Raw genomic sequence first — 57,671 nt, 5'->3', positions numbered from 1 at the left:
AGCTTTCAAATCTTCAAGTGAAGCTACTTTTCCTTCTCCAAAAAGTTTATCAAAAAGCTCTTGGTTTAATTCTGCCAATTCTGCTCCGTTGATTGCTTCGATAGTAAAGTTTACTTCGATATCTAAACCGTGAACATCATCATGAGCTACTTTTAAGTAATCCATTAATTGGTGATCATCTGCAAATAAACCTTTTGTGCTTACTGTAACAACATCTCCAACTTTTTTACCGATGAATTTATCAGCAGCAGCTTTGTTGAAAGTAGATACAGCAATTGTAGTAGTATTGTTGATTCCTTTTTCTTCGTTTGAGAAAGTTCCGGTTAAATCTGAATCAGCTTCTACTTTATCTTGTGGAATTGCTTTCCCGAATTGTTTTTGGATACGCTCTACTTGTCCGTCGATTAATTTATCATCAGCAGTAACGATATATTTTACGATATCATTTTTCGCTTCTAAGTCAATTTCAAAGTTTGGTACTAAACCAATTTCGTATTCGAAAGTTAGTTCTTCAGCATCCCAATCAAAGTTTTCGTTTTCTTTAGCAAGAGGAGTTCCTAAAAGATTTAATCTTTCAGATTGAACAAAACGCTCTAAAGCCAAATCAACTACTTTTTTAACTTCTTCTTGCTTAATCGCTTTTCCGTATTGTTTTTCAACAAGGTCTTTAGGAACTTGTCCTTTTCTAAAACCTTTTACGGTAGCCAATGGCATTTTTTCGTTTATTCTTTTTGCTACTTGACCTTTATAATCCATGTGAACAACTGTCATTACGATCGTTTCATTCACAGCGTCTATTGCTACTCTTTTAATATCCATCTTCTTCTTTAATTTACATAATAAAATTGGGTTGCAAAATTATAAAATTTTTGCAACCCAACCAAGTTTTTAATCTATTGTATTTGAAGACGTTTTAAACACGCTTTCAATATTTATTTTATTTGTCGTCTCCAAGTATCTTATAAGTAATAGACTGAAGAATAGACAGTATGACACTAAACAATAATGCGGTCCAGAATGAGTCGACTGCAAAACCTCCGACAATATTGGTACACAACATAATAATGACAGCATTAATTACTAATAAAAATAAACCTAAAGTTATAAAGGTAACCGGCAATGTCAGGATAACCAATATTGGTTTTATAAAAAGATTTAGCAATCCTAAAACAATCGCAACGATTACTGCCGTGCCAAAACTTGCGACATGTACTCCGGTTAAAAAATTAGCAATTAACAACACCAAGGCCGCAGTAACAAGGAGTCTAAGTAATATTTTCATATTTTTTGATTTTAAAATTTTAATAAAAGTAAGGAATTTTATTATTATTTTTTTGCCACAGATTAAAAGGTTTTTTTTTGCCACAATTTTCACAAATTAAAATTGAGACAAAATTGAATTAACATTCGCGTAAATTCGTGGAAACTTTTTTATTCTTTTAAAAACTGAGTCGTTAATTCAAAAAATAATTTAGGATTTTCAGCATGAAGCCAATGTCCTGCATTTGGAATCGTTTCGAACTTAACATTTGGAAATTGTCGACGAATGGCTTCAAAATCTGAATCCTGGATATATCCTGAACTTCCTCCGCGAATAAATAAGGTTGGTTTATCGAAAACCAAATTCTCATCTAAAGCTTTCCCGATAGCATCCAGATTATTATTGAAAGCGGCAAGATTGAATCTAAAAGCCAATTGCCCGGGTTCCTGCCAATATAAGTTTTTTAATAAAAACTGACGTGTTCCAAAATCAGGAACGTATTCTGACAAAGTTGCTTCGACATCATTACGGCTTGGTTTTACAGAAAAATCTATTGCATTTAAACCTGCCAAAATATCCTGATGGTGTTGTTTGTAAAATCTTGGGCCAATATCGGCCACAATTAGTTTGTCTACAATTTCAGGATGTGTGGTGGCAAAAAGCATGGCTACTTTTCCGCCCATCGAATGTCCAAGAATATCTATTCTGGTTAATTGATTTGCCTGACAATATTCGAAAACATCCTGCACCATGGCTTCATAACTCCATTCGTCTGAATGAAAACTACGTCCGTGATTTCGTAAATCTAAAATATGAACCTGAAATCCGGCTTCTACATATTGTCCTGCCAAAGTTTTCCAGTTATCAGACATTCCTAAAAATCCGTGCATGATCACGAATGGTTTTCCTTCGCCTTCTATTTTTGAGTATAACATTAAATTTTACTTTAAATATTTATTTTATCCTTAAAGATCACATAAAGCTACGCAAGCAACTCCTGAATTTTCTTCATTTTTTTTGAGAATCTCTGTGCATTCTTAGTGCAACTCTGTGAAATAAACTTCAAAAAATCTATTTCAATTTATTCAAATACATATTCACTACATTATCCAAACCAAGATATAATGCCTCTGCAATCAAAGCGTGACCAATAGAAACTTCTAACAAACCTGGAATATTTTGGTTAAAGAACTGTACATTATCTAAACTTAAATCGTGACCGGCATTAATTCCTAAACCTAATTCGTTGGCCAATTCTGCTGCTTTTACATAAGGATCGATTCCGTTTTTGTTTCCTAAATCATATTGGTGTGCAAAAGCCTCGGTATACAATTCGATGCGATCTGTTCCTGTTTTTTTTGCTCCTTCGATAATTTCCAAAACCGGATCAACAAAAATCGACGTTCTGATTCCGTTACGCTGAAATTCCTGAATAACTTCAGTCAAATAGTCCTGATTTTTTATCGTGTCCCAACCTGCAGAAGATGTAATTGCTCCAATTGCATCAGGAACTAATGTTACCTGCGTTGGCTTGCATTCTAAAACCAAATCGATAAAATTATGCTGAGGATTTCCTTCGATATTATATTCGGTATGAACAATTGCTTTTAAATCACGCGCATCCTGATAACGAATATGACGCTCATCCGGACGTGGATGAATCGTAATTCCTTGTGCTCCGAATTTCTGAATATCCGTCGCTACTTTTAATAAATCAGGAACATTTCCTCCTCGTGCATTTCGAAGGGTTGCAATTTTATTGATATTTACACTTAACTTTGTCATATAAATAGATAATTAATTCTAGTAACACTATATTTGTTACGACAAAAATACAAAGTAAAACGTAGCAGTTTTTGCTATTTTTTGATTATTTTGCATGAAATATCCTTAACAGATTTATGACAGAAATTATAAACTATATCACCAATGATTTTAGAGCGATAGACAGTCAGGAAACGATAGCCACGGTTCAGGACTTTTTTGCTGATTTGAATTTTTCGCATTTTCCGGTTTTGGAAAACGGAATTTTCATTGGAAGTATCGCTGCTGATGATGTTGAAACTTTTGATACAGATAAAAAAGTTATTGATTACAAATATACTCTGGAACGCTTTTTTGCCCGAAAATCGATGATGTGGCTTGATGTTTTAGAAGTTTTTGCAAAGAATCATACTAATGTAGTATCGGTTCTTGACGAAAACAATGCTTACATTGGCTATTATGAAATGGAAGATATCATGAAATTTTTTCAGGAAACTCCATTTTTAAAAGAGCAAGGCGGCATAATTATCGTTCAAAAAGGGCTTTTAGATTATTCTATGGGTCAGGTAACCCAAATTGTAGAAAGCAATAATGGTAAAATCCTGGGCTGTTTTGTATCTGAAGCTGATCTCGAGAATGTACAAATTACCATAAAAATTGGCGTTGGGCCTATGAATGAAATTATTCAGACATATAGAAGATATGGTTATGAAATTATTTCAGAACATCAGGAAGACGCTTACATCAATAGCCTGAAAGAACGCTCCGATTACTTAGACAAATACCTTAATATATAATATGATTGTTGAAGTGGTTAACTGGTTAATCATTTTGACGAAAAAATTAACGATTAAACAATTCAACAAAAAAATCGATTAAACATCAGATGAAAATAGCCATTTACGGACAATATTATCAAAACAGTACCGAACCTATAATTAAAGACATTTTCTTGTTTTTTAAGTCGAATAATGTCGAGATGGTAATTGAAGAAAACTTTCTGGAAATGCTTTATGAAAAAGAGCTCGTTAAAAAAGAGTACAAAACTTTTTCGTCAAGCACATCTTTAGATGATAGTTTTGAGATGCTAATTAGTATTGGCGGTGACGGAACCATTTTAAGAGCCGCAACTTTAGTACGTAACTCAGGTGTACCTATATTAGGAATTAATGCGGGAAGATTAGGATTTCTGGCCACTGTTCCTAAAGAGAGTATTGATAATTTTTTACAGTTTGTAATTGATAAAAACTATACGATTTCTGAAAGAACGTTACTCAGCATAACTTGTGATCCAAAAAACGACGCAATCGAAGAGAATCTGAATTTTGCCATGAATGAAGTGACTGTGAGCCGAAAAGATACTACATCGATGATTACGGTTGATACCTATTTAAATGACGAATATTTAAACTCATATTGGGCAGATGGCCTGATTATTTCTACACCTACCGGTTCTACAGGATATTCACTAAGCTGCGGAGGCCCCATTTTAACTCCAAATGTCGAAAGTTTAGTCATTACACCAATTGCCCCACATAATTTAAACGCCAGACCCCTTGTAATCCCGGATAGCACAGAGATTAAACTTCGTGTTTCAGGAAGAGAAGATCGATATTTAGTTTCGTTAGATTCCAGAATTGCTTCGGTAAAAAACGAATCGGTTTTAACAATCCGAAAAACAGACTTTAAAATAAATATGATCGAAATTCCAGAGGAAACTTTCTTAAAAACCTTACGAAATAAATTACTTTGGGGAGAAGATAAGAGAAATTAAGCCCTTTTATGATTCACCACTATACGATAATACCACTATTTGCCGTTCTGCATGTATCGAATCATCATTAAATGTCTCAAAATCATATTGTAAATTTAAAAAAAAGCACATTTAACTAAAGGAACGTTGATTCGTATCGATAATTATTATATTTGCACGCAATTTTGAATTAAATGAAGAAAATTTTTAATTTATTGTTATGTTTTTTCCCCTTTATCACACTAAATGCTCAAATCAATGAGATTGGTGTTTTTGTTGGTGGAAGTAACTTTGTTGGTGACGTAGGAAGTACTACTTATATTGCTCCTGAAAAACTGGCTATTGGTATTTTGTATAAATGGAATAAAAGTCCGCGTCATGCGTATCGCTTTTCTTATACGCAGTCAACTGTAGCGGGAAATGACCTGGATTCGAAAGAAACAGGACGAAACCTGAGAGGTTATAGTTTCAAAAATGACATAAAAGAACTATCTGCAGGATTAGAATTTAATTTTTTCGATTTTAATCTGCATGATTACCATACAAAGGTTACTCCTTATATATATTCGGGAGTAAGTTTTTTTCTTTATGACCAATTGTATCGTAACATTGCAAATCCAGACGTAATGCAAAAGCAAAACGGAAGTTCGTTTGCTATACCTATTATATTAGGTATAAAATCGAATATAGCACCGCACTGGGTTTTAGGAGCCGAAGTTGGAGCCCGTTACACTTTTACAGACAATATTGACGGAAGCAACCCCAATACAAACAGTGCAAACGTACTGCAATTTGGAAATTTAAATAATAATGACTGGTATGTGTTTTCAGGTATCACTTTAACATATACCTTTGGACAAAAACCTTGCTATTGCGCATATTAATAAAATGAATTTACTAGACTCTATAGATCACACAAACTTACCCAAACATTTGGCCATAATTATGGACGGAAATGGCCGTTGGGCAAAACAACAAGGTTTTTTAAGAGCATTTGGTCACGAAAACGGAACAAAATCTGTAAAAAAAACAATTACAACTTGTGCCAAACTTGGTATTGAGTACTTAACATTATATGCTTTTTCTACAGAAAACTGGAATCGTCCTAAATTAGAGGTCGAGGCATTAATGAGAATATTAATCAATTCATTAAAAAAAGAGCTTGTTACTTTGCAGGAAAACAATATCAAACTTAATGCAATTGGAAATCTTGACAAATTACCAAAATCAGCTCAAAAAGAGTTGTTGGATGTAATAGACAAAACAAAAAATAATACCCGTCTTACTCTAACCCTGGCTTTAAGTTACGGATCAAGAGAAGAATTGGTAAATGCCGTGAGAATCATCAGTGATAAAGTTAAAAATAATATAATTTCAATAGACGGTATTGACGATTCAATTATAAATGAGCATCTTTACACGCAAAATTTACCTGACGTAGATTTATTAATACGAACAAGTGGAGAACATAGAATAAGTAATTTTTTGTTGTGGCAAATCGCCTATGCAGAATTATATTTTACTAATGTCTTGTGGCCAGACTTTAAAGATCAAGATTTATATGAGGCTATTATTAGTTATCAAAAAAGAGAACGTAGATTTGGAAAAACCAGTGAACAAATTAAATAATATTTTAGTGTTACAAAAAAGAATACAAATAGTCCTTACCCTAGTTCTTTTGGGTAGTTTTTCACAAATAAAAGCACAAGAAAGAGTTCCTTTTGATCAGGGAAAAAAATATATTCTTGCTAAAGTTTCTGTTGTTGGTAAAATAAGCTTCAATGAACAAACTGTTGTTACCTTTTCCGGCCTTCAAAAAGGACAGGAAATAGCCGTACCTGGTGAAGAAATCAGTGGCGCTATCAAAAAGTTAGGTAAACTTGGCCTATTTGATGAAATTGCCTTCTACGTCAACAAAATCGAAAATGACAGTATTTATTTAGACCTTAACATTGTTGAGCTTCCTAAACTAAATGAGGTAAAATTCGTTGGTATAAAGAAAAGTAAAGTCGAAGGACTAATTAAGGACAACAATTTGACCAAAAACAAAATTGTCAACGAAAACTTAATTACGACAACCAAAAATTATATAGAAAACAAGTATAAAAAAGACGGATTCTATAACACCAAAGTTACCATTACAAATACTCTTGATACCGTAAACGGTCATCACGTAAATATGCTTGTTCGGGTAGACAAAGGTGATAAAGTAAAAATCAGCAGTATCGATTTCATTGGAAATAAACAACTTACCAGCTCTCAATTAAGAGCTGCTATGAAAGATACAAAGCAAAAAAATGTGCTTCGTATTTTAAAATCTTCAAAGTTTATTCCTGAAAAATACAAAACCGACTTAGAAAAAGTTGTTGCTACCTATAAAGAAAAAGGATATCGTGATGCACGTATTATTTATGATTCTGTTACGTATAACAAGAAGAAAAATATGCTTGCCATCAAAATAAAGATGGAAGAAGGAAACAAATATTACTTTGGTAATATTAAATTCCTTGGAAATACAGTGTATCCCGATCAATTGTTAAGCCGTTATTTAGGAATTAAAAAAGGTGAAACTTATAATGGAGTTTTACTTGAAAAACGTATCGCCGACAAAACAAAACCTGATGCAGAAGACATTACAAACTTATACCAAAACAATGGTTATTTGTTCTCTAATATCAATGCTGTAGAGGTAAAAACAGTAAACGATACTATCGATTTTGAAATCAGGGTTACAGAAGGACCTATTGCTTATTTTAATAAAATATCTGTAGTAGGAAACGACAAAACCAATGACCACGTTATCTACCGTGAGCTTAGAACTAAGCCGGGAGAAAAATACAGCAAAGAACAATTGGTTAGAACTATTCGTGAAATTGGACAATTAGGATTCTTTGATCCTGAAGCAATTGATCCAAAATTCAAGAATGTTGATGCCGCTGCAGGAACTGTTGATATCGAATACCACGTAGTAGAAAAAGGATCCAGCCAGGTTGAACTTCAGGGAGGTTACGGTGGTGGAGGTTTCATTGGAACCTTAGGATTATCTTTTAACAACTTCTCTGCAAGAAATATATTTAATAAAGAGTCTTATAAACCATTACCAATGGGAGACGGGCAAAAAGTATCGCTTCGTTTACAAGGAAGTACTTATTTCCAAACGTATAGTATATCGTTCTCAGAACCATGGTTTGGAGGTAAAAAACCAGTACAATTTAGTTCATCTATATCGTACAGTAAACAATTCCTGAACAATTATGCGACAAGAAGTGTAGATAAAAGTAAAAGTTTTAACATCTTAACATTACAAGTAGGTTTAGCTAAACGTCTTACTGTGCCGGATGATTACTTCGTATTATCACAATCTGTAAGTTACCAACATTATGACTTAAATAATTACAACACAGGATTATTTACATTTGGTAACGGAGCATCGAGAAACTTAGCCTATACAATTGGACTTTCAAGAAGTAATAAAGGGGTTAACCCAATATTCCCAACTTACGGTTCAGACTTTAGTATTTCTGCAAAAGTAACACCTCCTTATTCATTATTTAATGGTATTGATTATGGGAATTTACAAAATGAAAAAGAATACAAATCACAATATACAGGATCGCCAACTTCTGGGGTAGACGGCCAACCTCTTAATACTGGTGATTACGTAAAAACAGAAACTGTAAACGGTCAGTCAGGAATTGTAAGTGTTGGATCTGATTTTGCCAGTGCAGATACTGATCAGGGGAAAGTCGATCAAAAGAAATACAACTGGTTAGAGTATTATAAAATTAAATTTAAAGCAGACTGGTATACTAAACTGTATGGTAAATTAGTTCTTAGAACATTAACAGAGTTTGGTTTCTTAGGTGCTTACGATCAAACAAGAGGTGTTGTACCGTTTGAACGTTTCTATTTAGGAGGAGACGGAATGCAAAGTTACTCAATGGATGGTAGAGAAACTATCGGATTAAGAGGTTATGAAAATAACTCATTAACTCCTGTAAATGCCAACAATGAGCAAATTGGAGCAACAATTTATAACAAATTCTCAATGGAATTACGTTATCCAATTACATTAAAATCATCTGCGTCGATCTATGCGTTGGCCTTTTTAGAAGCTGGTTCATCATATCCAACTTTTAAAGATTACAACCCATTTGACCTTTATCGTTCTGCTGGTGTTGGTTTACGTGTATTCATGCCTGCGTTTGGATTATTAGGTATTGACTGGGGTTACGGATTTGATCCTCAACCAGGAGAAACTAAAGCACATGGTAAAGAAATTCACTTTATTATTGGACAACAGTTTTAGTAGAAATTTTAGTACATTTGTTTGAAATTTCAAATAGACTAGTATTATGAGAAAACAATTTTTATTTATATTTTCAGCTTTGATTGTAGCATATACAAGTCAGGCTCAGACGAGGACGACAAGGATTGGTTACATCGACATGGAATATATTCTAGAAAATGTTTCAGATTATAAAGAAGCTAAGGCTCAATTAGAGCTAAAAGCCCAAAAGTGGAAACAAGATATAGAAGCCAAAAAACTCGACATCAATAAACTTAAAGAGGGTCTTAAAGCCGAAAGAGCTTTACTAACCAAAGAACTTATTGATGAAAGGGAAACAGAAATTAAGTTTCTGGAAGATGAAATGCTCACGTATCAGGAGAAGCAATTTGGAGCTAATGGAAACTTGATCCATCAAAAAGCATCATTGGCAAAGCCAATACAAGATCAGGTTTTTACTGCTGTTCAGGATATAGCAGAAGCTAAAAATTATGATTTTATCTTTGATAAATCATCTGATTTAACAATGCTTTTTAGCAATAAAAGATTTGATATTAGCGATCAGGTTATACGTGTTTTAAACCGAACTGATAAGCGCGAGCAATTGACCAAAAAACAATTGAAAGACCAGGAAGCCAAAGAAAAAATCGAAAATGCGATTGATGAAAATCCAGCAATGCAGGACAGACAAAAAGTATTAGACGAGAAAAGAGCTGCCAGAGAAAAATTAATTGAAGACAGACGATTAGAGCAGGAAGCTAAGAAAAAAGAATACGACGATCGAAGAAAAGCAATTGCAGCTGAAAGAGAAGCGAAAAAAAATGGCACGGTTTCTGAACCAGCTAAAACAGAGGCAACCAAAACTGCTACTGACGCAACAGCAAAACCTGCCACAACAACAGGGACTGAACCAACAACTACAGTACCCGCAGTTGATAAAGCAGCAGAAAGACAAAAGCTTTACGAAGAGCGTAAAAAAGAATTAGAAGAAAGAAGGAAGAAAATTTTAGAAGAAAGAGAAGCGGCCAAAAAAGCGAAAGAGGCCGAAACACAAAAATCAAATACGACCAATAATTAATTAATATTTTTAAAAATGATGAAACAAATCAAAACTTTACTAATTGCTGCCATTTTAATTTTAGGAGCAAGTAACACAATGAACGCACAAGCTAAGGTAGCTCATGTTGATGTTAGCGAGATTATGTCGAAAATGCCTGCAATGCTGGATGCACAAAACCAATTACAAAAATTAAGCGGTACATACGATGCAGAATACAAAAAAATGGTTGACGAATACCAAGTAAAAATCAAAAAGTATGAAGGTGAAGCTGCAACTGTAACTGATGCTGTAAACGGAGAACGTTCTAAAGAAGTTCAAGACATGCAAAAAAGAATTGTTGACTACAGAGACAACGCTCAAAAAGAATTACAACAAAAAGAAACTGACATCGTAAAACCATTAATGGAAAAAGTTAGAGCTTCTATCCAAAAAGTTGGAAAAGCTAAAGGTTTCCAATATGTATTAGATGGTTCTACTCTTTTATTAGCTGATGGTCCAAACTTGACTGCTGATGTAAAAAAAGATTTAGGATTCTAAAAAACAGATTTCTTAAAATAAAAAAAAACTGCTTAAACCTGTAAAGATTTAAGCAGTTTTTTTTTACATTTAATTAAAACTAAAAAACCGAAATATTCGCACATTTCACGTAAATTGGAATACTAAATTATTTCAAAAAACACTAAATTTGTATCATGACGAATAACAATCCTATAGGCGTTTTTGATTCTGGTATTGGAGGAACTTCCATCTGGAATGCCATTCACGACTTACTTCCAAACGAAAAAACAATTTATTTAGCCGATAGTAAAAATGCTCCTTATGGTCAAAGAACAAAAGAAGAGATTGTTGCCCTGAGCAAAAAAAATGTTGATTTTTTACTTGACATGAATTGCAAACTTATTGTTGTTGCATGCAATACCGCGACGACAAATGCTATATTAGAACTTCGTGCAGATTATGATATCCCGTTTATAGGAATTGAACCTGCCATAAAGCCGGCTGCTAATAACTCAAAAACACAAGTAATTGGTATTTTAGCTACTAAAGGAACGCTGAATAGCGAGTTATTCAATAAAACGGCAGAGATGTTCCAGAACACTAAAATAATTGAACAAGTGGGCTACGGACTGGTTCAGCTTATCGAAGACGGAAATCTAAATTCTCCTGAAATGACTCAATTATTAGAATCATACTTACAGCCTATGATCGATGCTAATATAGACTACCTTGTTTTGGGTTGTAGCCACTACCCTTACTTAATTCCTCAGATTAAAAAAATACTACCGGAGCATATTCAGATTATTGATTCTGGGGAAGCTGTTGCAAGACAAACTCAAAATATTTTGCGCGATAAAGTTGGTTTTAATGACAATCAAAAAAGCGATCCTGTATTTTATGTCAATTCAAATCCTGAGGTTTTAAAATCAATTTTAGAATATAAATATCCTGTAATTCAAAAAGACTTTTAAGCCCTTAATCTATTTTTCGTTTAATAAACCATATTCCATCTAATGATAAATTAAGAGATAGTTTGTGATAATTCTCTTTTATTAAATTGTTCGAAATACTTCCTTTTTGTCCGTACGAATACGAAATATTCAGGGCCGAATATGTGTTTTCCAGTGGTAAAGAAAGTCCAAAAGAAACCGCTGCATTATTGACACGTTTTCCGTCGACTTCCAGGTAACCGGTATCAAAGTTTACCCCTGTCGCATATTGAATTCTATCCCAATATTTTCGAACATTCTTTTTAGTTCTATAAGTAAATCCAAGGGCAAATCGATCCTGATTGACAAAATTACCATACAACTCAGATTGATTACTGTCACTCCATAAACTTTTTTCGTAATCTAAAGTCATGTTCAGATTATTTTTAAAACGTTTACTGATTCCAATACCCATTTCTAAAGGCATATAGTAATCGTCTGTATCTGATTTAACATTAGACTCTACAGTAGTGATAACATCATCTGCAATGGTTTGAACCGTTTGAACCTTTGATGCTTTTATTTGAGCCGGGAGTTTGAATGTGGTAGCAATGGTAAAAGTAGAATCAATTTTATATTGCGCTCCTAATGTACCACGCCAGCCATTATAAGTTGTTTTTTTCTGAATACTGGTAACAGAATTCGAAATCAAAAAGCTTCGATCATCACTTGTATTCCCAAACACTACAGCTGCCGATGCACCAACAGATAATTTTTTCCCTAATCGGTATCCATATGAAAAATCAAAATTATTTAATCCCCCGGAACCCATCGCAGTTAAATAGTAATAATCCTGACTATTTTCTATAGGTAGTTTTAAATTTGAAATTTTAAAAGCAGAACTCGAATATGGTTTTAAAGCCACACTAAATCCGGAATTTTTAGTAACCGGAAAGGCAAAAGCAATATGCGAAAATTGAAAATTATTACGGCTTTCGCTTTTCGAATTGTTTTGATAGGTTGTCGCAATAGCTTTTCCTCCTATATCAAACATAAAATGATTTTGAGGTAAATATCCTAATGAGGCCGGATTGAGATTATTTATAAAAGTATCTGATGGCAAAGCAATTCCTGATGAACCAATGGAAGGAATTACACCAAAATCAGCATCATATAAACTCCCCACTCCATATAACGAATAAGGTGAACTTGAAATACTTTGCGAAAACGAAGTTAGCGACAATACCATGAAGCAACTTAAATACACTATTTTACTTTTCATTTAATAAGAGATGTAATAAATTTTAAGCTGGATTTTATTGTTTAAGTTTTTTTGATCCCCTAAAACAATTCGGCCTACAGCTTTAGAAATGGAAGGCAATGTTAGAATAAGAGACGATCTGGAATCAGTATTTTTTAGCATTTCTTTCTGTAAAAAAGCGCCGATGGGAATTGTATATCCAACATTTTCATTAAACTCATCACTTTTTTTATTCAGGATACCAAAAACCGCAGTTCCTGCAGAATTCTGTAATGAACCGCTCAATCTGTTCAAATTATCAGCCACATAAATCCGTAAGGAATCAGCCAAAGGATATTTTTGAGAATATGTATTACCAACGGGTTTCAGGAGAATTTTAGCATCTACAATTGCCCCATTGGCAGCTATTTTTTTTAGCTGTTTGATATTCGGAAAATCGATTCTGCACGCGACACCTGTACCCGATTGAATAAATCCCTGCCTATTCGTTAATGCACTTGAAAGCTTACTGCTCGATACTGGTAAATTTTCGAGTAAAGTTCCTGTTTTGTCAGACGAAACAGCATTGAATTGTTTCGAAGCATCTGTAATGGTGAAATCTAGTATAAAAGGAACCTCTTCAGTGTCTGCCTGATATTTTGAGTAATACAGTCGGACTTTGCTTGTTGTGACATGAAAACCAATAACGCTGGCAGAATTTGAAGTTTCCGGGACAAGAACAAGACCTTTTAGATATTCATTAAAACTATCAAAGTCTGTAATCTCTCTTTTCTTTAATTTCTGAAAAAGAGCAGCACCAAAAACATCACTCATTTTAATATTAACAGAGTCTTTTTCAATTGGCCTGGGTTTATAAGATATTGTTCCTAAACTTTCATCACTATAAGTTAAAGATGAATTATTATAGAAGCTTTTATCCTCAGTATTAGGCTTTACTTTTTGAGTTAGCCGATGAATATTAAAAGTCTGCACCTTTGTGGTATCGCCATAATAATAGTTATCATATTTTAAAATCATCGAAATAGAATCAAAAACGTAATTGGTTGTTTCTGTATCTGAACCGCTGGTATTTAATACATATGAATCTGAAGCCAATTGAAAATAACTGTTCGATTTTACTTTCCCAAAAATTGGATCTTCATAATTCCCTATCAAAATGCGGTTTTGACTGGAGGTAACAAGAGAGTCGAAATTTATCGTAGACATGTCGACCGTAACGGTATCAATTAAAATAACTTTATTACCCACCGCAAGATAATCTGACCCTACAACAAATTCGCCGGCATCAGAATCAGTTCCGCATGAAATTACGGTTACTGCCAAAAACAACATCAATATAAACTTGTGCATATTCAATTTTTTCAACAAATATAAATTGCACTCTTCTGCACTTCACTATAACATATACAACCGAGCGTTTTTAGACTATAAAAAGCAATAAATCATCTACAACATATTAATACTGTCAAATACTTCATTCGGCCTTAAAAATTGCCGTTTAGTCTATCAAAAAGTACTGTACATATATCTTCTTTTTTTTAAAACCACTAGCCACCTACTTTTGAACCAATAAATAAGTAATGAAAACAAGGTTTTTAATTTGTTCGTTTTTTTTGATTTCAATTTTCAATATGAAAGCTCAGGAGAACTTTTCAGTATATGCGAATGCAAAAACAGAACCTACGGATAAGATTAAATTTAACGAAACCAATATTGGTATAACATTTAGTAAAGAAATCGGTTCGAAAAACAAAATCACAAACACACTAGAATATTCGAATTTGAAAGTGAATTATGAATTAGACAGCAATATTACGTATGAGAATTTGGATCAGTATAATCAGATTCAGAACAAGTTTGAATTTTCTCACGAGCTTTCGAAGACAACAAATCTGAATTTTTCGATTACACCAACAGTAAATTTTCAAAGCAATTTAAATAGTGATGATTTTACTCTTTTAGGAAGTTTTGAGGTTCAGCAGCAACTCAGTTCAAAGACGTTTTTCAGCATTGGAATCGCAAGAACAACCATTTTTGGTTCTCCTAAATTCCTGCCAGTTGTATCCTTAAACTACAAAGTAAATAACGAAGCTTTTGTATTCCTTGGTTTTCCGGATTCAAAAATTTCATACTCAAACAATATTCGAAACAAGTTTAGCATAAACAATAGTTTTAATGGTAATTTTTATCATTTAGACCCAGAAAATAATCTAAGTAATAATGCCTCAAAAGTGAGCTTATCGCAAATGACCACAGCACTTGAATACGAAAGAAATGTAGACAAAAACTGGTTTCTGAATTTTAAGGCAGGCTATGATTTTAACAAAAAATATAACCTCATCGATAATGACAATCATACAGTGTATGATTTTAATACCGGTAATGGTTATGTTTTAGGAATTGGCATCAAATACAAACAATAAATAAATTTAATACACTATGAATAATTTAAAAAAAGGAATATTATTCGCAACATTGTTTTCGGGTCTGTTTTTTATAGGCTGCAGCAACGACAATGACGACGATGATTTAATGGGAAACTGGACAAAAAAATCGGCATTTGATGGTCCTGCAAGATCCAGTGCTACCAGTTTTGTTATTGGAGATTATGCTTATGTAGCAACAGGTTATACTGGTGACGTTTATTTAAAAGATTTATGGGCGTATAATTCTACTGGAGATTATTGGGAACAAAAAGCTGATTTTACAGGAATTGGCAGAAGTTCTGCTTCTAGTTTTATGCTTAATAATAAAGGATATGTTGGTCTTGGCTATGACGGAACCAATAAATTAAAAGATTTTTATCAATATGATCCAACAAGTAATAGCTGGACTCAAAAAGCTGATTTTGCAGGAACAGGACGTTACGCTGCAGTAGGTTTTCAGGCTGGCGGAAAAGCTTATTTTGGAACTGGTTATGATGGAAATTACCTTAAAGATTTCTACCAATACAGCGACCAGACCAATACATGGACACTCGTAAATGGATTTGGAGGTAATAAAAGACGTAATGCTACGGTTTTTGTAATTGCAGATAAAGCTTACTTAGTTACAGGAAGCAACAACGCCGTTTATCAGGAAGATTTTTGGGAATTTGATCCTGCCACAGAAGTATGGACCAGAAAACGCGACATCAGTAAAAACACTGATGATGACTACACTTATAATGATGAATATGCAATTGTTCGTTCTAATGCTTCTAGTTTCACCATGAATGGATTAGGATACCTTGTGGGTGGAGAAAATGTAAAAACAACCTGGGAATACAATCCTTCAACAGATTTATGGGCAGAAAGAACGCCAATGGAAGGAGCCAGCAGAACAGATGCGGTTGGTTTCGCTATTAACAATCGTGGTTTTTATATGCTTGGAAGAGTAGGTTCAACCTATTTTGATGATGCATGGGAGTTTAAACCTTTAGAGGAACAAAACGACAATGATAATTAACATAAAAAAACAATTCTTCTGGTATAAAATCCGGAAAAATTTAATGTTGCTTTTACCGGTTTTACTATTTACAGCTTGTGTAAAAAATGAAAAATTTAAAACGGAATCCTTTAGAACTACGTCAGGTTGGGGTTATTCCATTGCTTTTAAAAATAAAATTATAATCAGGCAATCTATAATTCCGGTAATAAGCGACACTAAAAGTTTTACTACTGAAAGTGACGCCTTAAAGGTAGCTCATTTAGTAGCAGAGAAACTCAATCATAACATATCACCAACCGTAACCAAAAATGATTTAATTTTATTAAAAATTAAATTATAAATGACAATAGACACTATCAGAAATACGAGTTCAAATAAAATTTTATTTCATTGCATCATATGGATTTTCTTCATTCTGACTTCATTAATTCAGTTTTACGAAAGCCCGTTCAGGATCAACAATGATTTTTATGTACAATGGGCTACAGGAATTATCCTGTTCTATCTCAATTACTTTTATTTAGTTCCCGTATTGCTTTTAGAAAAAAAATACTGGCTGTATTTTGTATTTGTATTTGCTCTTATTTTATTATTTATGATTATAAGGATTAATTATTTTATTCCTGACTTTTCGCAGGTAAGACAATTAAAGCCCAGCAATATTATGCACACCATACCGCCAGAAGATTTTAAATTAATGTATAAAGGCCGAAGAGTAAGAGCTGCGGTGTTAGCAACAAGACAGCCTTTATTTTTCAAAATTGGACCTTCATTTTTTTATATCTTAATTATTACCATAAGCGCAATTATTAGAACGCTTACAGAATTTTATAACAATCAGCAAAACAAGTTAATTGCCGAAACGCACAGAACAAATACTGAATTGATTTATTTGCGTAAACAAACCAATCCGCATTTCTTATTCAATTCCTTAAATAGTATTTATTCCCTGGCACACAAGAAATCTGATTTGGTCCCTGATGCCATCGTAACATTATCAGAACTCATGCGCTATATGCTGTATGAAACAGATAACAAAACGGTGGCTTTAGAAAAAGAAGTCAATTACATCCAGAATTATATCGAGTTACAAAAACTAAGGCTTAACAATATCGAAGACATTGTGATCAATGTACATGGCGATACTAGGAACAAGTTTATCGAACCTTTATTGCTTATTTCGTTTGTTGAAAATGCGTTTAAATACGGAACCGATTATAAAGGTGCAGCACATGTAAAAATTAAAATCTTTATTCTTGAAAACAGCCTTGATTTCTGGATCGAAAATACCATCGAAAACTATATTAAAGATCCTGAAAATTCAGGAATTGGATTGGTAAACATTCAAAACCGACTGGATTTGCTTTATCCAAACGCACACGAACTCAACATTACTCAGGACAATCAATATTATCGTGTGCATCTGAATTTAAAATTAGATAAAATTCAAACCGCAATAAATTAAACATAAAGGATTATGGACAGAAAAAAATTCATTCGAAATGGTATTTTAGGAATTGCTTCACTGGCCACAGCTTCTAAATTATTAGAATCATGTTCTAAAAGTGACAATGATAATTCCGGTTCAGACACTTCTGCAGATGGAAGCTGTTCTGTTTCTCCATCAGAAACCAAAGGTCCGTTCCCTATTAAAACACCAAGTCAGCTAGTTTTAGAAAACATAAAATCTGACCGCGTTGGAGTTGCTTTGCTAATTAATTTAGTTATCGAAAATAAAAATAATAATTGCTCGCCATTGGCCGGTGTTTTGGTCGATGTATGGCATTGCGACAAAGATGGTAATTATTCAGAATACGGCGGAACTTCGATGCAACAGACCGACTATACTTCGGTTCATTTTTTAAGAGGAAGACAAACCACAAATTCAAAAGGAGAAGTTTCGTTTCTTTCAATTTTCCCTGGCTGGTATCAGGGCAGAGCACCACACATACATGTTGAAGTTTTAAGCACCAGCGGCTCATCGTTATTGGTCACACAAATTGCCTTTCCCGAAACTGTTTCGAGTACCGTATATTCGAGTACTAACTATTCCGCTCACGGTCAAGCCGATACTTCGAACACAAAAGATAATGTCTTCTCTGATAGTCTGGCTGATGAATTAGCTACCTTAACAGGTAATCTAACAGATGGTTACACTTTAAGCAAAACAATTATTGTAAAAGGATAATCAGTCATAATCCGTATTTTATGATAATTTTAAAACTTAATTTACTGGTTTAAAACTACTTTTGAGCACCAAATAAAATCTTTAAATCTAAAACTTCAACAAATGAAATGTGTAATTATAGACGATGAACCTTTAGCGGTTGAATTATTAGAAGATTTTGTTCGAAAGGTAGATTCGCTCGAACTCATTAGTACCTTTAATAATGCTATCGATGCCGTTTCATTTATCAACCAAAACAATGTTGATTTGATTTTTTTGGACATTCAGATGCCACATTTTTCCGGAATTGATTTTTTAAATACAATCGAAAAAAAACCTTTAGTCATTTTTACAACTGCTTTTTCTGATTATGCTGTAGAAGGTTTTAATCTGGGCGCTGTAGATTATTTAGTAAAACCTATTCCGTTTCATCGTTTTTTAAAATCGGTTGTACGTGCGCAGCAGGTTTTAAACCCCTCAACAGCTATTCAGGCCATTTCTGAAAACACCACTGCTCCAGAATTAGAACAGGATTTTATGTTTGTAAGGGCAGAATATGAAAACGTAAAAATGAATTTTTCGGATATTTTATTTATCGAAGGTTTAAAAGATTACGTCAAAATATACACGACAGATAATAAATTCACGCTGACTTTAATCAGTCTAATAAAGCTCGAAAACTTACTTTCAAGCAAAGGATTTTCCCGAATTCACAGGTCGTATATCATTAATATAAAACATGTAAAATCGATTCAGAAAAATAAAGTTTTGATTAGCGATAAACGAATCCCGATAAGCGAAAGTTATAAAAATGCTTTTTTCGAAAGAATCAACCTTTAGTTCCTTTAAATTCTAAAAATAAAAAATTCCAAATTCCAATGTCTTAAAACACTATTGGAATTTGGAATTTTTTATTTTATACGCACCTGTATTGGAATTTGGTGTTTGAATTTTTTGGAATTTAAGAATTCTTATTCTTCGTTTTTAAACCAACCTGAATACATGACATAATTGTTCGAAATACGTTCAATTTCGCCTGCAAAGTCAGATTGATCAATATCCTTTACCTTTTTTGCAGGAACACCTGCATAGATAGTTCCAGAAGGTACAAGAGTATTTTGCGTTACAACAGCACCGGCAGCAATAATCGAGTTGCTTTCTACAACACAATTATCCATTACGATGGCGCCCATTCCTATCAAAACATTGTCATGAATCGTACATCCGTGCACGATCGCATTATGTCCTATCGAAACATTGTTTCCTATAATAGTAGGGTGTTTTTGGTACGTACAATGTATAATGGCTCCATCCTGAATGTTTACCTTATTCCCGATCGAAATAAAATTTACATCGCCGCGAATTACAGCATTAAACCAAACGCTGCAGGAATCTCCAAAAACAACATCGCCAACAATTGTAGCATTTTCAGCAACATAACAATCTTCAGGGATCGAAGGTGTTTTTCCGTTTACAGATTTAATAAGCATGATAATGTTTTAATTAATAGCAGGACAATTACAATCGTAACGTTCCTTTTTACAAAATAAATTAATTCCCAAAGTAATTTGATGGTATCCCCCAGTGTCAAATTTCACATCGCCGGTAACCTGAGAATAGGTGTAAGCAAACATAAAGTTTTTATAATTTACACCTACTATAGGCGTGATATATTGCAATTTTTGAGAACCTACTCCATTATTAGGAGTGCTATATTGTACGCCATCAAAACTTCTTCTATACGATAATGCAGCCCACAAGCTACCAAAATCCATGTTTTTGTACGCCTTCATGTTCAAATCAATAGATTTTTGCTGTGTTTTATCAAATAATTGAAATAAAATCGATGGTTCCCACGTAATACTATTGCTTTTACCAAAAACATATCCGGCACTCAATAGAAACTTTCTAACATTATCACTTTCGTAATCTGTATACAATTCTCTTCTGGTTTCAAGCAATCCCTGTACTGTTGCATGCGCATAAAAATCAAGATAATTATAAGACGCACCAACATCAACATTGAAATAAGAATCTTTTTGAATCTGACCAAAAACAATGGGATCAAAAGTTCCTCCAAATTTAGTTTCATCCAGCTGACTCTGAATTAATCCTCCGCTAATACCAAATGAAAGCTGGTTTAGATCAAGTTCATCTCTCGAAAACATAATATGGTGCGCATAAGTAAGCTTTACTCCTTTTTGAGAATGGTAACCATTTTCATCATTAAAAATAATAATTCCGGCTCCTGAACGCTCTCCTACTCTGCCATTAAACGTTAAGGTTTGAAGTTGCGGTGCATCTTCCTGACCAAACCATTGTTTTCTGGCCGTTAATCTTATTTTGGCACAATTAGCAGCTCCCGCCATTGAGGGGTGAATCAAGTAATAATTATCTGATAAATAATCGGAGTAAACAGGTATTCCTTCTTGCGAATAAGAATAAGATGTTACGATTAAAAAAATAAATAAAACCCTGATTCTAAATTTCATAAAGGTAATTTTGTTGGGATAAATTTTAGACTCTCATAATTTAATACGATTAATTTGAAAAGAGTCTTAATTATTTTATTAAAAAATCAAATATAGGTATTAGTAGAAAATAACTTTACTAAATTTGTGGAAAATTACAACTCATGACAAAAATCACCATAAAAGAAACTCAAAATCCAACTATACTAAAGTTCGAATTTGAAGATTTCATTACAAAAAATCAAAATTTTGAATTTAAAAATATCGATGAAGCCCAAGCATCGCCATTAGCACAACAATTATTTTATCTTCCGTTTGTAAAAACAGTTTATATTTCAGGAAACTTTATTGCGATCGAGAGATACAGTATTGTAGAATGGGATGACGTAAAAGATGCTGTTGCTGAACAAATTGCGTCGTTTGTAGACAAAGGCGGTATAATTATAAAAGTGGATGAAAATGCTCCTAAAAAACAACCAATCACGGTTTACGGAGAAACAACTCCTAATCCTGCTGCTTTAAAATTTGTAGTAAGCAGAATGTTGACCAAAAATGCGGTCGAGTATAAAAACATCGATCAGACTGCTTCTTCTCCATTAGCAAAAGAGCTATTCAAATTTCCTTATGTAAAAGAGGTTTTTATTGATGAGAACTATATTTCGGTAACCAAATACGATATCAACGATTGGGATGAAATCACTTTAGAAGTAAGAACTTTTATCAAACAATACATCGAGAATGGAGGAACTGTTTTAGATGAAAGTTTAATTGAAGTTGCTACTAAAAATGACGTTACAAAAGATGAAGCATTTGACAAATTAGATGTTACTTCTCAACAAATCATCAATATATTAGAAGAATATGTGAAACCAGCAGTTGCGGCTGACGGAGGAAATATTGCTTTTGACTCTTATAATGAAGAAGACAAAACAGTAAAAGTAATTTTGCAAGGTGCCTGCAGTGGTTGTCCATCATCTACTTTTACTTTGAAAAGCGGAATCGAAAATATGCTAAAAAGTATGTTGAATGATGAAGCTATTAAAGTGGAAGCTGTGAATGCTTAATTATTTATTCATAAAAATACAGAAAGCGCCTCAAATGGGGCGCTTTTTTATTGAATTCATATCTACTTAATTTTCAATAAATTATTCCGTTTTCATGTGATAAAAAAGTTTAATATTGTATTCTAAACCAATCAATATAAAACTATGGGATTATCTTCATTTTTTAAGAATTTATTTGGCTCAGCCAAAGATTCAACTACAGATTTAGCCAATCAGGCCGAGGTTAAGTTTGAACAAGCAAAAGAAGCTGCTGCTCCTTATATTGACAAAGCAGAAACTTTTGCAGAGGAAACGATTGCAAAAGCAAAAGAAGCTTCAGAACCCATTCTTGAAAGTGCGGCTGAATATGCAAACAAGGCAAAAGATATCGTAAGCGAATATGTCGAAAAAGCTTCGGATTCACTGAGTGAAGTAATCGATTCTGTAAAAGAAAAAACAAGTGAAACTGCCGGCACAACCAAAACTATAGTGGTAGAAACTGCAGCAGATGCCACTGAAAAAACTGAAACCGCAGCAGACGAAATTATTGATACGATTCCTCCTAAGGAATAGGAACTCATTTTTTCTTATAAAAAGAAATATAGCTATATTTGCAGCATTAATTCGCCTTCTCTTTTGAGAAGGTTTTTTTATTCGAAAAAATATGAACCTCAATCCAGACCAGGTTAGCAAGTACGTTACTAAATATGCTGACGTATTAGTTGATTATTCTCTTAAATTAGTTTCGGCTTTTATTATTTTATTTGTTGGTATTTATGCCATCAGATTGATAAACAGAATCATTACAAAAATAATGGTGCAAAGAAATTTAGATCCTACATTAACAAAATTTCTTTCGGACATTTTGATATGGGCGCTTCGAATTTTATTGTTTGTTACGTTTATTTCAAAACTAGGAATCGAGACATCATCATTTGTTGCCATTTTAGGAGCAATGGGACTTGCAGTAGGTTTATCATTGCAGGGTTCGCTTTCTAATTTTGCAGGAGGAATGCTAATTATCGTATTCAAACCATTTAAAGTTGGCGATACGATCGAAGCTCAGGGAGTTATTGCAACAGTTTCTGAAATCCAGATTTTTGTTACCAAAATGATCACCGGAAACAATCAGGTTGTTTTTGTGCCAAATGGTTCTTTATCAAACGGAACTATTATCAATTATTCTATGCAGGGAGAACGAAAAGCCGATCTGACTTTTTCAATTTCTTATGATTCTGATATTAAAAAAGCAAAAGACATTCTTTTGGAGGTTTTGACCAAAAATCCTAAAGTACTTAAAAAACCCGCTCCGGAGGTTTTCGTAAAAAATTTAACGGCCGCTTCTGTAGATTTTGCAGTACGTCCGTGGGCGACAAATGCCAATTACGGATCGGTGGTTTCAGATACTTTAGAGAATTGCAAAGTGGCTTTAGACGAAGCTGGAATTTCAGTTCAGCCTTATACAATTCAAAAATAAAATAGTTTATTGTTTTTTTGATGGAGGTGCCATCATAAAATCTTTTAAATAATACGGTTCAAAATAAGCGACATCTACAGTGTCGCTTTTTTGATATTTATCGTAACTGATTTTACTCATTGCAGCAGCCGAAGGAAATTTGATCTCTTCTAAAAACACGAAGTTCTCTTTCGTTAAAACCGGTTTGCATTTTTCGGCACAATCACCTACAAAATAAACCGTTTCTGTATATGCTGCAAAAGAATCTTCAGTAATTACTTCTGCTTCTATTGCTCTTTCTACTTCTAAACTGGCATTAAAAACTTCACTATAAACTTCCATTCTTCTCGCATCAAGCATCGGAATAATTTTTCCGTCAGTAACATTGGCTTGCGATGCTAAAGTCAGTAGCGTATCAACTGCAATAAGGGGAATATTTAAAGCAAAACACAATCCTTTTGCTGCCGAAACTCCGATTCGTAAACCGGTGTATGAACCAGGGCCCTGACTTACGGCAACAGCTGCTAAATTCTGAACCGAAATTCCAGCCTCGGCAATTACTTCTTCTATAAAAACATGCAGTTTTTCGGCATGAGAATAGCCTTCTTCTGCAATTTCTTTACAAACAATTGTTGCTCCATTTTTAGCAATGGACACTGAGCAATTTTTAGTAGCCGTTTCTATATTTAGGATAAAAGACAATGTGTTATTATTTTAATGTTATTATTAATATTTCAGACTAAGAGAAGTCGAAGTTCTTTTTACTTTCCAATTGTTCGACTTCGTTCAGGTTGACAATATCTCTAAAGAGATTTTATTTATTTCTTAGGCAAATCAGCTTTCTTAAGCTTGACTTTATCACCAGAATTCAGTTCTTTAGAAACTGTAGTATAAGGTCCGGTAATTACCACATCACCCGGTTTTAATCCTGACATTACTTCGATATTTGTATCGTCCTGAATACCTGTTTTAATGACTCTGATTTTAGCTTTATCTCCTACTTTTACAAAAACACATTCGAATTTTTTGTCGCTTTTTGGAGCTGCTTTTTTATCGTCACTTGTTTCTTCAATCTTAACCGCTGTTACAGCTGTAGTGTCTGCTTTTACAACTACAGCACTAATAGGCACTGCCAAAACATTACTTTTGGTTCTTGTAATAATATCTACAGTCGCTGTCATTCCTGGTCTAAAAGGCGAATAAGTATCTGGCTGCCCTTCTAACAAATCCTGATAGGATTCTTTCAGGATACGAACTTTTACTTTAAAATTCGTTACCTGATCTGATGTTAGTGTTGTACTTGCAGAGTTAGAAATACTGGTTACCGTACCTTTGAATTTCTTTTTTAGATAAGCATCCACTTCAACGTTTGCTTCGTCACCAATTTTTACTTTTACAATATCATTTTCGTTTACATCTACTTCAACTTCCATATTGTTTAGGTTTGCAACTCTCAAAAGTTCTGTTCCCGCCATTTGCTGCGTTCCCAAAACACGCTCTCCTAATTCGACATTTAAAACCGAAATTGTTCCCGCAGCAGGAGCGTAAATTAAGGTACGCCCTAAATTATCTCTAGCTTCTGTAACAGATGCTGAAGCACTCTGAACATTATAATAAGCATTTTGTCTTGTCGCTTTTGCTACTTCATAAGTCGAAATAGCTTTGTCCCAATCTGATTTTGAAATTACTCCTTTATCATATAAGGTCTTGTTACGTTCGTAACTTGCTTTTGCTTCTTTGTAACTTGCTTCAGACTGCGTTAAACCTGCTTTAGTTCCAGATAAATTGGCAACAGAACGATCTAATCCGGAGGTATATAAATCAGGATTTATTTTAACGAGCAAATCTCCTTTTTTTACAACTTGTCCTTCTTTCACGTTAAGTGCAATAATTTCACCAGAAACCATCGATGAAAGTTTCACTTCGATTTCGGGCTGAATTTTACCAGTTGCAGATACCGTTTCAACAATGGTTGAAGCTATTACTTTTGAAACCTCTACTTCTTTTCCTTCATCTTTATTTCCTATTACTCCTGCTTTCGAAAGACCAATTAAAACTGCGATAATGACTACTGCACCACCTAGTAAGAAATAAATTGTTTTTTTTGACATAATAAATTATTTTGTGATAATTGGAACTATTGGAATTCCAAAGTAGAATTCAAGTATTTTTATTTTGAACATGTAATCGTATTTTGTTCTGATAACGTCTGACTGAGCATTGGTTAACAATGTCTGAGCCTGTGTAAAATCGAATGAATTCATCAAACCAACATCATACTTTTCTTTTGCATAATTGTAAGCCTGCTGTCTTGCTTCTAAAGTTACCGTTGATGATTCATAAGCATTTAAAGCTCCTTTTGCGTCTGTAAAAGCAGTGTAAACGTTACGTTGCAAATCTAAACTTTTTTGCTCTAAATCTATTTTAGATTTCTCTAAACTTACTTTATTTCGTTCAACATTATTCTTAACTGAGAAGCCATTAAAAATAGGAACACTCAATTGAAAACCAAAATTATGTCCTTTGTTATCACTAAACTGATCAAAAATTGGCAGAGGACCAGCTAAAACCGGCTGATTATTAGCATCAACACCTATAACTCTGTCGCTATAACTGGCTCTGGTACTAAATTGATAGAAACCTCTAAGTGTTGGCTGATAAGCACCTCTTGCAATAGCAACATTTTTTTCTGCCACTTCAAGATTCGTTTGAGCCAATTTCAACTCTGTTCTTATTTCTTTGGCTTTGGTATAAATATCAACCGGAGTCTGCGCCAGGATATTATTTTCATCTTTTGCATTTGTATCGTCTACAACATCAAAATCTGCAAATTCTTTTAATTGCAAAAGCTGCGCTAAACTTAATTTAGAAATCAACAAACTGTTTTCAGCAACAATAATAGCTTGCTGATCTGTTGCTTCAGTAGCTTTTAAATCATATAAATCACCACGCGGAATTGTACCTGCATTTACCATTTCCTGAGAACGTGCCAAACGTTTTTGATCAATCGATAATTGCTCTTTTTTTACTTTTAAATTTTCTTTATTAAAAAGAATTTCCAAAAATGCATTGGCTACATTCAACGAAATATCTTCCTGCATTTTCAATAATTGATATTTTGATGCTATAATAGAAAGCTTAGCTCTTCGATATGTATTTTGATTTTGTAACCCTTTATAGATATCAACTCCTGCATTAACTGCCACTGAAGAATATTGTGTAGTTTGAGTGGTAGCAATATTGGTAACAGGGTTTACGTTAAGACCTATGTTCCAGGAATGTGAAGCATCTCCGCTTACTGATGGAAGATAATTACCAAATGCACCTTTTTTATCAATTGCTGCATTTTTTACATCCAATTCGGATAATTTTATAGTGATATTATTATCTAATGCATAACGAACACATTCTTCTAATGTCCATTGTTTTGATTGTGCCTGAGATGATAAACCAAACCCGAAAAGCATGGCAAAAGCAAGACTATTATATTTATTTATTTTCATATATTTTGAATGAAAGCGCAGTAAAACGATGCTACGCAAATTTAACATTTTTTAAAACCAAAAACTCTTTTATACTTTCAAATTATTTTTTCTCTCCTTCATTGATCAAACCCTGATTCCATATTTTAATTTTATCCGTATTTTTAAGTCCGCTTTTCACCTGAACATAAATTCCGTCGCTAACGCCTAAAACCAAATCTTGTCTTTTAAATTTTTGAGGAGCAGTTTCTACTTCAACATATGGCTTTTGTGTTTTTTTATCGAATTGAACCAAGGACTCTTTAACAGCCAGAACTTTTTCTGCTTTTTCTAAAATGATAGAAGCATTTGCACTTAAACCGGCTCTGATAAAAGTGGCATCTCTATTTTCTAATTTGGCTTTTATTTCAAACTGAATCGCTCCGTTTTCTACCACTCCTTTTGGGGCAATATCTGTTAAAGCAGCTTCAAATTTTTTGTTTTCGATAGCTCCCACTGTAATTTCAATTGGCATTTTTTCTTTGATTTTACCTACTTCAGATTCGTCAATTTTTCCAATAAAAATCATTCTTCCAACATCTGCAACACTTGCAATTGTAGTTCCTTCATTAAAATTATTACTTTCAATAACCTGATTTCCTACTTTTACCGGAACTGCTAAAACCATTCCCGTTACCGTTGAGCGAATTAGGGTATTTGCATAACTTCCTAATGATGTAGTTGTTCCTGTTTTTACGATATCTAAGCTTTGTTTTGCAGCCAGATAATTTTGTTTTGCCTGCGTATACGCCAATTGAGCCGCATCAAAATCATTTGCAGAAATTACATCTTTATCAAACAAAGTTTTTTGTCTTTTATAGATTTTTTCCTGATTGTCTAAAGCAATTTTAGCCGTTTGAACCTGATTTTGAGTATTACTAACATTAGATACATTAGCTACTACTCTAATTTTGGCAATCATATCTCCCGCTTTGATTTTCTCTCCCGCTTTGATATATACTTCTTCTATAATACCTGAAATGTTGGGTTTGATTAGAACTTCTTCATCAGGCTGAATGTTACCGGTTGCAATTGTGTTTTTTACGATTGTTTTAATCTCTGCTTTTTCCGTTTTGAATACAATTGGAGATTGTTGATTTTTAGCATACAAATAGTAAAGTGCGCCAAAGAAAACTATAGCAATAAAGATTAAAATGGTTACGGTTACTCCTTTTTTCATTTTGTTTTGGTTTAATCGATTATATTTTTGATTGATAATTTATTCTGTTCGTAAAGCATCTACAGGCTTTACATTGATTGCGGTTTGAGCTGGAATAAATCCCGCTAATAAACCTGATCCTACTAATATTAATAATGCGACAAATACAACCCCTAAATCTACGCTTGGATTTGCAAACATAGTATCATTTCCGGGCGGCATAGAATCGAGCACCATATTTAGAACGGCAATAATCCCGGTTGCTACCGCAATACCCAACATTCCTGAAATGATAGTCAAAAATATAGATTCTGCTAAAATCTGACCTCGAATTGCTGCCGGAGTTGCGCCTAATGCCCTGCGAATTCCAATTTCTTTGGTACGTTCTTTAACTACAATAAGCATAATATTAGAAATACCAATTACTCCCGAAATTAAAACTAAACTTCCCACAAAATAAGCAATAACCTGTAAGATATTAAACAAACTTTGCACTTTATTAAATTGTTCATACAAATCAAAATTTCCAACTGCTCTGTCATCTGCAGGATTTACAGAATGTAGCGCTTTAATTAGCTCTAAAATTTTGGGTTTTAAATCCGTAATAGAAACTTCGTCTCTGGCTGTAAGAGCCATCCACCCTACTTTATCTCCATAATTAAATGCCTGTTGAAAAGTAGTAAAAGGCACAAATATATTTTTTTGCTCCTGCTCTGCATTTCCTCCCTGTTGCTTCGATTTGTAAACACCAACTACCATAAAGTTGATTCCGTTAATTTTTACATATGTTCCAACTGCTTCCTCTTCTTTCCCGTACAAATCAGTGATAACACCTTTTCCAATTACAGCCACTTTTCGCCTCTCCAAAATATCTTGCTGATTCACAAAACGCCCTTGTATGATATCCATTGGCTGTTGTTTGATCAACTCAGGATAATCGCCATAAATAGTAAATGCTGCAGTTTTTGTACCGCGAACTACATTATTTGATCCGTTAAAATCGCCTAACTGATTCCTTGGTGATACATATAATAAATCTGGCAAAGCAGATTTTAAGGCGGCAACATCACTATTTCTAAAATCGTAACGACGGGTTTTTGGTAAGCCTTTATAGGCTTTTGAGGTAGTTTGACTCCACATAAACATTGTATTAGTCGCAATTCCGTCAAAACCTTTTTTTACACCGTTCTCTAACCCTTTTCCCGCAGCCAGTAATATTACAAGAATAAATATACCCCAAAATACCCCAAACGCAGTTAGCACCGTTCTAAAAACATTGGCTGTTAAAGCCTGTAAAATTTCATCCCAATTATCTTTCTTAAACATAATTATTCGTCTCTAAGTGCTACAATAGGTCTAATTTTGGCCGCTCTGTATGCTGGGAAAAAGCCTGCCACAGCACCAGCAAAAACAAGTAAAACAAGTGTTGTTAAAGCCACACTAAAATCAACCTGAGGATTTCTAAAATATTCACTTTGTACCATTGGTCCAACTACTTCAAGCAATAATAAACTAGCCAATAAACCAACGAAACCAGCAATAGTGGTAATAAAAATAGATTCGTGAAGTATCATCGAAATAATTGAAAAGGGCGATGCACCAAGCGCTTTTCTGATTCCTATTTCTTTCGTTCTTTCTTTTACGATGATAAGCATGATATTACTCACCCCTACAACTCCCGCAATAATTGTACAGATTCCTACCCACCAAAAAAACAATCTGATGTAAAGGTTTAAATCGTAAAATTGTTTTGCATCCTTAACAGAATTATAAGCATTTATACCACTATCATCATCGGGAGCTACAACATTTTTACTTCTAAGTAAAGCTTTTAGGTCTTCAGTAAATTTTTCTGATTGCGCTAATGCTTCATCATAATCATTCGTTTTCTTTAGCGTAAAAAAGATATTGCTTATTTTATCTCCTCCACCATAAGCTCTCTGTACTGTTGTTTTAGGTAAATATGCACGAGCTTCTTCTCTTTCTCCTCCCGGATCTGTAAAAACACCTACTACCTTAAAGTTGACATTATTAATAGCTATTTCTTTGCCTAAAGGATCTTTATCTTTAAACAAATCTGTTTTTACTTTCATTCCAATAGTGGCCACCTTTTCATTGTTTGCCAAGTCATTACTATTTATAAATCGGCCCTGAACAACGGTCAAATTTTCTACTGCCCCATAATCAGGATCAACTCCTCTGTATTGGTAGCTTCCGGATTCTTTGCCATATGTAAATGCACCTCCCCAAAAATTATATGTAGCAGCACGTAACTCTAATTTATCTTCAAATTTCTGAACCGATTGTGAATAATCGCTGTTTCTAAATTGAATTTGCCTTCCAGGATTTAATCCTTTATATTCTTTTGCTGTCGTTCCTGACCAAACTTCAACTATCCCGGCAGCATCACGTTCAAATTGTTTTTCAATTCCGTTTTGAAGCCCCTTACCTGCACCAAGCAAGATCACTAAAATAAAAATTCCTGAAGCTACAGAAACTCCGGTAAGAAATGTTCTTAACCGGTTTTTAGAGATTGCTTCAAAGATTTCCTGCCAACGTTCAATATTAAACATAAGATGACGCTCTAACTTGTTCTACTTTTTTATCATCGATAATTAATCCGTCTTTCAGGACCACATTTCTTTTGCACATTGCAGCAATATCAGGTTCGTGTGTTACGATTAAAATCGTTTTTCCTTCATCGTTAATCCCCTGTATAAGTTCCATAACTTCATAAGAAGTCTTAGTATCCAAAGCTCCTGTTGGCTCATCGGCCAATAAAACTTTCGGGTTTGAAGCCAATGCCCTGGCTATTGCAACACGCTGTTTTTGACCTCCTGAAAGCTCATTTGGCAAATGATGCGAATGCGAGCCTAAACCTACCTTCTCTAAATATTTCATTGCAATCTCGTAACGTTCTTTTCGCTTTATACCCTGATAGTATAAAGGCATAGCCACGTTATCAAGTGCTGTTTTATAATTTATTAAATTGAATGACTGAAATACAAACCCCAAAAATTTATTTCGATATCTGGACGCTATCGTTTCGTTTAGATTTTTAATTGGAGTCTTGTCTAAAATATAACTACCCGAATCTGCTTCATCAAGAATTCCTAAAATATTTAATAGCGTAGATTTTCCAGATCCTGACGATCCCATAATCGCTACTAATTCCCCTTCTTCGATATTAAAATTAATCCCTTTTAACACATGTAACTCTGAATTTCCCATTTTATAGGACTTGTGCAAATCTTTGATTTCGATCATGGTATTGTTAAATTTTAAAACAATAATAACATTTTTATTAAGTAATTTATGATAATGAAACGTTAATAATTCCGTTTAGCTATTACAATAAGACTCAATTCTATATCTATTGTTACACTTTTTTAAGATAATATAATTGTTTTCTTAATTTTGCATCACTTAAAAAAATCTTAAAGATGAAGTTTTTTTCAATTATTTCTTTGTTTACGGTACTTACCGTTGTTAGCAGCTGTTCGACAACTCAAAAGTTAGAAACACTAAAACCAGAACCGGATGATGCAAGTCCGTTAGTTTACGATGCAAATCCTTCGTTTATCAACTTACCCATCACGGTAAAACTGAGCGACATTCAAAACCAAACGAATACTTTATTGAATGGTTTAATTTACGAAGACAACAATATCGAAGATGATGATATCGAAATGAAGATCTGGAAACAGGCTCCCATAAAAATTCAGAACGATCCTGCAAACCCGAACAAAAAAATAAAAACAATTCTACCTCTAAAAGCCACCATCAAATACAGAATAGGCACAAAAAAACTTGGAGTAGAACTTTACGATGTTAGAGAATTTAATTTAAATGGCGTAATCACTTTATCCAGCGAAGTGGCTTTGACGAACTGGAAATTAAATACAAAAACCGAATTCAAATCTTTAGACTGGAACGAAAGCCCAACTATGATGGTATTTGGAAAAAGCATACCTATTACTTATTTAGTAAATCCTGCGATTTCTATTTTTAAATCGAAAATTGAAAAGAAAATTGATGAAGCGATCGAACAGTCAATGGATTTTAAACCAAATGTTTTAACAGCATTAGAAAAAATCTGTACGCCGTTCCAGATGAGTGATACTTATGAGAGCTGGCTAAGAATTGTTCCTATTGAAGTCTATTCTACCAATGCTAAACTTAAGAACGATTTGTTTTTACTAGATATGGGAATGAAGTGCAACATGGAAACTATTGTAGGAAAACAACCGGAGTCGAGATACAGTGCCAGTAAAATTGTATTGAAACCCGTAACAAAAATTCCAAATCAAATTTCAGCGAATATTGCAGCCATTTCTACTTATATGGATGCTTCAAAGATCATGACCAAAAATTTTGCAGGTCAGGAATTTGGTTCCGGCGGAAAAAAAATTACCGTAAAAAATGTTTCGATCTGGCACAAAAACGGCAAAATGGTTATTGCACTTGATGTTTTAGGATCAATAAACGGAACACTTTACTTAAATGGAGTTCCGCAATACAACCCTCAGACAAAAGAAATTTATTTTGAAAACCTTGATTATGTTTTAGACACCAAAAGCAAATTAATGAGAACCGCGAGCTGGTTGGGTCAAGGTTATATATTAAGAAAAATGGAAGAAAGCTGTCGTTACTCGATTCAGCCCAATTTAGAAGAAGGTAAAAAGACCATGGCCAATTATCTTAAAAACTATTCGCCAATGCCGGGTGTTTTCGTAAATGGAAAAATGGAAGACATTCAGTTTGATAAAATCCAGCTGACCAATCAGGCGATTATCGCTTTTATAAAAATAAACGGAACGGTAAATGTTTCTGTTGATGGATTGAAATAGAACAAAAATAAAAAAAGCAGAATAAAATTTATTCTGCTTTTTTTGCTTTCGATTTGTACATTCTATAAACAAGAACTCCAATTACAACAACCAATAAGTAAGGAATCACCATCAAATAAACGATTCCGTTATTTACAGCTTCAGCTTTTTTAGTATTCGAATCTCCCGCAAGTGCAGCGCGGCACATCGCACATTGAGCGTTAGCACTAAGAGAAAAGAAAATGGAGAATAGAACATAGAGGCATTTCGATAAAAAAGAACTCTTAAATTTGCCTTCTACTCTATTTTCTTTATTCTTTATTCTATTTTCTATTTTAAACATAATAAGGAGAAATCATTAAGTAAACCACTACACCTGTAATTGCAACATACAGCCAAAGTGGAAATGTTATTTTAGCTATTTTTCTGTGTCTGTCAAAGCGTTTTGCAAGAGCTCTTACATAAGTTATTAATACCAATGGTATAATTGCAATAGACAATAAGATATGTGTTACCAAAATAAAGAAATAAACATATCGTATTGCACCTTCCCCACCAAACTTGGTAGAATCAGCAGTCATATGATAAGCCACGTACATTACTAAAAATGCAACCGATAATGCAATAGCAAAAGTCATTAAACGCTCGTGAAGCTTTTGTTTTCCGTTTTTAATAGCAATTACTGCCCAAACCAAAACAATCGCTGTTATACCATTTGTTGTAGCATAAATAGGAGGTAAAAACGAAAGCGGCTCTACATTGACACCAAAATCTTTCAATTTAACTCCAAACAAAATAGCCACTACAACCGGAATAATAATTGAAACCGCAACAATAAGTTTGCTATACTTTTTTTCTAATGAATGATCTTCCATCTTTATTCTGCTAATAATATTTTAATATCTTCCTGAATATCTCTAACTCCTTTTTTATCCAGTCCGTCGTAATAGATATTTGGGTTGCCAAATTCATCTTTTCTGCAACGAATATTTCCATCTTTATCAATCAATGCAAATAAACCTGAATGTTCAAAACCACCGCTTACTTTTTCATTCTCGCCGGCATAAAGATTAAAACCTTTATTTGATAAGTCCATAATAGTAGCTTTATCGCCCGTTAGAAAATTCCAGTTCGAAGATTTTACGCCTAATAATTTTGCATGATCTTTTAAAACCTGTGGTGTATCATGATTAGGATCTATAGTGATCGAAACGATTCCGAAGTTTGGATTCCCAAAGAAAGTTTTCTCGATCTCCAACATGCTTAAATTCATCTTTGGACAAATTGAAGGACATGTAGTAAAGAAAAACTCCAGAACGTAAACTTTACCTTTATAAGTGTCATTTGAAACTTTACTATTATCCTGATTTGTTAATTCAAATTTAGGTGCCGGTCCAATTGTGATCAACTTCGCATCATCTTTAGAATTTTTTAATCCTACGTTATCTAAACGATTGCCTTTTACAACTTCGCCATTTGATATTCTGTCAACAATTTTAGGTACGGCATAAATTCCGAAAATTAAAATAATAAACGAAATTCCGATATATGATTTATTTTTAAACATGATATAAAGATTAAAGTTCTTTTGTTGCGTTGTGATTCTTTTTTAGAGCTGCACGATATTCATATAGAATAATTTTGAAATCGTCAAGCATTTCATTGCTCAACTCAGAAGGATGAAAAGTATTATACCCTTCCTTATATTCTTCTTTATCTTTTCGGCCTCTTAGATTTCGTTCTTTATCTACGATATAAACATTCGAAGTTCCAAGGTTTTGATCTAACTTTCCTTGCAGATGCAATTGATCATAATACACTTTAATCTCTTCAGGAGAAGCAAAAACAAAATGCCAGCCTGAAACGTCTGTAAAAGCTCCTAATGATTCTACAATTTTCTCCGCATCTTTTTCTGTCCCCAAAGGACAAACCACTACAAATTGCAAATCTTTGAAACCGTTGTAACGCTGATAAATTTTTTCGTTTAAATTAAAAAAGTTTCCTCTGTTTTTTAAAATCTCATTTCCTGAAAAACCAAGAATTGTAATTTTATTATCTAAGGTTACTTTTTCTCCTTTAAGGGATTTCCAATTACCAAAGTCGGCAATTTTAGGAGTTATTGTTGGAAGTTTAGTAAAGCTGTTTACACCTGAAGCAAAAAACAAATACGCTACAATTGGCAAAACAAAAAGAACAAAGAGAACTATATTTTTTTTCATTTTATTACCGGAAGTTATTGAGGTACAAAAATAAAAAAATCCCGATGTTATCGGGACTCTTTTCGAATTAATATCATGTTAAAAATTCCATTTAATGGTAGAATCTTTAAAAACCCCATAAATATAATGTCCTTCTGTCAACAGAATAAACAATAAATATAAAACTAGGAAAATAACTGGTGAAACAACTGACCATCTAAGGCTGCTTTTTTCACCTTCCATGTGCATAAATGCCCATACTATATAATATGCTTTGAAAATTGTAAGGATATAAAATATCCAGTTTAACAAATTCAAACCTAAAAAATGAGTAAATTCTAATGATGCTGGTTTAATAATACCAAGGATAACTTCTACTGTAGTTACTGCTGATAGTAATCCAAAAACAAACCAGATTCTTTTTGTATTTGATACGTGTTCGTGTGACATAATAATTAAAATCTAAAATTAAACTAAGTAGAAAACTGTAAATACAAATACCCAAACTAAATCGACAAAGTGCCAGTATAAACCAACTTTCTCTACCATTTCGTAGCTTCTTCTTTTTTCGTAAGTACCTAATAATACATTAAAGAAAATAATGATATTAATGATAATTCCAGAAATTACGTGGAAACCGTGGAATCCTGTAATGAAGAAAAAGAAATCAGCAAATAATTTACTTCCGTATTCGTTTCTTGTTAAGTTCGCTCCTTCTACAACATATTTTGCAGTAGCTAAACGCTCTTCAGATTCTGCTCTCGACAAAACTGTTTTTTTCTTTTGTGCTGTAAGGTGCTCTGTTCTGATTAATAATTCAGGGTGTGCTTTAAAACCAGCCTGAATATCCGCTACAGAATATGTTGGCACTGTTTCAGCACTTTCCATAAACCATGTTGATTTCGCTCTTGTAAGTGCTTCCGGTTGATTTGGCAATGTTACAGCAAAATCTGCAAGAGCTACTCTTTTACCATCTTTATCAACAAACTGCAATAAGCTTCCTCCTACTGTTTCTACTGCTCCGTACTCTCCTTTAATGAAGTTTTTCCATTCCCAGGCTTGAGAACCCACGAAGATAATACCTCCAATAATAGTTAAGAACATATAGATCGCAACTTTTGTTTTTTTCAATTGGTGACCTGCATCAACAGCCAAAACCATTGTTACAGATGAGAAAATCAAAATAAAAGTCATTAAGGCCACATAATACATTGGAGCCGTAACACCGTGCATAAATGGGAAGTGAGTAAACACTTCATCTGCCAAAGGCCAGGTTTCGATAAATTTAAATCGAGAAAAACCATATGCTGCTAAAAATCCTGAGAACGTCAAGGCATCTGATACGATAAAAAACCACATCATCATTTTACCATAACTTGCTCCTAATGGCTGGATCTCATGCCCGCCTCCCCAATTTTTTTCGTTGTTTGCAGTAGTAACTGTCGCTTCCATAAAAGATATTCGTTAAAAAGTTCCCAAATTTACGTTTTTTTCTTATTTAAAGAAATATAAAAATAAAAATAAATATACCCATAATAAATCCAAAAAGTGCCAATACATCGCACCTAGTTCTATACCAAGAGTTTGAGTCGAATTGTATTTTTGTTTAAAATGATTATAAATTATAATTAAAAGTGAAATCAAACCTCCAGCCAAGTGTAATAGGTGTGTTACAGTAACTACATAAAGAAAAGTTGTAGTAATTGAGCTACCTTCTCCAGTAAAATAATAACCGCTTTTTACGATTTGTCCAAAACCTACAAACTGTAAAACCACAAATAAAACTCCTAATGCCAATGTACCCAAAAGTAATGCTGTAGTTGCACTTCTATTATCTTTTTGAATGGCTTTCTTTGCCAGATAAAAAGTAACGCTACAACCAATAATTACTGCTGTACTATAATAAAATGCCGTTGGTAATTCAAAATTCTTCAACCAGTCGGCTCTGGATTTACTTACCACAAATGCGCTTGTAAGTCCGGCAAACATCATTGTCATGCTCACCATTGCAAATAACAAAATCAGTTTTGCTGACTTCGCTTTTCTTAATTGCTCTTCACCTGTTGTCATTGTCATTGTCATTTCCATAACTATCTTAAAAATTTATCTACTATAAATACTATTTGCAGTAACGAAATATACGAAACGCTCACCAGCATTAATGTTCTTGCCGCTTTTGCAGTTCGCAACTTGTACAAACGCACTGCATAAAACAACATCCATAAACCCAATAAAAACACTAATACTGCTGCAATTGGCGATATAAATAATTGTCCTGTAAATCCTAAAGAAGGCAGCAATGATGCTATAATAAGCCAAACTGTATATAAAATAATCTGCAAAGCTGTCTTTCTGTCTTTTCTGCCTGTTGGCAGCATAAATATTCCGGCCTTTTCATAATCTTCATATAAAAACCAGCCAATTGACCAAAAATGAGGGAACTGCCAGAAAAACTGAATTAAAAAAAGTGTTCCTGCCTCGATACCAAATTCTCCGGTTGCCGCAACCCAACCTAACATAAACGGAATTGCACCCGGAAAAGCGCCCACAAAAACCGATAACGAAGTTACTGTTTTTAAAGGTGTATAAACGCTTGTATATAAAAATATTGAAATCGCAGCAAACATTGCCGACTTTGCATTGATGGTATACAATAATGCAATACCAATAATGGTTAGCAAACTCGCTACAAACAAAGCCATTTTTGGTGACATACGCCCTGAAGGAACCGGACGATTTTTAGTACGATCCATTAACGAATCGATATCTTTTTCGATTACCTGATTAAAAGCATTAGAAGCTCCAACCATGCAATATCCACCAATCATCAAAACCAGTAAAACACTCCATTTAAAAGGATGTTCATCATTAACACCTAACAAATATCCAGCAATCGAAGAGAATAATACACTGATCGCTAAACCAGCCTTGGTAATCTCTTTGAAATCGTTAAATATTGATTTTATTGAAAATGTATTTTTAGTAGCGTTCAATACGGTATTTGTTTGTATGTTTTTTTTGAGTGGTGCAAATGTACAAATTAGATTGTAGAATACTGACCTATAAAATTAGATTTTTTTCAATAAAACCTTTACAGAATAAGGACTTGCAAATCTTTAACATAATTATTTCGAAAAATCTTATTAAAAACTAGTAATCAAAATACCAATTAAAGATATCTGAACGCAATCCGATAGTAAACCAGGTGGTACTTTGCTTAAAGGTAGTTGCAGTTTCTTGTGTTGGATCAAAATTTCTGTACAAAAAGCTTCCAAAAAACTTCAGATTTGTCATTGGGTTTACCACATAACCTCCCTGAATATCGGCAATAAAAACATTTGTTTTATTTCCCTGACCTACTTTTACACCTTTATCGTAAGGTCGGTCTACATCATAACTTTTATAAATATTTCCTCCGTAATTATAGCTGTCTTCGGCGGTATCAAAATCTAAACCGCGTTTCCCAACTGTAAATTTAGCATCAGCATAATAACGTCCTTTATGATAACGCCCAATTGCAACAAATTCCTCAAAGTTACCGCCCCATTGATGCCCGATACTTTGATTGTTATGTCCATAATTGGTAATTACAGCACTATGAGAATACACATACGGACGTACATGATTGTACTCTAATTGCAGCAATAAATCTTTTATCTTAAAAGCATTGAAGTATTTCGCCCCTAACTGATATCCAAATTTATTTTTCCAGCTGTTTTCTCCAGCCCCCATATCGCCTACTGAAAATTCATCGAGTAAAAACTGAGCATATAAATTCACATTATTGTTCCATTTGTATTTTCCTGACATTCCTAAAAGCGCATTTCCGCTTCTTGAAGATGATGAAAATTCTACTGAACGATAAAAAATAATCGGGTTCACGAAATTAATGTCAAAACCTCTGTTATTAGTATCTGTCCAGACTACAGATTCAAAAAATCCTAAATTTAGTTTGTTCGACACATTCCAGCTTAAATAATGATTCGCCATGAATTTTGTCGCGTAGGTTTTTTCTAATGTAACATCAGGACGAACATCCTTAAGCCACATATAAGTATTGGTATATTTTATTTTCCAGAAATTAGTATTAATTTTAAAATAAGGATATGGACTTGCACCATCACTTTCGAACAAAGAACGATATCCGTCTCCTATAAAGTTTCTTCCATATCCTAACTGAAAATCAAAAAACTTACTTGGAGCAAAAGTAATATTCGCTTCCGCTAAAGGAAAATCGTAAGCATCAGTTTTAAATCTTTTTGCAATTCCCATACCCGGAATAATGGCCGGATTTCCTCCTGAAGGTTTTAGTGTTTCGGCATAATCATTATAATAACCCGCAAATCGTCCCTGACTTTCAAAAACTGTTGTTGTAAAATTAAGCGTCTTTCCTAAACCTCCTCTAAAATTTAAGGCCCGTGTATTTACGTAAGTGTACGAAGCATCAATATCTGAAGCTTTACCCAATTGCAAATCAAGAATAGGATTTAATGCCAACCAATAATCTTCGCCCTGAATCTGAACCAGATTTTCGTTCCAGAATTTTCTTCCTAACCAGGTTGAAACATTTTTTTGAAGCGATTCGTTTACTGCTTTTAAGTTGTAATACTTAGAAACCTCAGCATAGGTATACGGTTTTGATGCAGTATGATTATTACTCCCCACCTGATTCATAGCGCCATCAAATTGTGCATAATAACTATGTGAGAAAGGTATATTCAAATGACTTTCGAATTCTGGATTATTGTATTTTTTATATACAATACTATCCAACTCTGTCATTGGTTTTTCGACCGGTTTTAAAATTTGGGCTGCCGCCAAAGCTTCTTCAGCAATTTGATCTGCGCTTTTTAATGGAATATCAATCGAAATGGTATATTTCGAATACGTTGGCTTTCCATTATAGGTTGATGGTTTTATTTTAGGAAATTTTCTAAAAACACGTTTTGCTTCTTCTGACAATGCATCATTTGCAGCATTCACATAAATCACTTTAAACTCTCCATTGGCATCTACTTCAAAAAGCACTTTTACTTCGCCTTTATAATTTGACTGTTTTAAATTTTCAGGAATTTCAAAGTTTTGAAAAACAAAATCCTGAACTTCTTTATAAAAACAATTCTCTAATTTTTTTGATTGTAAATTTTCACAATTTGCAAAAACAGGAAATTGTTCTGATGTAAAACCCTGCTTAATCGAAGAATTATTCTCTTGTGAAAAAACAGACAAGGCAAAGAATGTCAAAATAAAAGATAAGAAAATCTTATTTACGTAAATGTAGGTTTTCATTTAATATTGATTTGTGGTATTTTCTCCGTTTGCAATTGCTTTTGCTGCCGAAGTTCCGATACGTTTAACTCCTAAACGAATCATTTCTATCGCATCATCATAAGATCGAACTCCTCCGGCAGCTTTTACTGACAAAGGCGATGCATTTTCTAGCATTATTATAATAGTGGGAACTGTCGCTCCGTTTGGCAAATTATCCTGAGTTTCATAAAAACCGGTTGACGATTTTACAAAAACCGACGCATAATCATCTTCTTTAAAATGCGATATAACAACATTTTTTATCAAAGCTGAAAGCTGAATAATTTCTTTATCGCTTAAAGCTGCAACTTCAATAATCCATTTTACTGTTTTATTGTTTGCTAAACCAATTTGTGTCCCTATTAAGATTTCCTGTTTTACTAAATCAGTTTCTCCGTTTTTAAAAGCTTCATAATTGCAGACAAAATCAAGATCGTCTGCTCCGTCTTCGATGGCTTTATTAGCTTCTTTAATTTTAGTTTCCAGATTTTCTTTTCCTTCCGGAAAATCGATTACTGTCCCCACCAATAAAGTTGAATTGGCTTTCAAAATCATTTCCTTAGCCAAAACTACATGTTCAGGACGGATCATTATTAACTTAAAACCTTCAACAATCGCTTCCTGAATTGCATTCTTAACCACGATAGTATTTTCTGCTTCCGAAAGTCCGGCTTGCGAGGCAGTTTTTAAGTAGGTCGAATCTAAATATTGCTTAACATTCATGATGATATGGAATTGCGACAAAAATACATTTAAAATTCAGAAAAAAACACACTTTTTAGAGCTTGATTTTTTGGCAATAAAAAACCCACCGAAGTGGGTAATTATATTCTTATATTTTATCTATTTGCTTTTTAAAAGCTATTGCAGTAAAAACTCCAACTAGAGCTCCAAGTGCATTTGCTAAAACATCAGTTACGTCAGACGCTCTTGTGACTGTAAAAACACCTTGCAGGATTTCGATTGTAATTCCAAAAAAAACAGAAAATATAAACGAAATCAGATAAGCTTTATAATCATCAGGAGCTTTCCCTTTAAGTTCTTTTTTGAAGAACAAAATCCATGAGATTGTAAATCCAAAATGAAAACAAAAATGTACAATTTTATCTATACTTGGGAAACTTACAGCAGGAATATTACTTGAATCCGTTAAACAAAAATAAGTAATAATACCTGAGCATAATATTGCCCAGAGCAGCAGGAATTGTTTAGGCACCGATAAGTTGTTTGTAAGCTTCGTCAGATAATAATGAATCTATTTCTGATGCATCAGCAATTTTTATTTTAATCATCCATCCAGCTCCGTAAGGATCAGAGTTTACCGTTTCAGGTGCACTTTCCAGGCTGTCATTAAAAGCAATAATTTCTCCTGTTAAAGGTAAAAATAAATCAGATACTGTTTTTACAGCTTCAACTGTTCCAAAAACCTCATCTTTATCAAGTGTCTGATCTAAAGTTTCTACTTCAACATACACGATATCTCCTAACTCTTTTTGTGCAAAATGAGTAATTCCTACAGTTGCAACATCTCCTTCGATGCTAACCCATTCGTGATCTTTTGTGTACTTTAAATTTGCTGGTATGCTCATAATACTATGTTTGAAAATTGATAATTTAATAATTAAGCCACAAATGTAATAATCTTCTAATGAAATCCAGTTTAGAAACTAAAAAAATTAATTTCCGAAATTATATCGAAGTGTAAACCCTGATCTAATGTTCGTTAAAGGAAATGATGTCGAAATTACTGCTTTCGAGAACGAGTGATCGTAATAGAATATGGCCGTCAGATTTTTACTGAACGAATAATCTGCAGTAAGTTTCAATGCCCATATATTTTGTCCTGCCGCTAATTGATTGTTGTCATAATCTAAATAACGTACCAAAGTTTCATTTTTTCTAAGAGAAAAATCGGCTTTGATATTGATGTCACTTTTGATAATTCCGGTTGGACTGTCAGCCAGTCTTGAGGAGAAAATAACATCTTTAAAACGATATCCCATACCTACTATATATTCCATCCCTTTTACTTCCGTCAATAAATTATTATCAAAACTCATCGATAAAGCTCTGTCTTTTTTGATTTCGGTAAGTATTCTTAAAGAACTTTTCAACTCAAAATCTACTCTGATAAGCGGACTAAACTGCTCTACCAAATTGACATTTGACATGATGGTTTTATTAAAGAAATTGGTATTAACATCTTGCCCGTTCGGTTTTTCGGTATAATCAAAATTAGACCTGAACTGATTTATCGTATACGATGCACGGTAATTGTGCTGCAATGAAAAACGCTTAAACTTATCTTTAAAATATTTATAACGCATCAAACCGTTATATTTTATACTCCAGTTTGGAATAGGGAAATTTTTAAAAATACTGGTCGAACTATTTGAAGCATCTCCTCCTGAATAAGCAGCTAAAAATGCTGGCAGTAAAACAGCCTGATTACTTTTTGTATATCCTATTGGATACCCCAGATTGGACACATATATCTTATAATTCGCATCCGTTTCTGCCGGAACAGGATTATTGACATCTCCATATCTCGGAATTGCAGCTCCGGAACCATAACGTTCTTCTGCCAAACGGTTCGCAATAACCAAACGGTTGTCTCTAAAATCATCAAATGCTGAAGATTCAGTTGCACTACTTGTCGAGAATGCCGTTTTAATTAATACAGTCGAAATAGAGAACATACCATAAGTATAAGGAGATAAAGGCATGTATTGTCCATTTACAACGCTATATTGCTCAGATGTGTTTTCAGAATAAGCACGATCCATAGCCAAATCTACTTTTAAATCCGGCAGCAAATCAATATTTGCTGTAACTTTTAAAAGCTTATTGGTTACCTGAGTAAAACTTTGATTAAAATCCTGATAATCGGTTAGCCAGCCTCTTTTGGCAGCTTCGTAACGCACATCATCCTGACTTCCAAAGATAAATCCTAAAGTTGGTCTTGATGTACCAAAGAAACCTACACCCGGCGTATAACCCGGTAAAACAGTTCCGCTATTTTTAGTATAGTTAACCTGAATGTTTTTTATACTGGTCAAAATACCGATCATACCATCATAAAACGGACTGCTGCTTGTTACAGGTTTTGCTGTATTTACAATTTTCTCTCCCGGTTTTGGCGGTGCTGTTGGTTTAGGTTTTGCAGCTGATTTCGATCCTGGCGTTAAACCCAAATATTTATACAACGTATTCATGCTTAAAGTTGTGGTAAGCGTATTTGAATTCGCATTTTGAATTGTATTTCCTAAGTTATAAGTAGAGAATGATCCATCCGGATTTTGCTCTTCATATTCAGAAAATGCAGTCGACGAACGCTGCCAGTTATAATCGGCCGTATACGAATAAGATGCTTTTACAAAACTAAAAACCGGAATTTTATTAATCGGAATTTCATAATTCAGCACTAATTGTTGTAAGTGTTGATTTGGAGTTCCAATATCCAGATAATCGTCCCAAATATTAAAATCTTCTTTTGGGGTATTATCATCATTCAAAAAGTTTCGTACGATATTATTTGATGCAGCGGTATAATTTATTTTTAATGATTTTGTCAAATTATAACCAAACCCATATTGATAATTAAATGCAAAGTTTCTTCTGTACAACGGATCAAGACCAATTCCCTGCACTTCGACTTCTCTAAACTGCTGACGGTTACTTTGTCTTAAAATATTGGTATTAAAAGTAATATTAGAAGGAAGGTAATTAAAATTAAAATCACTTAACAGTTTCCAATACTCGCTTTTTTTCATGAAGCTGGTTTTCTTAAAAGGAACTACTTCTTTAGGCTGAAAAGTATAGGCATAGTTTACAGCCGTATTCGATTGCTCGTCAAGATAACTTTCTACTTCATAATCATGACGCTCTACCTGATTGTATGATTGCGAGAAGGTAAAATTCTCAACATCATAAACATGCGGTTTTTGTTCCGGCGCTCTGTCTTTTCTTACTCCTATAAAATTGATACTTCTGCGTTTTGTGTAATCAACTGCACGGGTTCTGATATTTTCTCTTTCTGCGGCATCAGTAGTTTCCCTTAATAACTGATCCAGCTTTATATCCTGATTAAACGGATCATATTCAGGCGTAATTACCTCTTCACCAATAGCATAATTAAACGGAAGGTTTATTCCCCATTTTGGAGGTAATAATTTCCCTAAATTGATATTGGTCACAATATTATATTGCTGAATATCTTCACGATCTCTTTCGTTTGCACCTTGTTCTAAAGATCCAAAACCAATCGTACTCTTTTTACCAGTAGCAGAAACTGTTGCAAAGTCGGCCATATTGGTATCAATATTCAATATTGCAGCCATACCTCCTTTGTTTTCCAGATCAGCTAAACGAAGTTCATTAAACCATACTTCTCCTTTTAGTCCTTTATGATCTGTTTTACTTTTTACACCGACCATTAAATTTCGAACCAAACCAAAGTTAGGATTTCCTTTTATACCCAATGTAAGCTTTCCATCTCCATCTCCGCCTGCAACATCCGGGTCATTATCAGGATAATAAATCCCATTAATATCTCTTTTCCCTGAATTGATATCAATAGTCATGGCTTTAATTTTCATTTTGGTCAACAAGTCAAGCGCCAAATCAATATTATTATCTTCAAGCCATACCTGATCAGGATTAATAGCACAAGAACCTCCGGTTCTGGTTACTTTTAATGGAATTTCGACCTGATAAAAGTTTTGCGTAAAGTCATTTCCAAAACGAATGAAACCAATCATTTCATCATCTTCCAAAGTATTTTCGTTTGGTAAAGATTCAGCATGTAAAAACATTTTTAATTTTTTGTACTGACGCATGTCAACACTTACATTTTTAAATACTGCTCTCGAATCCTGATATTGTAAACCTGCTCCACCAATACGCAATGCCAGTGCTTGTTCGTTTTGATTAATGATAGTATTGTTGTTGTATAACTGCTCTCTCTGAACTCCCGGAGGAACCACATAATTTACAGGACATTTTGTGCTGTTTTCCTGAATATTAACTGCCGAAACATCAAACTCAGTACCATCATTTGTTGGGTCAGTATCATTTGCGTCTAGTGATCCTGTATATCTTCTCCACTCTCCTCTTACTAAATCTAACGCTCCAAAACGAACGGTCATCTGGCTGCTAAAACCAGTCATAAACATACGCATGAATCGCACAGATCTGAAATCTGTAATATTACCAATTGTATTTTGAGGCTGAGCAACCGGAATTTTAAACTGAATCCATCTTGCTGTAGTTGTAGAACCGTTTGGTAATTCGATATTACTTACATCACGGATATCTGTAATATAATTTTGCCCTACTTGCATTCCGGGCTTCAAATCGATACTATATTCGTAATAAGCATTAATCGTGCTCATGGTATTGTCACGGTTAATATCCTCAACATCCGGTAAGGTAGTCGATCCTCTATTTGGATCATCAATACTTACTGCCGAGTTACCTTCAGTTCCGTTATAATTTTTATAACGATCAAGAACGCCTCCCTGAGTATTTAAATAATAGGTATAATCATCGGCCGCCGGATCCGCTTCTCCTGCATAATTATTATAAACCTCACCCTCTCTTGAACTTGGCAAACCATCTAAACCTACATCCTGATTTCTACGATTTTCAGCATTGGTATCAAACGCATAAATTAATGATTGTGATGCCGGAACATCTCCCCAAAGCGGTCTCGGATTTACCATTATCTGACCTGGTCCTAAACCATTCTCATATTGTTTTCTTCCGTCTTTTAATACGTCTTCAGAAATTTCACCTAAGTTAAAATAAATTTTACCTGAATTACTGGCTGGTGCTTCTGCATTTCCAACATACGGATCTAAAACCCAAAACTGAATATACTCGACATTTCCCTGCTCAAAATTGGTCGAATTTAAGGCACGCATAATACCTCCAAAATTTGAACTTGCAGGGCTTGTAGCAAAATTTGGATTGTTATTATAAGGTCCTCTATCTGATGGATAATAGGTTAAATCAAGTGTATTGATTACCTGAATTTGTCCCTGAGCAATATCTGTATTTGGATACAATTCTTTGCTATAAACCCTTCTTGTTGTATTTAATGACAAATCATCATTTGAGATACCTGATGGTTTTGAAGAATAAAAAATAGGATCAATGGTGTACCAGGATAATTTTGCACGTTTAAAACCGTAATCTAAAGCGTTTGAACTTGCATTGAAGGTATTGTCGTTTATAGAGTTTACAAATGGCGTCGAAGCTAAACTCCATGCATAAGCAGAACGCATATCGATGGTAGATTGCGAGCCTTCGAAATCATCAACATATATTGTTGCTTCACCTTCAAAATCACTTGCTTTTGGCGCATCAGGTCTTAAAAAAGCAACTTCTCCTCTTATCGAAAGATTCGAAGGAACATCAGTATCAATATTTGGTAGTTTATTTACTAATCGGGTTAAAAAAGGAACTTCGGTTGAATAATTTCCATTAAATCCAAAAATAGTATTGTTTACAGATTCCTGACCATAACTCGATTTTTGAGTGAATGGCTTTTCTGTCATTTTTAAAAAGGTTCCGCCAATAACAAAATTTTCTGAAATTTTATGTTCGATATTGAATCCCATAAATCTTCGGGTTTGTTGTCCGAAAATTGAATTGTTCTCTAACGAAACTTCAATTGGTGTATTCGAGGCCTGAAGCGAAGGATCTAATATCTGAACACGGCCTAATTGATAATCGACACTGTAATCGATACCTTCTACCAGTCTTCGTCCGGCAGCCATTACGACAACAGAACCCTGAGGAACGTTGAATGCTCCAATTGGAATACCATTGCTTCCTGATGATTTGTATTTTCCTCTTAAAAGGAATTTATTTTTATCACTATCCTGTAAAGCTCCTGACTGTGTGTTTTTATACATGTTTCTAAACACGTATTTCTGTTGATTTGCGTTGTATGTAGTAGGATCATTATAACTTTCGCCAGATCCTGAATTTTGCAATTTTTTAAATATAAGTTCTCCAAACGGCTCTTTGGTGGTAAAAATAATTCGTCCGTTTTGTACGTCTACTGTTACGCCTGGTATATAATCGAAGAAACCATCTCCACCGGTTTGCGGATCGTTATTATAGTTTAATCGATCTAAGTTGAATACATTTAATAAAGGCGTTTGATCGACTTTGTTATCTGCTGTTGGGTTTGTTGGAAAAGAACTTCCCTGAACCGGTGTTATATAATTTATAGGGGAAGGATCTGTATAAAGGATGTTTAACCTAAAGTCATCTTGCTTGATTTGGTAAGCCTGAGGAATTTGATACACGTTTTTCATCATCAGGTTCCAAACCGGATTTTGAACATTTGTCAAATTACTTTTCAGCATTTTTAAAACCAAACTTTGTGTAATAATAGCCTGATTAGCGTTGTTGTTTCCTGTTACTACAGTTCCATCAACTCCATCACTACCAAATTCCCCTACCTGATACACTTTGCCTCCTATAGTATACTCAAATGCTACGGCAAGGATCTCATCATTTGCTAATCGCTGTTGTAAGGAGATATATCCTAATTGTGCATTAAAGGTAAATTCGTTTGTTGTAAGCTTTCTGGCATTTTCAAGTACAGAATAATCTGTAGCTTCGCTGGTATTAGCGTTATTGAATCCGGATTTTGCTGTTACAATTTCTCTAATATTCGAATTTAAAAAAGCTCCTGGCTGACCAATTGTCGCCGGATCGTATTTGTTATTTCTATTATCTGTTGGTGAATCTATAGGATTATTAAAAAAGCCCGTTGTAGGAGTCACTACAACAATTTCATTATCAGGAATACCGGTCATTTGCCCTTCACCTAAATCCTGAAGTGCTATAATATTTCTTAAGTTATTGTTGTTGGTGCTTACTCTGTTTTGTTTATTGGTCACCCAAACCTCTATTCTTGTAATCTGAACACGGCTGTCTATGAATGGATATTTAACTAATGAAGCGTCGTATTTGTTTCTAAAATATTGTGATAAAAAAAAGTGCCTGTCATTATCGTAATCTAAAGCATATAAATCAAAGTTTTGTACTGTTCCGCCACCTTCTGCAACTATACTCTTTGTTTGCGACTTCTGTTCTGAGAAAACACCTGTTACTGTTGTCTTACCAAATTGCAGCTGAGCCTTAACCCCAAACAAACTTTGAGCACCACGAATCAGTGTACTATTTAGCGGCATACTAACGTTACCAACTTCTACTTTTTGGATAATATCATCTTCATCTGGTGTATAGGCCAGTTTGAAAAGGTTTTGAAAAGCAAATGTAGACTGGGTATCATAGTTGGCATTTACCTCTAATCTGGTTCCTACTTTCCCCATTAAACTCATACTTATTCGCTGATCAAAATCGAACGTAAGGCTTGATCTGTTTCTTGGAGAAAAAGAAGGGTTATCTTGTTTGGTATATCGAACACCAAGGTCCATTTCTACTGATCCTGTTGGCTTTACATCGATTGTATTACTACCAAAGACACTTTCGAAAAGACTGGAATTAATATAATATCGGGGTAATAAATCTTTTTTGGCAGCGTCACTTCCGGCTTTTTTGCCATCAATTGCATCTGCTTTTTTTCTGAAATACTCTCTTCTGGATTCTTTAAGAACTAAGTTTTCGTATTCTTGAGGAGTTAATATAATTGGGTAATTAATTGAAAAGCCATCAACTGAGTTGGTATAAATATAACGATCTGTAACAGGATCATATTTATAGGCAGAAATTACGCTTGGCGGATCTTGCAGCTCTACTTTCCCAACAGAGAATTGAGTTTTCGTTGTATCTTTAACCGCTGGATTTACTTGCGCACGCAAAACATTACCGCAAGACAAAAACAGTAAAAGAATACAAATTTTACGCATACAATTCGTTTATATAAATTGAGTTTAAAGGCTTTTTAACGCTTTCTTAATGATTGTTTCTACAGTAGCTTCCGGATCTTCTTTTACAATTTTCTCCACTACTTTTTCGGAAGTTTTCCTAACAAAACCTAAAACTTCCAAAGCAGATAACGCTTCATCTCGATTTGTATTGTTTTGAACTACCGAAACTTCATCTAAATCGTACAACTTTAACACTTTTTCCTTTAAATCAAGGATAACTCTTTGTGCTGTTTTGTTTCCAATACCTTTTATTGACTGTATTGTACCCACATCTCCAGAGGCAATTGCGTTAATAATTTGTCTTGGCTCAATTGAAGATAACATTGTTCTTGCAATATTGGCTCCAATTCCCGAAACAGACAATAACATTCTGAATATTTCTCTTTCTGATTTCTCTACAAAACCAAATAAAGTATGCGCATCTTCTTTGATTTGAAGATGCGTATACAGTTTTATATTTTCTACATTAGGAATTAATGAAAAGGTATGTAAGGATATATTTACCTGATACCCAACACCTCCACAATCGATTACGACTTCGGTAGGATTTTTCTCAACTAACTTCCCTTGTAAATGTGCTATCATAGTATAATTTCTTAGGGTCAAATATAATAAAAATGCAATAAAAATACGACAATATTATTCGATCCTTATTATTTATACTATTTCGCTAATTTATTTTTTTTATTTTCTTTTTCCTGAGCGTCAATAACCGCAATTGCTGCCATATTCACCATCTCTTCGACACTTGCTCCTAATTGAAAAATGTGAACCGGCTTGCCCATTCCCATCATAATTGGTCCAATTGAGTTTACTTTGTACAACTCTTTTAGCAATTTATAAGTAATATTAGCCGATTCTAAGTTAGGAAAAATCAAGGTATTTACTTTTTTACCCGCCAATTTAGAGAAAGGAAATTTCTCTGCAAGCATTTCCTGATTTAAAGCAAAATCTGCCTGAATTTCTCCATCAACGATCAAATCGGGATGATTTTTATGTAAATAGGCTACTGCTTCTCTCACTTTTGAAGCACTCTGACTTGTAGACGAACCAAAGTTTGAGAATGAAACCATTGCAATAACAGGTTCTACGCCAAACATTTTAGCTGTTTTTGCAGTCATAATAGCGATATTAATTAAATCCTCTGCTGATGGATCGATATTAATGGCTGTATCTGATAAAAACATTGGCCCACGAGAAGTCAACATCATATTTGCAGTTGCAACAAGAGAAGCTCCTTGTGCTTTATCAATTAGTTGTAACATTGGTTTTACAACACTTGGATAACTTCTTGTATGACCCGTTACCAAAGCATCTGCTTCACCTTCATTTACCATCATTGCTGCAAAATAGTTTCTTTCGCGCATGAACTTCTGAGAGTCAAGTAGTGAAACACCTCTTCTTTCTCTTGTTGTCCAGTATGAATTTGCAAATCTGTTTCTTCTTGCTTCTTCTTCGTTTGTTTTAGGGTCAATGATCTCTAATTCAGCATCAAAACCTAATTCAGCTTTAAGTTCTAAGATCACTTCTTTGTTTCCTAATAAAATTGGAAAACCAATTCCGTCCTCATAAACAATCTGAGCTGCTTTTAAAACATTTAATTGATCTGCCTCTGCAAAAACGATTCTCTTAGGATCCATTTTAGCACGATTCGTAATCAAACGAACCATTTTATTATCATTACCCATACGTTCGCGAAGCACATCTTCATAAGCTGCCCAGTCTGTAATAGGATTTTTCGCCACTCCAGATTCCATCGCTGCTTTTGCAACAGCAGGTGCGACAATAGTAATCAATCTTGGATCAAATGGCTTAGGAATAATATAGTCTCTTCCAAAACCTAGTTTTGTTGCGCCATAAGCCACATTTACCTGCTCCGGAACTGGTTCTTTTGCTAATATTGCTAATGCTTTTACAGCGGCCATTTTCATGGCTTCGTTAATTTTAGTAGCTCTGACATCCAAAGCTCCTCTAAAGATATATGGAAAACCTAAAACGTTATTTACCTGGTTAGGAAAGTCTGAACGTCCTGTAGCCATAATAACATCTTTACGAGTTTCTGTAGCTAAATTATAATCGATTTCCGGATTTGGATTTGCCATTGCAAAAACAATCGGACTGTCTTTCATTGTCAATAACATTTCCGGCGTCAGAATATCTCCTGATGATAATCCGATGAAAACGTCTGCACCTTTTACGGCTTCGGCCAACTCAACTTTAGGACCGTTTACAGCATATTTTAACTGCAATTCTGATAGTGAAGGATTGTCTTTTGTTAAAAGTCCTTTACTATTAAACATTTTAATGTTCTCTACTTTTACGCCCAGTAAAACATATAAATCAGTACAAGCAATCGCTGCCGAACCTGCGCCCGAAACTACCACTTTTACATCTTCTGCTTTTTTACCTGCAAGCTCAAGTGCATTGATCAAAGCTGCAGAAGAGATAATTGCCGTACCGTGCTGATCATCGTGCATTACAGGAATATCCAATTCTTCTACCAGTCTTCTTTCGATTTCGAAAGATTCCGGTGCTTTGATATCTTCAAGATTAATTCCTCCAAAAGTTGGGGCAATATTTTTTACGGTCTGAATAAATTCTTCGATATCTTTTGTTCCGATTTCAATATCAAAAACATCAATATCAGAGAATATTTTAAACAACAAACCTTTTCCTTCCATTACTGGTTTAGAAGCTTCCGGGCCAATATCCCCAAGTCCTAAAACAGCTGTACCGTTTGAGATCACGGCAACTAAATTTCCTTTTGCTGTATATTTGTAAACGTCGTCTACGTTTGCTGCAATTTCTAAACATGGTTCTGCAACTCCTGGCGAATAAGCCAAAGACAAGTCTCTTTGGGTTGCGTATTTTTTTGTTGGAACTACCTGAATTTTTCCTGGAGTTGGTTCTGAGTGATACAGTAACGCTTCTCTTCTTTTACTCTCTTTGTTCATTATTTTTAGCTTTTATTCTAGCTTACAAAGATATAAGTCTTGGTTTAAAATGGCGTATTTTTAAAGTTTTCTTTTCTTAAAATAACATTTAGAGACACCAAAAAAATAGTCCACTATTGTTTGGACTATTTAATAAAGCTTGTTTTTTGAATTTCTACTACTGAGAAATATAAGAGTTTAAGTGGTTTATAGTATCTTTTTGAATTTCTATAATTGCTTTCACAACGTCACTAATAGAAATTATTCCTACTACAATTCCGTCTTCCAAAACGGGCAAATGGCGGATTCTTTTAGTACTCATTAATTCCATACAATTTTCTAAATTATCTGAAAGTTTAACCGAAAAAACGTTGCTCTCCATAATTTCATGAACAAAAGTCTCTTTTGATGACTTGTCTTTCAAAACAATTTTTCGAGCATAATCCCTTTCAGACAATATTCCTTTTAAATCGGTGTCATCGATAATCAGAATGGCACCTATGTTTTTCTCTCCCATCACTTTTAAGGCTTCATAAACCGTTGTTGTTGAAAGAACCGAATAAACATTTTTTCCTTTTGCGTTTAGTATTTGATTTACAGTCATATCTGAAAAATTTTAGATCTATAAAGTTAGAAAAAAATGAACACACACAACAACGAAATCGATTTTTTAAAACTTAACCAATTCATTTTAAACATAATAAGTTAAATTTTAAATTAAAGAAATTTTACTTTAAAAAAATGAATGAATTTTAATACTATTTTGCGAAAAACGCAGTTTATCAGGTAATTATAGATTTATTCTAAATAAAAAAGGTCTTTTCTAAAGTTAGAAAAGACCTTTTTTATTTTTTTATGAATTAATTACAAATTAGTAATAATAAATTCGCTTCGTCTGTTTTGTTGATGCTGTTGTTCTGTACATTTAACACCATCTGCACATTTATTGACTAATTGTGTTTCTCCAAATCCTTTTGCTGATAATCTATTACCATCAATTCCTTTACTAATTAACCAGTTTTTAGTCGATTGCGCTCGTTTCTCTGATAAAATCATATTACTGGAATCTGATTGTCGACTATCTGTATGCGAACGAATATCTAAAGCTAATGTTGGGTATTGTTTTAATACATCTACAATTTTCTGCAATTGAGGTTCTGATGTTTTTCTGATTGTAGCTTTGCCTAAATCGAAAAAATTCATTGGGATATTAAGTATTTTTGCTAAATCTGTTCCAACCGCAATAGGTTTCATTTTTACTGATTTAACAGATACTGTTTTGATCATTATAGTTTTCGCCACTAACGGAATCGATTTCTTTTCTATTGAAATTGGTAAAATCGTTTTTCCATTTTCTTTTTTAATCGACAATGGAATTTCTTTTATTTCATAATCCGTTTTTGATGTCTTTATAAAATATTTTTTTCCACATTTTACCTTCGAGAAAACATAGTTTCCTCTTTCATCTGTAACAACTTGCTGAGCATTTTGTCTGGTTTCATCAAAGAAAATTAAAGTTACATTAGAAAGAATTTCATTTGTTTCTGAGTCTGTCACAGTACCTGATAACTCTTGTTCGCAAATTAGTCTTTTGGTTTCAGTAAATCGATAAACATCATCTAAACCGTTGCCCGTAACTCTGTTTGAAGAGAAAAATCCATTTCTTTTTTTACTATCAATTACAAAAGCAAAATCGTCTTGTTTACTATTTACAGGTTCCCCAACGTTTTGAACTTCATCAAAAGTTTGATCTTCCTGAATTTTTGAAACAAAAACATCAAGTCCCCCTAAACCCGGACGTCCGTCTGAAGCAAAATAAAGTTCATTTTCTTCTGAAATAAATGGGAATGTTTCTCTTCCCTCTGTATTGATAGAAGGACCTAAATTTACTGGACTTCCATAAGTACCATTTCCGTTAATACTTACTTTATACAAATCAGATTGCCCTAATGTTCCCGGCATATCTGAAGCAAAATACAACGTTTTTTCATCCACACTCAATGCAGGATGTGCAGTGCTGTATTGATCACTATTGAAAGGAAGTTCTTTTATATTTTTCCATTTACCATCTATTAATTCTGAGCTGTATAATTTGAGCAGCGTTACCTGTTTGTCGTTTGCTCCTCTTTTTCCGTCTGTAAAATTATTTCGGGTAAAATACATGGTTCTGCCATCTTTTGTAAAAATGGGTGTTGATTCATTATATTTTCCATTTTCTTTGCTTCTAAATTTTTTTGGTTCGCTAACATTACCGTCGGGCATTAATTCGACGATGTATAATCTGGAAAATGATTTATTGGTCCATTTAAAATTATTTTTAGCAACCCCTCCCGTATCCCGAGCCGAAGTAAAAACGAGTTTATTATCATAAACAGCACTTCCATAATCAGAATAAGAAGAATTCATTCCGGCATCAGCAATATCAAATCGCCCCGAATTAAATTTTATATCTTCTAAATAATTTTTATCGTTTCTGATTAAATCTGCTCTTTTTTCTGAAGTTGCTTTTTCATTAAATTTTGCTAAAACTTCATCTGCTCTATGATAGTTTCCAACGGACTTAAAACATTGGGCATATCTGTATAAGTACTCCGGTTCCTGAACTTTGTTTACTTTAAACAATTGGTCATACCACTTTAAGGCGTCCCTTAGTTCACCAATAAAATAATATGAATTTCCTAATCGTCTTAATATTTTTTCATCTGTCGTACCTTTATAAATAAGTTCTTCATAACCTTTTATGGCATCGACATACGCGTACTCTTCATAATTTTTATCTGCGGAGTACTTTATTTCTTCGGAAGTTGGTACGGGTGCTTGCGCATTTATTTTGAAGAAAAAACATAAAAATAAAACGGTCAGTTTTAGACTTTTAATTCTCATAGTTAGGTGTTTAATTAGAAGAATCTTGGAGATATCATTTTATTATAATTATTAAAGAACTCAAAACGAAGGAAAATTTCATGTGATCCTGAATTGTACTTTCTTAAATTGGTAGTTTCATGATCATAACCGTATCCTATATACAAACCGTCTGTTACCTGAAAACCTGCCATTGCACTTACTGATGCGCTCCAACGGTATGCAAGACCCACTACAAATTTATCATTGAACATAAAATTACCTGAAACATCAACCTGTAAAGGTGCTCCCTGAACCATTTTTGTTAATAACGCCGGCTTGAATTTTATATATTCTAAACGATCTAAATTAAATACATAACCTGCCATGAAGTAGTAGTTTATTTTATCTTTGAAAATTGCGGTGTCATCATTATCGTATCTTTTGGTTTCGATAAAATTAGGCACAGACAATCCTACATATGCTTTATCTGAATGCCAATAAACACCTGCTCCTATATTAGGTGTAATTTTATTATCTAAATTTTGAAATTGAAGATCCCCCTGAGTTTCAGGATCTAATTTATTCATATCTAAATTAAAAAGATTCGCTGTGGCTTTTATACCAAAGGAAAGTTTATAGGTTTCAGATGTTGGAACTGTATAAGACAAATCTGCTGATAACGTATTTTCGTTAGTTGGGCCAATTTTATCGTTTACTAAAGAAACTCCTAATCCTAAATTACTATTATTTAATGGTGTATTTACAGAGAAAGTACTGGTTTCAGGCGCTCCATCAAGCCCAACCCATTGTGTACGATACAATCCGAAAACACTTAACGCCCCGCGGGAACCTGCATATGCGGGATTTATCGCAATAGTATTGTACATGTATTGTGTATACTGAGAATCTTGCTGCGCTGAACACACAACCGTGAAAAACATGAAAATTAAAATTATCTTTTTCATTTAAAAAGGCTTTAAAAACGACCTGAATAATCATCAGGCCGCTTATATTTTTTTACTTGTTGATATATAAATAACCTGAAAGCTCATGCGGATTCGAGCCGCTGTCTTTGTATTTCAGAATATAGAAATAGGTTCCTACTGGCAATCCTTCAGATTGTTTTACGGTTGTACGTCCTTCAGAGAAACCTTTAAAAGCACGGTCGTCATTGTTGTAATTATTGATATCATACACCAAAACACCCCAACGATTATAAATTTCTACGGTATTGTCAGGATAACACTCTAAACCTCGAATATAAAATCTGCTATTTATATCATCTCCGTTTGGAGAGAATGCGTTAAAGACTTTTATTACGCAACCATTTAAGCCTAATACTGTAGGTTTGTCTCCCGTTTCGTTTTCATCATCTGACAAATCATCAACAACAACTCCTTTTGCACTTCGTGCCTGAACACTTGCCTGATTGCTTACACTTCCTTTATTGATATCGCTTTGTGTAATTTTGTAAGTAGCCGTAAAATTATGTTCGTCGGATTCGTTTACATTTAAATTAATCGCTTGTCCTGAAACCACTACACCCGGCAATGGATCTGAGATCATAACCCCCGTTAATGGAACATTACCGGTATTGGTTACTTTAAATTTATAAGTAATTGTTTCTCCTGCATTAGCAAATCCGCTACCGTTTTCATCATTAAATACTGCTGTTTTTATGATTGCAATAGAAGGAACTTCTACAAAAATGCTCAATATTGCCGAAGCACAATTGGTTGGATTCGATTTTTCGCAAACCTGATATGTTAATGAATAACTTCCGCCAGGTGTATTTGGTTTCACACTTACAGTTCCATCTGAATTGAATTCAAAATATGGATTTGGTGTATTTGAAAGTATAATCTCTAAAGGATTTACCGGTAAACCTTTTATTAAATCATTATCTAAAACATTGATAAACTCAAGAGCGCCATTTATTCCGTCAACATTTACTACACCATCATTATTAGCAATGATTTGTATTAATGGTGTTATTGGCGGATTATTCACTACTGAAATTTTCGCAATTGCCTGACTACAATTAGTAGTTGGATTTAAAGCTTCACAAATTTGATATGTTAATTCATAAGTTCCTGTTGCCGTTCCCGGTTTTACTTCGATAGTACCATCTGCTTTTAAAATCAAATTAGGATTTGGAACAACAGTTGTTAAAATAAGATCTGCAGGATTAACCTTTGATCCGTTTAAGGTATCATTATCAAATATACTTGTTGTTGAGCTTTGTCCTTTACTACTATCTACAGTTCCTGCATTATCGTTATTTGCTTGTAAAGCTGCTGGTTTTACCGTAACTTCTATCTTATTTGAACTGCAATTTCCTGGGTTTAAAACTTCGCAGATTTCATACGTTAATTCGTAATTTCCTGCTGGTGCATTCGCCCCTAAAACTGCGTTTCCGTTAGCATCGATTGTCAGGTATCCTTTTGGATCTGTTCCCGGAGTCAGTTTTACATCCGATGGATTTAGTTTTGTTCCGTTTTTGGTATCATTATCAAAAACATTGATAAGGGTTTGAGATGTATTTCCGCCCACCACTGATCCTGCTGAATCTAAATTAGCAACTA

General features: G+C 33.9%; 52 protein-coding genes (1 of these 52 running past the window's edge). 18 read left to right on the top strand and 34 right to left on the bottom strand.

The features are described from left to right. The 4 genes from ACIDC4_RS21335 to ACIDC4_RS21320 form a co-directional block, all read right to left on the bottom strand. Window positions 1-819 carry the 5' portion of a trigger factor gene (locus ACIDC4_RS21335; protein WP_412044646.1) on the bottom strand. Its footprint begins 504 nt before the window's first position, so only the first 819 of its 1,323 coding nucleotides appear in the window; its start codon is at window positions 817-819; the stop codon falls past the left edge of the window. A gap of 118 nt (window positions 820-937) precedes the next feature. Continuing rightward, complete coding sequence (locus tag ACIDC4_RS21330) at window positions 938-1,282, bottom strand: phage holin family protein (protein WP_412044645.1); 345 nt, start codon at window positions 1,280-1,282, stop codon at window positions 938-940. 149 nt (window positions 1,283-1,431) lie between these two features. Continuing rightward, a complete protein-coding gene (locus ACIDC4_RS21325) occupies window positions 1,432-2,196 on the bottom strand; it encodes an alpha/beta fold hydrolase (RefSeq protein ID WP_412044644.1) in 765 nt (254 codons plus the stop codon). Window positions 2,197-2,332: 136 nt separating this feature from the next. Then, window positions 2,333-3,046, bottom strand: coding sequence for a pyridoxine 5'-phosphate synthase (locus ACIDC4_RS21320; RefSeq protein WP_412044643.1), 714 nt, complete (start codon window positions 3,044-3,046; stop codon window positions 2,333-2,335). A 116-nt stretch (window positions 3,047-3,162) separates the two neighbouring features. Here ACIDC4_RS21320 and ACIDC4_RS21315 point away from each other — a divergent pair, with 116 nt between their 5' ends. The 8 genes from ACIDC4_RS21315 to murI all read left to right on the top strand — a co-directional run bounded on the left by ACIDC4_RS21315 (window position 3,163) and on the right by murI (window position 11,595). Beyond that, window positions 3,163-3,822 carry a CBS domain-containing protein gene (locus ACIDC4_RS21315; protein ID WP_412044642.1) on the top strand — a complete coding sequence of 220 codons (660 nt, stop codon included), beginning with the start codon at window positions 3,163-3,165 and terminating at the stop codon, window positions 3,820-3,822. A gap of 89 nt (window positions 3,823-3,911) precedes the next feature. Then, window positions 3,912-4,799 (top strand): NAD kinase, encoded by an 888-nt coding sequence (locus ACIDC4_RS21310; protein ID WP_412044641.1) that lies wholly within the window; start codon window positions 3,912-3,914, stop codon window positions 4,797-4,799. A gap of 173 nt (window positions 4,800-4,972) precedes the next feature. Beyond that, window positions 4,973-5,662, top strand: coding sequence for a type IX secretion system protein PorG (gene porG / locus ACIDC4_RS21305; RefSeq protein WP_412044640.1), 690 nt, complete (start codon window positions 4,973-4,975; stop codon window positions 5,660-5,662). Window positions 5,663-5,666: 4 nt separating this feature from the next. Beyond that, window positions 5,667-6,407: an undecaprenyl pyrophosphate synthase gene (gene uppS, locus ACIDC4_RS21300; protein WP_412044639.1), complete on the top strand. Its 741-nt coding sequence runs from the start codon at window positions 5,667-5,669 to the stop codon at window positions 6,405-6,407. Continuing rightward, window positions 6,340-9,087 carry a BamA/OMP85 family outer membrane protein gene (locus ACIDC4_RS21295; RefSeq protein ID WP_412044638.1) on the top strand — a complete coding sequence of 916 codons (2,748 nt, stop codon included), beginning with the start codon at window positions 6,340-6,342 and terminating at the stop codon, window positions 9,085-9,087. The genes uppS and ACIDC4_RS21295 overlap by 68 nt, the downstream gene beginning before the upstream one ends. A 46-nt stretch (window positions 9,088-9,133) precedes the next feature. Further along, the gene (locus ACIDC4_RS21290) at window positions 9,134-10,144 is read left to right on the top strand and encodes an OmpH/Skp family outer membrane protein (RefSeq protein ID WP_412044637.1); all 1,011 of its coding nucleotides are present in this window, start codon (window positions 9,134-9,136) and stop codon (window positions 10,142-10,144) included. 15 nt (window positions 10,145-10,159) lie between these two features. After that, on the top strand, window positions 10,160-10,663 hold the full coding sequence (locus ACIDC4_RS21285) for an OmpH/Skp family outer membrane protein (RefSeq protein ID WP_412044636.1): 504 nt from the start codon (window positions 10,160-10,162) through the stop codon (window positions 10,661-10,663). A gap of 155 nt (window positions 10,664-10,818) precedes the next feature. Further along, on the top strand, window positions 10,819-11,595 hold the full coding sequence (murI, locus tag ACIDC4_RS21280) for a glutamate racemase (RefSeq protein ID WP_412044635.1): 777 nt from the start codon (window positions 10,819-10,821) through the stop codon (window positions 11,593-11,595). Window positions 11,596-11,599: 4 nt separating this feature from the next. Here murI and bamG read toward each other — a convergent pair whose 3' ends face one another. After that, window positions 11,600-12,835 (bottom strand): BamG family beta-barrel-assembly machinery protein, encoded by a 1,236-nt coding sequence (gene bamG, locus ACIDC4_RS21275; protein ID WP_412044634.1) that lies wholly within the window; start codon window positions 12,833-12,835, stop codon window positions 11,600-11,602. Continuing rightward, window positions 12,836-14,164: a DUF4270 family protein gene (locus tag ACIDC4_RS21270; protein WP_412044633.1), complete on the bottom strand. Its 1,329-nt coding sequence runs from the start codon at window positions 14,162-14,164 to the stop codon at window positions 12,836-12,838. Between the two features lie 281 nt (window positions 14,165-14,445). Between ACIDC4_RS21270 and ACIDC4_RS21265 the strand changes: the two genes are divergently transcribed. The 6 genes from ACIDC4_RS21265 (at window position 14,446) to ACIDC4_RS21240 (ending at window position 19,250) form a co-directional block, all read left to right on the top strand. After that, window positions 14,446-15,237: a DUF6268 family outer membrane beta-barrel protein gene (locus ACIDC4_RS21265; RefSeq protein WP_412044632.1), complete on the top strand. Its 792-nt coding sequence runs from the start codon at window positions 14,446-14,448 to the stop codon at window positions 15,235-15,237. Between the two features lie 16 nt (window positions 15,238-15,253). Then, complete coding sequence (locus ACIDC4_RS21260; protein WP_412044631.1) at window positions 15,254-16,261, top strand: Kelch repeat-containing protein; 1,008 nt, start codon at window positions 15,254-15,256, stop codon at window positions 16,259-16,261. Further along, window positions 16,251-16,583: a DUF4907 domain-containing protein gene (locus ACIDC4_RS21255; RefSeq protein ID WP_412044630.1), complete on the top strand. Its 333-nt coding sequence runs from the start codon at window positions 16,251-16,253 to the stop codon at window positions 16,581-16,583. Before ACIDC4_RS21260 ends, ACIDC4_RS21255 begins: the two co-directional genes overlap by 11 nt. Next, complete coding sequence (locus ACIDC4_RS21250) at window positions 16,584-17,708, top strand: sensor histidine kinase (RefSeq protein ID WP_412044629.1); 1,125 nt, start codon at window positions 16,584-16,586, stop codon at window positions 17,706-17,708. It abuts the gene before it with no gap. A 12-nt stretch (window positions 17,709-17,720) separates the two neighbouring features. Then, complete coding sequence (locus tag ACIDC4_RS21245; RefSeq protein WP_412044628.1) at window positions 17,721-18,431, top strand: dioxygenase family protein; 711 nt, start codon at window positions 17,721-17,723, stop codon at window positions 18,429-18,431. Window positions 18,432-18,533: 102 nt separating this feature from the next. Beyond that, on the top strand, window positions 18,534-19,250 hold the full coding sequence (locus ACIDC4_RS21240) for a LytR/AlgR family response regulator transcription factor (RefSeq protein WP_173972201.1): 717 nt from the start codon (window positions 18,534-18,536) through the stop codon (window positions 19,248-19,250). Window positions 19,251-19,381: 131 nt separating this feature from the next. On the opposite strand, the gene ACIDC4_RS21235 is transcribed toward ACIDC4_RS21240, so the two are convergent. Further along, the gene (locus tag ACIDC4_RS21235; RefSeq protein ID WP_412044627.1) at window positions 19,382-19,900 is read right to left on the bottom strand and encodes a gamma carbonic anhydrase family protein; all 519 of its coding nucleotides are present in this window, start codon (window positions 19,898-19,900) and stop codon (window positions 19,382-19,384) included. A 9-nt stretch (window positions 19,901-19,909) separates the two neighbouring features. After that, window positions 19,910-20,902: a PorP/SprF family type IX secretion system membrane protein gene (locus ACIDC4_RS21230; RefSeq protein WP_412044626.1), complete on the bottom strand. Its 993-nt coding sequence runs from the start codon at window positions 20,900-20,902 to the stop codon at window positions 19,910-19,912. A gap of 143 nt (window positions 20,903-21,045) precedes the next feature. Between ACIDC4_RS21230 and ACIDC4_RS21225 the strand changes: the two genes are divergently transcribed. From ACIDC4_RS21225 to ACIDC4_RS21215, 3 genes are all read left to right on the top strand, one after another. Further along, entirely contained in the window at window positions 21,046-21,945 is a 900-nt protein-coding gene (locus ACIDC4_RS21225) for a NifU family protein (protein WP_065452057.1), read from the top strand. Window positions 21,946-22,089: 144 nt separating this feature from the next. Beyond that, window positions 22,090-22,497: a YtxH domain-containing protein gene (locus tag ACIDC4_RS21220; protein WP_412044625.1), complete on the top strand. Its 408-nt coding sequence runs from the start codon at window positions 22,090-22,092 to the stop codon at window positions 22,495-22,497. A 91-nt stretch (window positions 22,498-22,588) separates the two neighbouring features. Next, on the top strand, window positions 22,589-23,401 hold the full coding sequence (locus tag ACIDC4_RS21215) for a mechanosensitive ion channel family protein (protein WP_412044624.1): 813 nt from the start codon (window positions 22,589-22,591) through the stop codon (window positions 23,399-23,401). 6 nt (window positions 23,402-23,407) lie between these two features. On the opposite strand, the gene tsaB is transcribed toward ACIDC4_RS21215, so the two are convergent. The 7 genes from tsaB to ACIDC4_RS21180 all read right to left on the bottom strand — a co-directional run bounded on the left by tsaB (window position 23,408) and on the right by ACIDC4_RS21180 (window position 31,327). Then, window positions 23,408-24,082 carry a tRNA (adenosine(37)-N6)-threonylcarbamoyltransferase complex dimerization subunit type 1 TsaB gene (gene tsaB, locus ACIDC4_RS21210; RefSeq protein ID WP_412044623.1) on the bottom strand — a complete coding sequence of 225 codons (675 nt, stop codon included), beginning with the start codon at window positions 24,080-24,082 and terminating at the stop codon, window positions 23,408-23,410. Window positions 24,083-24,198: 116 nt separating this feature from the next. Beyond that, window positions 24,199-25,491 (bottom strand): efflux RND transporter periplasmic adaptor subunit, encoded by a 1,293-nt coding sequence (locus ACIDC4_RS21205; RefSeq protein ID WP_412044622.1) that lies wholly within the window; start codon window positions 25,489-25,491, stop codon window positions 24,199-24,201. 6 nt (window positions 25,492-25,497) lie between these two features. Beyond that, entirely contained in the window at window positions 25,498-26,883 is a 1,386-nt protein-coding gene (locus ACIDC4_RS21200; RefSeq protein ID WP_412044621.1) for a TolC family protein, read from the bottom strand. Window positions 26,884-26,965: 82 nt separating this feature from the next. Continuing rightward, a complete protein-coding gene (locus ACIDC4_RS21195; protein WP_412044620.1) occupies window positions 26,966-28,081 on the bottom strand; it encodes an efflux RND transporter periplasmic adaptor subunit in 1,116 nt (371 codons plus the stop codon). Between the two features lie 39 nt (window positions 28,082-28,120). Beyond that, complete coding sequence (locus ACIDC4_RS21190) at window positions 28,121-29,386, bottom strand: ABC transporter permease (RefSeq protein ID WP_412044619.1); 1,266 nt, start codon at window positions 29,384-29,386, stop codon at window positions 28,121-28,123. Window positions 29,387-29,388: 2 nt separating this feature from the next. Then, a complete protein-coding gene (locus tag ACIDC4_RS21185; RefSeq protein ID WP_412044618.1) occupies window positions 29,389-30,633 on the bottom strand; it encodes an ABC transporter permease in 1,245 nt (414 codons plus the stop codon). Continuing rightward, window positions 30,626-31,327 (bottom strand): ABC transporter ATP-binding protein, encoded by a 702-nt coding sequence (locus ACIDC4_RS21180; RefSeq protein WP_194618052.1) that lies wholly within the window; start codon window positions 31,325-31,327, stop codon window positions 30,626-30,628. The genes ACIDC4_RS21185 and ACIDC4_RS21180 overlap by 8 nt, the downstream gene beginning before the upstream one ends. Window positions 31,328-31,503: 176 nt before the next feature. On the opposite strand from ACIDC4_RS21180, the gene ACIDC4_RS21175 reads away from it, so the two are divergent. Then, window positions 31,504-32,910, top strand: a complete 1,407-nt coding sequence (locus tag ACIDC4_RS21175) for a DUF4403 family protein (protein ID WP_412044617.1) — start codon at window positions 31,504-31,506, stop codon at window positions 32,908-32,910. 28 nt (window positions 32,911-32,938) lie between these two features. Here the strand turns inward: ACIDC4_RS21175 and ACIDC4_RS21170 are convergent, their stop codons facing one another. From ACIDC4_RS21170 to ACIDC4_RS21080, 19 genes are all read right to left on the bottom strand, one after another. Further along, on the bottom strand, window positions 32,939-33,232 hold the full coding sequence (locus ACIDC4_RS21170; protein WP_230035200.1) for a hypothetical protein: 294 nt from the start codon (window positions 33,230-33,232) through the stop codon (window positions 32,939-32,941). Next, on the bottom strand, window positions 33,225-33,764 hold the full coding sequence (locus tag ACIDC4_RS21165) for a DUF420 domain-containing protein (RefSeq protein ID WP_230035199.1): 540 nt from the start codon (window positions 33,762-33,764) through the stop codon (window positions 33,225-33,227). Before ACIDC4_RS21165 ends, ACIDC4_RS21170 begins: the two co-directional genes overlap by 8 nt. Before the next feature lie 2 nt (window positions 33,765-33,766). Further along, window positions 33,767-34,456: an SCO family protein gene (locus tag ACIDC4_RS21160; RefSeq protein WP_412044616.1), complete on the bottom strand. Its 690-nt coding sequence runs from the start codon at window positions 34,454-34,456 to the stop codon at window positions 33,767-33,769. Window positions 34,457-34,466: 10 nt separating this feature from the next. Beyond that, window positions 34,467-35,108, bottom strand: a complete 642-nt coding sequence (locus ACIDC4_RS21155) for a hypothetical protein (RefSeq protein ID WP_121317159.1) — start codon at window positions 35,106-35,108, stop codon at window positions 34,467-34,469. A gap of 78 nt (window positions 35,109-35,186) precedes the next feature. Next, complete coding sequence (locus ACIDC4_RS21150; protein WP_065452042.1) at window positions 35,187-35,537, bottom strand: cytochrome C oxidase subunit IV family protein; 351 nt, start codon at window positions 35,535-35,537, stop codon at window positions 35,187-35,189. A gap of 18 nt (window positions 35,538-35,555) precedes the next feature. Continuing rightward, window positions 35,556-36,539: a cytochrome c oxidase subunit 3 gene (locus ACIDC4_RS21145; protein WP_412044615.1), complete on the bottom strand. Its 984-nt coding sequence runs from the start codon at window positions 36,537-36,539 to the stop codon at window positions 35,556-35,558. A 42-nt stretch (window positions 36,540-36,581) separates the two neighbouring features. Beyond that, on the bottom strand, window positions 36,582-37,169 hold the full coding sequence (locus ACIDC4_RS21140; RefSeq protein WP_412044695.1) for a cytochrome c oxidase subunit 3: 588 nt from the start codon (window positions 37,167-37,169) through the stop codon (window positions 36,582-36,584). Between the two features lie 8 nt (window positions 37,170-37,177). Then, window positions 37,178-38,080: a heme o synthase gene (gene cyoE / locus ACIDC4_RS21135; RefSeq protein WP_412044614.1), complete on the bottom strand. Its 903-nt coding sequence runs from the start codon at window positions 38,078-38,080 to the stop codon at window positions 37,178-37,180. A 157-nt stretch (window positions 38,081-38,237) separates the two neighbouring features. Further along, window positions 38,238-40,376 (bottom strand): energy transducer TonB, encoded by a 2,139-nt coding sequence (locus tag ACIDC4_RS21130; RefSeq protein ID WP_412044613.1) that lies wholly within the window; start codon window positions 40,374-40,376, stop codon window positions 38,238-38,240. Then, window positions 40,377-41,120, bottom strand: coding sequence for a deoxyribose-phosphate aldolase (gene deoC / locus ACIDC4_RS21125; protein WP_412044612.1), 744 nt, complete (start codon window positions 41,118-41,120; stop codon window positions 40,377-40,379). Between the two features lie 109 nt (window positions 41,121-41,229). Beyond that, window positions 41,230-41,613, bottom strand: a complete 384-nt coding sequence (locus ACIDC4_RS21120; protein ID WP_230035182.1) for a VanZ family protein — start codon at window positions 41,611-41,613, stop codon at window positions 41,230-41,232. Continuing rightward, a complete protein-coding gene (gcvH, locus tag ACIDC4_RS21115) occupies window positions 41,606-41,986 on the bottom strand; it encodes a glycine cleavage system protein GcvH (protein ID WP_056188370.1) in 381 nt (126 codons plus the stop codon). Before gcvH ends, ACIDC4_RS21120 begins: the two co-directional genes overlap by 8 nt. 87 nt (window positions 41,987-42,073) lie before the next feature. Beyond that, window positions 42,074-49,288, bottom strand: a complete 7,215-nt coding sequence (gene sov, locus ACIDC4_RS21110) for a T9SS outer membrane translocon Sov/SprA (RefSeq protein WP_412044611.1) — start codon at window positions 49,286-49,288, stop codon at window positions 42,074-42,076. A 24-nt stretch (window positions 49,289-49,312) separates the two neighbouring features. Then, window positions 49,313-49,894: a Holliday junction branch migration protein RuvA gene (gene ruvA / locus ACIDC4_RS21105; RefSeq protein WP_194618038.1), complete on the bottom strand. Its 582-nt coding sequence runs from the start codon at window positions 49,892-49,894 to the stop codon at window positions 49,313-49,315. A gap of 77 nt (window positions 49,895-49,971) precedes the next feature. Further along, window positions 49,972-52,263, bottom strand: a complete 2,292-nt coding sequence (locus ACIDC4_RS21100; RefSeq protein WP_412044610.1) for an NADP-dependent malic enzyme — start codon at window positions 52,261-52,263, stop codon at window positions 49,972-49,974. A gap of 157 nt (window positions 52,264-52,420) precedes the next feature. Further along, window positions 52,421-52,846, bottom strand: a complete 426-nt coding sequence (locus tag ACIDC4_RS21095) for a CBS domain-containing protein (protein ID WP_412044609.1) — start codon at window positions 52,844-52,846, stop codon at window positions 52,421-52,423. A 260-nt stretch (window positions 52,847-53,106) separates the two neighbouring features. Then, the gene (locus ACIDC4_RS21090) at window positions 53,107-55,125 is read right to left on the bottom strand and encodes an OmpA family protein (RefSeq protein ID WP_412044608.1); all 2,019 of its coding nucleotides are present in this window, start codon (window positions 55,123-55,125) and stop codon (window positions 53,107-53,109) included. Window positions 55,126-55,139: 14 nt separating this feature from the next. Continuing rightward, window positions 55,140-56,051 carry a PorP/SprF family type IX secretion system membrane protein gene (locus ACIDC4_RS21085; RefSeq protein WP_412044607.1) on the bottom strand — a complete coding sequence of 304 codons (912 nt, stop codon included), beginning with the start codon at window positions 56,049-56,051 and terminating at the stop codon, window positions 55,140-55,142. A gap of 52 nt (window positions 56,052-56,103) precedes the next feature. Further along, window positions 56,104-57,671: T9SS type B sorting domain-containing protein (locus tag ACIDC4_RS21080; protein ID WP_488381164.1), on the bottom strand; the 1,568-nt coding region annotated here is incomplete at its 5' end.

The sequence above is a fragment of the Flavobacterium sp. C3NV genome, assembly GCF_046825355.2.
Classification (GTDB): Bacteria; Bacteroidota; Bacteroidia; order Flavobacteriales; family Flavobacteriaceae; genus Flavobacterium.
Note: the sequence above shows the minus strand (reverse complement) of the source record. Positions and strands in the feature narration are given on the sequence as shown.

Excerpts from the sequence above, each read along its gene's own strand:
- ACIDC4_RS21330 (WP_412044645.1), bottom strand. The coding sequence starts at position 1,282 with ATGAAAATATTACTTAGACTCCTTGTTACTGCGGCCTTGGTGTTGTTA.
- ACIDC4_RS21325 (WP_412044644.1), bottom strand. The coding sequence starts at position 2,196 with ATGTTATACTCAAAAATAGAAGGCGAAGGAAAACCATTCGTGATCATG.
- ACIDC4_RS21320 (WP_412044643.1), bottom strand. The coding sequence starts at position 3,046 with ATGACAAAGTTAAGTGTAAATATCAATAAAATTGCAACCCTTCGAAAT.
- ACIDC4_RS21315 (WP_412044642.1), top strand. The coding sequence starts at position 3,163 with ATGACAGAAATTATAAACTATATCACCAATGATTTTAGAGCGATAGAC.
- ACIDC4_RS21310 (WP_412044641.1), top strand. The coding sequence starts at position 3,912 with ATGAAAATAGCCATTTACGGACAATATTATCAAAACAGTACCGAACCT.
- porG (WP_412044640.1), top strand. The coding sequence starts at position 4,973 with ATGAAGAAAATTTTTAATTTATTGTTATGTTTTTTCCCCTTTATCACA.
- uppS (WP_412044639.1), top strand. The coding sequence starts at position 5,667 with ATGAATTTACTAGACTCTATAGATCACACAAACTTACCCAAACATTTG.
- ACIDC4_RS21295 (WP_412044638.1), top strand. The coding sequence starts at position 6,340 with ATGAGGCTATTATTAGTTATCAAAAAAGAGAACGTAGATTTGGAAAAA.
- ACIDC4_RS21290 (WP_412044637.1), top strand. The coding sequence starts at position 9,134 with ATGAGAAAACAATTTTTATTTATATTTTCAGCTTTGATTGTAGCATAT.
- ACIDC4_RS21285 (WP_412044636.1), top strand. The coding sequence starts at position 10,160 with ATGATGAAACAAATCAAAACTTTACTAATTGCTGCCATTTTAATTTTA.
- murI (WP_412044635.1), top strand. The coding sequence starts at position 10,819 with ATGACGAATAACAATCCTATAGGCGTTTTTGATTCTGGTATTGGAGGA.
- bamG (WP_412044634.1), bottom strand. The coding sequence starts at position 12,835 with ATGAAAAGTAAAATAGTGTATTTAAGTTGCTTCATGGTATTGTCGCTA.
- ACIDC4_RS21270 (WP_412044633.1), bottom strand. The coding sequence starts at position 14,164 with ATGCACAAGTTTATATTGATGTTGTTTTTGGCAGTAACCGTAATTTCA.
- ACIDC4_RS21265 (WP_412044632.1), top strand. The coding sequence starts at position 14,446 with ATGAAAGCTCAGGAGAACTTTTCAGTATATGCGAATGCAAAAACAGAA.
- ACIDC4_RS21260 (WP_412044631.1), top strand. The coding sequence starts at position 15,254 with ATGAATAATTTAAAAAAAGGAATATTATTCGCAACATTGTTTTCGGGT.
- ACIDC4_RS21255 (WP_412044630.1), top strand. The coding sequence starts at position 16,251 with ATGATAATTAACATAAAAAAACAATTCTTCTGGTATAAAATCCGGAAA.
- ACIDC4_RS21250 (WP_412044629.1), top strand. The coding sequence starts at position 16,584 with ATGACAATAGACACTATCAGAAATACGAGTTCAAATAAAATTTTATTT.
- ACIDC4_RS21245 (WP_412044628.1), top strand. The coding sequence starts at position 17,721 with ATGGACAGAAAAAAATTCATTCGAAATGGTATTTTAGGAATTGCTTCA.
- ACIDC4_RS21240 (WP_173972201.1), top strand. The coding sequence starts at position 18,534 with ATGAAATGTGTAATTATAGACGATGAACCTTTAGCGGTTGAATTATTA.
- ACIDC4_RS21235 (WP_412044627.1), bottom strand. The coding sequence starts at position 19,900 with ATGCTTATTAAATCTGTAAACGGAAAAACACCTTCGATCCCTGAAGAT.
- ACIDC4_RS21230 (WP_412044626.1), bottom strand. The coding sequence starts at position 20,902 with ATGAAATTTAGAATCAGGGTTTTATTTATTTTTTTAATCGTAACATCT.
- ACIDC4_RS21225 (WP_065452057.1), top strand. The coding sequence starts at position 21,046 with ATGACAAAAATCACCATAAAAGAAACTCAAAATCCAACTATACTAAAG.
- ACIDC4_RS21220 (WP_412044625.1), top strand. The coding sequence starts at position 22,090 with ATGGGATTATCTTCATTTTTTAAGAATTTATTTGGCTCAGCCAAAGAT.
- ACIDC4_RS21215 (WP_412044624.1), top strand. The coding sequence starts at position 22,589 with ATGAACCTCAATCCAGACCAGGTTAGCAAGTACGTTACTAAATATGCT.
- ACIDC4_RS21205 (WP_412044622.1), bottom strand. The coding sequence starts at position 25,491 with ATGTCAAAAAAAACAATTTATTTCTTACTAGGTGGTGCAGTAGTCATT.
- ACIDC4_RS21200 (WP_412044621.1), bottom strand. The coding sequence starts at position 26,883 with ATGAAAATAAATAAATATAATAGTCTTGCTTTTGCCATGCTTTTCGGG.
- ACIDC4_RS21195 (WP_412044620.1), bottom strand. The coding sequence starts at position 28,081 with ATGAAAAAAGGAGTAACCGTAACCATTTTAATCTTTATTGCTATAGTT.
- ACIDC4_RS21190 (WP_412044619.1), bottom strand. The coding sequence starts at position 29,386 with ATGTTTAAGAAAGATAATTGGGATGAAATTTTACAGGCTTTAACAGCC.
- ACIDC4_RS21185 (WP_412044618.1), bottom strand. The coding sequence starts at position 30,633 with ATGTTTAATATTGAACGTTGGCAGGAAATCTTTGAAGCAATCTCTAAA.
- ACIDC4_RS21180 (WP_194618052.1), bottom strand. The coding sequence starts at position 31,327 with ATGATCGAAATCAAAGATTTGCACAAGTCCTATAAAATGGGAAATTCA.
- ACIDC4_RS21175 (WP_412044617.1), top strand. The coding sequence starts at position 31,504 with ATGAAGTTTTTTTCAATTATTTCTTTGTTTACGGTACTTACCGTTGTT.
- ACIDC4_RS21170 (WP_230035200.1), bottom strand. The coding sequence starts at position 33,232 with ATGTTTAAAATAGAAAATAGAATAAAGAATAAAGAAAATAGAGTAGAA.
- ACIDC4_RS21165 (WP_230035199.1), bottom strand. The coding sequence starts at position 33,764 with ATGGAAGATCATTCATTAGAAAAAAAGTATAGCAAACTTATTGTTGCG.
- ACIDC4_RS21160 (WP_412044616.1), bottom strand. The coding sequence starts at position 34,456 with ATGTTTAAAAATAAATCATATATCGGAATTTCGTTTATTATTTTAATT.
- ACIDC4_RS21155 (WP_121317159.1), bottom strand. The coding sequence starts at position 35,108 with ATGAAAAAAAATATAGTTCTCTTTGTTCTTTTTGTTTTGCCAATTGTA.
- ACIDC4_RS21150 (WP_065452042.1), bottom strand. The coding sequence starts at position 35,537 with ATGTCACACGAACACGTATCAAATACAAAAAGAATCTGGTTTGTTTTT.
- ACIDC4_RS21145 (WP_412044615.1), bottom strand. The coding sequence starts at position 36,539 with ATGGAAGCGACAGTTACTACTGCAAACAACGAAAAAAATTGGGGAGGC.
- ACIDC4_RS21140 (WP_412044695.1), bottom strand. The coding sequence starts at position 37,169 with ATGACAATGACAATGACAACAGGTGAAGAGCAATTAAGAAAAGCGAAG.
- ACIDC4_RS21130 (WP_412044613.1), bottom strand. The coding sequence starts at position 40,376 with ATGAAAACCTACATTTACGTAAATAAGATTTTCTTATCTTTTATTTTG.
- deoC (WP_412044612.1), bottom strand. The coding sequence starts at position 41,120 with ATGAATGTTAAGCAATATTTAGATTCGACCTACTTAAAAACTGCCTCG.
- gcvH (WP_056188370.1), bottom strand. The coding sequence starts at position 41,986 with ATGAGCATACCAGCAAATTTAAAGTACACAAAAGATCACGAATGGGTT.
- sov (WP_412044611.1), bottom strand. The coding sequence starts at position 49,288 with ATGCGTAAAATTTGTATTCTTTTACTGTTTTTGTCTTGCGGTAATGTT.
- ruvA (WP_194618038.1), bottom strand. The coding sequence starts at position 49,894 with ATGATAGCACATTTACAAGGGAAGTTAGTTGAGAAAAATCCTACCGAA.
- ACIDC4_RS21100 (WP_412044610.1), bottom strand. The coding sequence starts at position 52,263 with ATGAACAAAGAGAGTAAAAGAAGAGAAGCGTTACTGTATCACTCAGAA.
- ACIDC4_RS21095 (WP_412044609.1), bottom strand. The coding sequence starts at position 52,846 with ATGACTGTAAATCAAATACTAAACGCAAAAGGAAAAAATGTTTATTCG.
- ACIDC4_RS21090 (WP_412044608.1), bottom strand. The coding sequence starts at position 55,125 with ATGAGAATTAAAAGTCTAAAACTGACCGTTTTATTTTTATGTTTTTTC.
- ACIDC4_RS21085 (WP_412044607.1), bottom strand. The coding sequence starts at position 56,051 with ATGAAAAAGATAATTTTAATTTTCATGTTTTTCACGGTTGTGTGTTCA.